This window comes from Amycolatopsis echigonensis (genome assembly GCF_002846615.1).
Classification (GTDB): Bacteria; Actinomycetota; Actinomycetes; order Mycobacteriales; family Pseudonocardiaceae; genus Amycolatopsis; species Amycolatopsis echigonensis.
Genome location: NZ_PJMY01000003.1, coordinates 4172116 through 4228662 on the forward strand (window position 1 = coordinate 4172116; position 56547 = coordinate 4228662).

56 protein-coding genes and 1 tRNA gene (2 of these 57 cut by a window edge) are annotated in these 56547 nt (G+C 68.8%); 41 read left to right on the forward strand and 16 right to left on the reverse strand.

The window, feature by feature from the left end:
* Positions 1-438: the 3' portion of an NAD(P)H-binding protein gene (locus ATK30_RS24930; protein WP_101437644.1), read on the forward strand. Its footprint begins 366 nt before the window's first position; 438 of the gene's 804 nt are visible here — the last part of the coding sequence; the start codon falls outside the window, past its left edge; it ends in the stop codon at positions 436-438.
* 39 nt (positions 439-477) lie between these two features.
* Here ATK30_RS24930 and ATK30_RS24935 read toward each other — a convergent pair whose 3' ends face one another.
* Complete coding sequence (locus tag ATK30_RS24935) at positions 478-891, reverse strand: hypothetical protein (RefSeq protein ID WP_101437645.1); 414 nt, start codon at positions 889-891, stop codon at positions 478-480.
* Positions 892-972: 81 nt separating this feature from the next.
* On the opposite strand from ATK30_RS24935, the gene ATK30_RS24940 reads away from it, so the two are divergent.
* The 7 genes from ATK30_RS24940 (at position 973) to ATK30_RS24970 (ending at position 7505) form a co-directional block, all read left to right on the forward strand.
* The gene (locus ATK30_RS24940) at positions 973-1971 is read left to right on the forward strand and encodes a hypothetical protein (RefSeq protein ID WP_312878500.1); all 999 of its coding nucleotides are present in this window, start codon (positions 973-975) and stop codon (positions 1969-1971) included.
* Positions 1968-2882 carry a nucleoside triphosphate pyrophosphohydrolase gene (locus ATK30_RS24945; RefSeq protein ID WP_101437647.1) on the forward strand — a complete coding sequence of 305 codons (915 nt, stop codon included), beginning with the start codon at positions 1968-1970 and terminating at the stop codon, positions 2880-2882. Before ATK30_RS24940 ends, ATK30_RS24945 begins: the two co-directional genes overlap by 4 nt.
* A gap of 507 nt (positions 2883-3389) precedes the next feature.
* A complete protein-coding gene (locus ATK30_RS24950; protein ID WP_101437648.1) occupies positions 3390-3944 on the forward strand; it encodes an RNA polymerase sigma factor in 555 nt (184 codons plus the stop codon).
* A gap of 41 nt (positions 3945-3985) precedes the next feature.
* Entirely contained in the window at positions 3986-4774 is a 789-nt protein-coding gene (locus tag ATK30_RS24955) for a zf-HC2 domain-containing protein (RefSeq protein ID WP_101437649.1), read from the forward strand.
* Positions 4775-4795: 21 nt separating this feature from the next.
* A complete protein-coding gene (locus tag ATK30_RS24960; protein WP_101437650.1) occupies positions 4796-5599 on the forward strand; it encodes an ABC transporter ATP-binding protein in 804 nt (267 codons plus the stop codon).
* The gene (locus ATK30_RS24965; RefSeq protein ID WP_101437651.1) at positions 5599-6942 is read left to right on the forward strand and encodes a hypothetical protein; all 1344 of its coding nucleotides are present in this window, start codon (positions 5599-5601) and stop codon (positions 6940-6942) included. The genes ATK30_RS24960 and ATK30_RS24965 overlap by 1 nt, the downstream gene beginning before the upstream one ends.
* Positions 6942-7505, forward strand: coding sequence for a hypothetical protein (locus ATK30_RS24970; protein ID WP_101437652.1), 564 nt, complete (start codon positions 6942-6944; stop codon positions 7503-7505). The genes ATK30_RS24965 and ATK30_RS24970 overlap by 1 nt, the downstream gene beginning before the upstream one ends.
* 74 nt (positions 7506-7579) lie before the next feature.
* On the opposite strand, the gene ATK30_RS24975 is transcribed toward ATK30_RS24970, so the two are convergent.
* The 5 genes from ATK30_RS24975 to efeU all read right to left on the reverse strand — a co-directional run bounded on the left by ATK30_RS24975 (position 7580) and on the right by efeU (position 12426).
* Positions 7580-7990, reverse strand: a complete 411-nt coding sequence (locus ATK30_RS24975; protein WP_101437653.1) for a PPOX class F420-dependent oxidoreductase — start codon at positions 7988-7990, stop codon at positions 7580-7582.
* Positions 7991-7994: 4 nt separating this feature from the next.
* Positions 7995-9059, reverse strand: a complete 1065-nt coding sequence (locus ATK30_RS24980; protein ID WP_244194716.1) for an LLM class flavin-dependent oxidoreductase — start codon at positions 9057-9059, stop codon at positions 7995-7997.
* Positions 9060-9164: 105 nt separating this feature from the next.
* Positions 9165-10424 carry an iron uptake transporter deferrochelatase/peroxidase subunit gene (gene efeB / locus ATK30_RS24985; RefSeq protein WP_101437654.1) on the reverse strand — a complete coding sequence of 420 codons (1260 nt, stop codon included), beginning with the start codon at positions 10422-10424 and terminating at the stop codon, positions 9165-9167.
* On the reverse strand, positions 10421-11572 hold the full coding sequence (gene efeO / locus ATK30_RS24990) for an iron uptake system protein EfeO (RefSeq protein WP_167441996.1): 1152 nt from the start codon (positions 11570-11572) through the stop codon (positions 10421-10423). Before efeO ends, efeB begins: the two co-directional genes overlap by 4 nt.
* 2 nt (positions 11573-11574) lie before the next feature.
* On the reverse strand, positions 11575-12426 hold the full coding sequence (gene efeU / locus ATK30_RS24995) for an iron uptake transporter permease EfeU (protein WP_101437656.1): 852 nt from the start codon (positions 12424-12426) through the stop codon (positions 11575-11577).
* 268 nt (positions 12427-12694) lie between these two features.
* On the opposite strand from efeU, the gene ATK30_RS25000 reads away from it, so the two are divergent.
* Complete coding sequence (locus tag ATK30_RS25000) at positions 12695-13495, forward strand: lysozyme family protein (protein WP_101437657.1); 801 nt, start codon at positions 12695-12697, stop codon at positions 13493-13495.
* Between the two features lie 732 nt (positions 13496-14227).
* On the opposite strand, the gene ATK30_RS25005 is transcribed toward ATK30_RS25000, so the two are convergent.
* Entirely contained in the window at positions 14228-14410 is a 183-nt protein-coding gene (locus ATK30_RS25005; RefSeq protein WP_101437658.1) for a hypothetical protein, read from the reverse strand.
* 206 nt (positions 14411-14616) lie between these two features.
* Positions 14617-15021 (reverse strand): tetratricopeptide repeat protein, encoded by a 405-nt coding sequence (locus ATK30_RS25010; protein ID WP_101437659.1) that lies wholly within the window; start codon positions 15019-15021, stop codon positions 14617-14619.
* Positions 15022-15091: 70 nt separating this feature from the next.
* On the opposite strand from ATK30_RS25010, the gene ATK30_RS25015 reads away from it, so the two are divergent.
* The 4 genes from ATK30_RS25015 (at position 15092) to ATK30_RS25030 (ending at position 18538) form a co-directional block, all read left to right on the forward strand.
* Positions 15092-15583 (forward strand): VOC family protein, encoded by a 492-nt coding sequence (locus ATK30_RS25015; RefSeq protein ID WP_101441052.1) that lies wholly within the window; start codon positions 15092-15094, stop codon positions 15581-15583.
* 115 nt (positions 15584-15698) lie between these two features.
* Positions 15699-16985, forward strand: coding sequence for a phosphopyruvate hydratase (eno, locus tag ATK30_RS25020; RefSeq protein ID WP_101437660.1), 1287 nt, complete (start codon positions 15699-15701; stop codon positions 16983-16985).
* A gap of 193 nt (positions 16986-17178) precedes the next feature.
* Positions 17179-17544 carry an FtsB family cell division protein gene (locus tag ATK30_RS25025; RefSeq protein WP_101441053.1) on the forward strand — a complete coding sequence of 122 codons (366 nt, stop codon included), beginning with the start codon at positions 17179-17181 and terminating at the stop codon, positions 17542-17544.
* Positions 17545-18016: 472 nt separating this feature from the next.
* Positions 18017-18538: a DUF501 domain-containing protein gene (locus tag ATK30_RS25030; RefSeq protein WP_183124805.1), complete on the forward strand. Its 522-nt coding sequence runs from the start codon at positions 18017-18019 to the stop codon at positions 18536-18538.
* A gap of 82 nt (positions 18539-18620) precedes the next feature.
* Here ATK30_RS25030 and ATK30_RS25035 read toward each other — a convergent pair whose 3' ends face one another.
* On the reverse strand, positions 18621-19481 hold the full coding sequence (locus ATK30_RS25035; protein WP_101437661.1) for a hypothetical protein: 861 nt from the start codon (positions 19479-19481) through the stop codon (positions 18621-18623).
* 141 nt (positions 19482-19622) lie between these two features.
* Between ATK30_RS25035 and ATK30_RS25040 the strand changes: the two genes are divergently transcribed.
* Both ATK30_RS25040 and ATK30_RS25045 read left to right on the forward strand, forming a co-directional pair.
* Positions 19623-20711 (forward strand): lytic transglycosylase domain-containing protein, encoded by a 1089-nt coding sequence (locus ATK30_RS25040; RefSeq protein ID WP_244194717.1) that lies wholly within the window; start codon positions 19623-19625, stop codon positions 20709-20711.
* A 55-nt stretch (positions 20712-20766) separates the two neighbouring features.
* Positions 20767-21654, forward strand: coding sequence for a LysR family transcriptional regulator (locus tag ATK30_RS25045; RefSeq protein WP_101437662.1), 888 nt, complete (start codon positions 20767-20769; stop codon positions 21652-21654).
* Between the two features lie 2 nt (positions 21655-21656).
* On the opposite strand, the gene ATK30_RS25050 is transcribed toward ATK30_RS25045, so the two are convergent.
* Together ATK30_RS25050 and ATK30_RS25055 are read right to left on the reverse strand one after the other, a co-directional pair.
* Positions 21657-22391 (reverse strand): SDR family oxidoreductase, encoded by a 735-nt coding sequence (locus ATK30_RS25050; RefSeq protein ID WP_101437663.1) that lies wholly within the window; start codon positions 22389-22391, stop codon positions 21657-21659.
* Positions 22388-23131, reverse strand: coding sequence for an oxidoreductase (locus ATK30_RS25055; RefSeq protein ID WP_101437664.1), 744 nt, complete (start codon positions 23129-23131; stop codon positions 22388-22390). Before ATK30_RS25055 ends, ATK30_RS25050 begins: the two co-directional genes overlap by 4 nt.
* Before the next feature lie 180 nt (positions 23132-23311).
* Here ATK30_RS25055 and ATK30_RS25060 point away from each other — a divergent pair, with 180 nt between their 5' ends.
* The 7 genes from ATK30_RS25060 to ATK30_RS25090 all read left to right on the forward strand — a co-directional run bounded on the left by ATK30_RS25060 (position 23312) and on the right by ATK30_RS25090 (position 31898).
* Complete coding sequence (locus ATK30_RS25060; protein WP_101437665.1) at positions 23312-24265, forward strand: Ppx/GppA phosphatase family protein; 954 nt, start codon at positions 23312-23314, stop codon at positions 24263-24265.
* Between the two features lie 205 nt (positions 24266-24470).
* A complete protein-coding gene (locus ATK30_RS25065; protein WP_101437666.1) occupies positions 24471-26099 on the forward strand; it encodes a peptide ABC transporter substrate-binding protein in 1629 nt (542 codons plus the stop codon).
* Positions 26100-26203: 104 nt separating this feature from the next.
* Complete coding sequence (locus ATK30_RS25070) at positions 26204-27130, forward strand: ABC transporter permease (protein WP_101437667.1); 927 nt, start codon at positions 26204-26206, stop codon at positions 27128-27130.
* On the forward strand, positions 27123-28079 hold the full coding sequence (locus tag ATK30_RS25075; protein ID WP_101437668.1) for an ABC transporter permease: 957 nt from the start codon (positions 27123-27125) through the stop codon (positions 28077-28079). The genes ATK30_RS25070 and ATK30_RS25075 overlap by 8 nt, the downstream gene beginning before the upstream one ends.
* 4 nt (positions 28080-28083) lie before the next feature.
* Complete coding sequence (locus tag ATK30_RS25080) at positions 28084-29109, forward strand: ABC transporter ATP-binding protein (RefSeq protein WP_101437669.1); 1026 nt, start codon at positions 28084-28086, stop codon at positions 29107-29109.
* On the forward strand, positions 29102-30100 hold the full coding sequence (locus tag ATK30_RS25085; RefSeq protein ID WP_101437670.1) for an ABC transporter ATP-binding protein: 999 nt from the start codon (positions 29102-29104) through the stop codon (positions 30098-30100). Before ATK30_RS25080 ends, ATK30_RS25085 begins: the two co-directional genes overlap by 8 nt.
* Positions 30101-30182: 82 nt before the next feature.
* Positions 30183-31898 carry a S8 family serine peptidase gene (locus ATK30_RS25090; protein ID WP_101437671.1) on the forward strand — a complete coding sequence of 572 codons (1716 nt, stop codon included), beginning with the start codon at positions 30183-30185 and terminating at the stop codon, positions 31896-31898.
* 61 nt (positions 31899-31959) lie between these two features.
* Here the strand turns inward: ATK30_RS25090 and ATK30_RS25095 are convergent, their stop codons facing one another.
* Positions 31960-33450: a S10 family peptidase gene (locus tag ATK30_RS25095; protein ID WP_101437672.1), complete on the reverse strand. Its 1491-nt coding sequence runs from the start codon at positions 33448-33450 to the stop codon at positions 31960-31962.
* Positions 33451-33488: 38 nt separating this feature from the next.
* On the opposite strand from ATK30_RS25095, the gene ATK30_RS25100 reads away from it, so the two are divergent.
* The 4 genes from ATK30_RS25100 (at position 33489) to ATK30_RS25115 (ending at position 37164) form a co-directional block, all read left to right on the forward strand.
* Complete coding sequence (locus ATK30_RS25100; RefSeq protein ID WP_101437673.1) at positions 33489-34172, forward strand: uracil-DNA glycosylase; 684 nt, start codon at positions 33489-33491, stop codon at positions 34170-34172.
* A gap of 84 nt (positions 34173-34256) precedes the next feature.
* On the forward strand, positions 34257-35585 hold the full coding sequence (locus ATK30_RS25105) for an NAD(P)/FAD-dependent oxidoreductase (RefSeq protein ID WP_037715647.1): 1329 nt from the start codon (positions 34257-34259) through the stop codon (positions 35583-35585).
* Positions 35586-35669: 84 nt separating this feature from the next.
* Positions 35670-35743, forward strand: a tRNA-Leu gene (locus ATK30_RS25110).
* An 890-nt stretch (positions 35744-36633) separates the two neighbouring features.
* Positions 36634-37164 (forward strand): hypothetical protein, encoded by a 531-nt coding sequence (locus ATK30_RS25115; RefSeq protein WP_101437674.1) that lies wholly within the window; start codon positions 36634-36636, stop codon positions 37162-37164.
* A 48-nt stretch (positions 37165-37212) separates the two neighbouring features.
* Here ATK30_RS25115 and ATK30_RS25120 read toward each other — a convergent pair whose 3' ends face one another.
* Together ATK30_RS25120 and ATK30_RS25125 are read right to left on the reverse strand one after the other, a co-directional pair.
* Positions 37213-38907 carry a GMC oxidoreductase gene (locus ATK30_RS25120; protein ID WP_101437675.1) on the reverse strand — a complete coding sequence of 565 codons (1695 nt, stop codon included), beginning with the start codon at positions 38905-38907 and terminating at the stop codon, positions 37213-37215.
* Between the two features lie 120 nt (positions 38908-39027).
* Positions 39028-40269 (reverse strand): PucR family transcriptional regulator, encoded by a 1242-nt coding sequence (locus ATK30_RS25125; RefSeq protein ID WP_244194718.1) that lies wholly within the window; start codon positions 40267-40269, stop codon positions 39028-39030.
* A gap of 127 nt (positions 40270-40396) precedes the next feature.
* Here ATK30_RS25125 and ATK30_RS25130 point away from each other — a divergent pair, with 127 nt between their 5' ends.
* The 7 genes from ATK30_RS25130 (at position 40397) to ATK30_RS25160 (ending at position 46332) form a co-directional block, all read left to right on the forward strand.
* Positions 40397-41803 carry a fatty acid desaturase gene (locus ATK30_RS25130; RefSeq protein WP_101441055.1) on the forward strand — a complete coding sequence of 469 codons (1407 nt, stop codon included), beginning with the start codon at positions 40397-40399 and terminating at the stop codon, positions 41801-41803.
* Positions 41800-41991, forward strand: a complete 192-nt coding sequence (locus ATK30_RS25135) for a ferredoxin (RefSeq protein WP_101437677.1) — start codon at positions 41800-41802, stop codon at positions 41989-41991. Before ATK30_RS25130 ends, ATK30_RS25135 begins: the two co-directional genes overlap by 4 nt.
* A gap of 6 nt (positions 41992-41997) precedes the next feature.
* Positions 41998-42540 carry an RNA polymerase sigma factor gene (locus ATK30_RS25140; protein ID WP_101437678.1) on the forward strand — a complete coding sequence of 181 codons (543 nt, stop codon included), beginning with the start codon at positions 41998-42000 and terminating at the stop codon, positions 42538-42540.
* 32 nt (positions 42541-42572) lie between these two features.
* Entirely contained in the window at positions 42573-42734 is a 162-nt protein-coding gene (locus ATK30_RS45100; protein WP_158242499.1) for a hypothetical protein, read from the forward strand.
* 130 nt (positions 42735-42864) lie between these two features.
* Positions 42865-44160: a carboxylesterase family protein gene (locus ATK30_RS25150; protein ID WP_101437680.1), complete on the forward strand. Its 1296-nt coding sequence runs from the start codon at positions 42865-42867 to the stop codon at positions 44158-44160.
* On the forward strand, positions 44157-45386 hold the full coding sequence (locus ATK30_RS25155; RefSeq protein WP_101437681.1) for an MFS transporter: 1230 nt from the start codon (positions 44157-44159) through the stop codon (positions 45384-45386). Before ATK30_RS25150 ends, ATK30_RS25155 begins: the two co-directional genes overlap by 4 nt.
* Positions 45361-46332 carry an MBL fold metallo-hydrolase gene (locus ATK30_RS25160; RefSeq protein ID WP_101437682.1) on the forward strand — a complete coding sequence of 324 codons (972 nt, stop codon included), beginning with the start codon at positions 45361-45363 and terminating at the stop codon, positions 46330-46332. The genes ATK30_RS25155 and ATK30_RS25160 overlap by 26 nt, the downstream gene beginning before the upstream one ends.
* Here ATK30_RS25160 and ATK30_RS25165 read toward each other — a convergent pair.
* Positions 46268-47140 (reverse strand): helix-turn-helix transcriptional regulator, encoded by an 873-nt coding sequence (locus ATK30_RS25165; protein WP_101437683.1) that lies wholly within the window; start codon positions 47138-47140, stop codon positions 46268-46270. The genes ATK30_RS25160 and ATK30_RS25165 overlap by 65 nt on opposite strands.
* Positions 47141-47269: 129 nt before the next feature.
* Between ATK30_RS25165 and ATK30_RS25170 the strand changes: the two genes are divergently transcribed.
* Positions 47270-48175, forward strand: coding sequence for an SDR family NAD(P)-dependent oxidoreductase (locus ATK30_RS25170; RefSeq protein ID WP_101437684.1), 906 nt, complete (start codon positions 47270-47272; stop codon positions 48173-48175).
* A gap of 15 nt (positions 48176-48190) precedes the next feature.
* Here ATK30_RS25170 and ATK30_RS25175 read toward each other — a convergent pair whose 3' ends face one another.
* Complete coding sequence (locus ATK30_RS25175) at positions 48191-48577, reverse strand: VOC family protein (protein ID WP_101437685.1); 387 nt, start codon at positions 48575-48577, stop codon at positions 48191-48193.
* Between the two features lie 151 nt (positions 48578-48728).
* Between ATK30_RS25175 and ATK30_RS25180 the strand changes: the two genes are divergently transcribed.
* The 7 genes from ATK30_RS25180 to ATK30_RS25210 form a co-directional block, all read left to right on the forward strand.
* Entirely contained in the window at positions 48729-50204 is a 1476-nt protein-coding gene (locus ATK30_RS25180) for an amidohydrolase family protein (protein WP_101437686.1), read from the forward strand.
* Positions 50201-51358: a M20 family metallopeptidase gene (locus ATK30_RS25185; RefSeq protein WP_244194719.1), complete on the forward strand. Its 1158-nt coding sequence runs from the start codon at positions 50201-50203 to the stop codon at positions 51356-51358. Before ATK30_RS25180 ends, ATK30_RS25185 begins: the two co-directional genes overlap by 4 nt.
* A 47-nt stretch (positions 51359-51405) precedes the next feature.
* Positions 51406-52284, forward strand: a complete 879-nt coding sequence (locus ATK30_RS25190; RefSeq protein WP_208637666.1) for a GNAT family N-acetyltransferase — start codon at positions 51406-51408, stop codon at positions 52282-52284.
* Entirely contained in the window at positions 52281-53387 is a 1107-nt protein-coding gene (gene menC, locus ATK30_RS25195; RefSeq protein ID WP_101437688.1) for an o-succinylbenzoate synthase, read from the forward strand. The genes ATK30_RS25190 and menC overlap by 4 nt, the downstream gene beginning before the upstream one ends.
* 78 nt (positions 53388-53465) lie before the next feature.
* The gene (locus ATK30_RS25200; RefSeq protein WP_101437689.1) at positions 53466-55121 is read left to right on the forward strand and encodes a PucR family transcriptional regulator; all 1656 of its coding nucleotides are present in this window, start codon (positions 53466-53468) and stop codon (positions 55119-55121) included.
* 217 nt (positions 55122-55338) lie between these two features.
* A complete protein-coding gene (locus tag ATK30_RS25205; protein WP_101437690.1) occupies positions 55339-56226 on the forward strand; it encodes a serine hydrolase in 888 nt (295 codons plus the stop codon).
* 119 nt (positions 56227-56345) lie between these two features.
* Positions 56346-56547 carry the 5' end (the start) of a serine hydrolase domain-containing protein gene (locus ATK30_RS25210; RefSeq protein WP_101437691.1) on the forward strand. 1190 nt of this gene lie beyond the right edge of the window, so only the first 202 of its 1392 coding nucleotides appear in the window; it begins with the start codon at positions 56346-56348; its stop codon lies off the right edge, out of view.

The window sequence follows — 56547 nt, forward strand, 5'->3', positions numbered from 1 at the left end:
CCTGGCGGCTTCGCCACGATGACCTTGGGCTGGGCCGAATCCGTCCGCACCGGCCAGCCGGTCGAGCAGGCGTACCCGGACGCCCGGCTCGACGTCATCCACCCCGAGGACATCGCCGACGTCGCCGAACTGGCGTTGTCCACCGGCGAACTGGACGGCGAGACGCTCAGCTTGGGCGGGCCGGAGGTACTCAGTTTCCGCGACCAGGCAAGGATCTTGGCGGAAGTGCTCGGCCGGGAAATCGAACTGCGCGAACCGAGCCGGGACCAGGCAGTCCAGCAGTTGCGCGGGCACGTTCCCGCGCCGTTGGCCGAGGCGATCGTGGACTATTGGGCGCACTTGCCCGGCGAACGCGCCCGGAGCGTCGAACGGATCACCGGTCGTCCTGGCCGCACTTTCCGCCAGTGGGCAATGGAGTATGTCGCCGCGTTCCAGTAGTAACGGATCCCGGCGCGGTTACCTCGAAATAAAAGCTGTTCAGCCCGCCGTGCAGACCTCGAAACCCGGCGGTTCCGCGGTGGCCAACCGCAACGCCACGTCCTCCTGCGGCGTCGGCAGGGCCCCGCAACCGGACATCGGCAACGGCCGGGGACGTCGCGGTACCCGGGCTCCCGAACCGCCGCCGCGGCCCGGGTAGACGAGCAAGCCGCGCTCCGGATCCGGGACCGCGTCGAGAGCGGCCGTCACAGCGGGCAGGCTCCGGAAGCGATCTCGTTTCTCCTCCGAGGAAAACTCGATCTCCAGCGTCACGCCCCAGCGGTGCACGTGCCACGTCCACTGCTCGGCGCCGTTGGTCAGCGCGGCCTCGGTCAGACGGTCGCCGTGAGCACGCTGCCACGCGCTCGCCGCGAAGGCCCCGTCGAGGACTTCGATCGACAACCAAGAGTCCATATGTCGACAATAGCCCCCTGGATGCCTCGATGGTGTTGCGTTTCGAGGGCATGTGAGAGGGTAGGGCCTGTGATGCGGATCATGGGGCGCCGCCGTGCGCTGGGCGCCGTTCTCGCCGGAGCTCTCCTCCTTGCCGGATGCGGTACCGGGCCTAGTCAGGTGGGCACCGCCGCGGTCGTCGACGGTCAGGTCACCACCATTGACCAGGTTCAGGCGCTGCTCGACCGCGCCGTGCAGGAGCAGCCGTACGCGCGGCAGCTCGCGTCGCGGCACCAGCTCGACCTCGTCGGGCGCGAGATCGTCCGGCAGACGCTGCTGCACGAGGTCGTCGTGAAGGCCGCGCAGAAGGAAGGCATTTCCGTCGACGAGGCCACCGTCAGCGAGGCCATGCAACAAGATCCGCTCGCGTCGCCGGTGCCCGAGGCCGTCACGCAGGACCAGTCCGCGGCCGTCACCCAGCTTGTCTGGCGGCTCCGCGACCATCGCGAGGCCATCAGCGATCAGTACCTGCAGCAGCGGATCGCGCTGAAGTACCTGCCGACGCTGTCGGTGAACTTCGACTACACCAGCATCGGCGCGCCGACCTCGGAGAGCCAGGCCCCGTCGATCGACCCGAAGGCCGCGCGCAGCCAGGCCATCGCCAAGGCCGAGGAGTACGCGAGCAACCCGGGCAAGATCCAGGCCGACATCCAGAGCGGCGCGCAGGGCAACGTCGGCCAGCAGGCTCCCGCGTTGTCGTCGCCGCAGGACGCCGCGACCGTGCTGTTCGGCGTGCCCGCGAACACCGTCATCGCGTTCCAGCCGAACCCGGCGAGCGCGCCCACCTGGTGGGTCACCGCCGTGGTGCGGAAGCGGACAACCGACGCGAAGGTCGCCACCGACCAGGTCCAGCAGCCGACCGCGGCTCAGCTGGGTGCGATCGGCGTGCGGATGCTCCAGCCGTATGTTGGCGACGTGGACTTCAAAATCAACCCGCGCTACGGCGTGTGGGACCCGGTCGGCATGAACCTCGCTCCCAGCGCGGCCGAGGTCACGGGCGTGGCCGTGCCGCTGCACGGCGGTGCTCCGGCGAAGCAGTGACCGGCACCGTAGTCCTGGTCCGGGGAGGGACCCTGCCCGCGGCCGCCCTGCCTCTGCTTCGCACTAGCGCCGTATACGCCGCGAGCGACGTCGACTCCGCGCAGTTCGGTGTGCCGCCGGTAGGCGAGTCCTCCGAGGACATCGTGCTGCTCGCCGCGTCCCGCACCGAGCCGACCGCAGCCGCGATGCTCGCCGCCGGCGCTCAGCTGATCGAGACCTCCGTGCCCCCGCTCGTCGAAGCGGTCGAGGTCATGGACCGCCTGCGCTCGCCTGGCGGCTGCCCGTGGGATGCCCGGCAGACGCACGAATCCCTGCGGCAATACCTGGTCGAGGAAACGTACGAACTGCTGGAAGCCATCGAGGACAACGACCGGGCGGCCCTGCGCGAGGAACTGGGCGACGTCCTCCTGCAGGTCCTGTTCCATGCCCGCGTAGCCGCCGAACACGGCCGGGCCCCCTTCACCATCGACGACGTGGCCCGCGACCTGGTGGACAAACTGGTCGGCCGCCACCCCAACGTCTTCGCCGACGCGGCCCGCATCGCGTCGGCCGAGCACCAGGAACTGAAGTGGGAAGAGCTGAAGCAGGCCGAGAAGCAACGCAAGTCCATTGTGGACGGCGTCGCGCTCGGCCAGCCCGCGGTCGCCCTGGCCGGAAAACTGGGCCAGCGCAGCGGCCGGGCCGGGATCCCGCTGGACCTGTTCCCCCAGGACTCCTCGGCCCCCGCCCAGCTCTTCCGAACAGCGGCCATCGCCCGCCGGGGCGGACTGGACCCGGAGGGCGAACTGCGGGCGGTGGCGAAGCAATTCGCCCGCGACATCCGCGCGGCGGAGACGGCCGCCCGGAACGCCGGGGTCGAGCCGTCGACGCTGGAGGCTGAGGGCTGGCGGAAGTTCTGGCCTTCGGCTTGAGTCGGGTTTGGTGCCCTGCTTCGGTTTCCGTGGCGTGCGTGGCTGACGGGTTCTTCACTCTGGCCCTGACGCGCTCGCTGCCCGTAATCCGCAGGTCTCTTCTTTGTCGGACACCCCTGGTTCTCGTGAGTGTTCATGCCGGTTAGAACCGGCATAGATACTCACGAACCCCTGCCGAGCGCTGTATGTCGCTCGCGTTTCGCGCGCACCAGGGCTTCGCCTGAGGCCTCGCGCTTCCCGCCCCAGCCGCACACTCGCCGCCTCCACTGTGGTTCGCTGGCCACTTTCCCGTGCCCAGATGCGGATCGCTGTCGCGTCTCTGGGCGCCCTAGCCTCCGCAGGTCGGCCGCCTCACTCGAACGACGGAGACCTGCTCCATCCGCCACCACCCCCGCCAGACCCCGGGCACGATTGCTCCCGGCAGCCGTCCCGCCCCGGCTCCCGAATGTGTGATCCAGATCACTCATTTTAGAGAACCGGAAGCGCGGAGGTGGCGTCTTGCCGGGTGTGAAGCACAAGCCACCCAGGGAGCCGGACGAGGAACGCCTCCTCCGGCGCACCGCCCGCGGTGACCGTGCGGCGTTCGAAGAGCTCTACCGCCGTACGTCGCCGTGGCTCGCGATACGCCTGCGTCGCCGCTGCTCCGATGACCAGATCGTCGCGGAGGTGATGCAGGAGACTTATCTCGCCGTGTGGCGCGCCGCGGGTTCGTTCGCGGGCGTCGTCGCCGGCGGCTCCGCCGTGGGCTGGGTGTGGACGATCGCGGTGCGGCGGCTCATCGACGCGTATCGGCGGCGTGCGCATCACGCGAATCCGCCGCCCGGAGTGCACGAGTCGCTGTCCGCGCCCGCCGCGGAGGAGGAGGCGCTGGCGGGCACGGTCGGCGATTCGGTGGGCGACGCCTTGCGCAGTCTCGCGCCGGAGCTGCGCGAGGTCCTGCAAGCCATGGTGCTCGACGGATTGTCGGTGCGGGAGACAGCGATCCTGCTGGGTCTGCCGGAGGGCACGGTCAAAACCCGGGCCCGTCGCGCCCGGATCGCGATGCGGGAGGCGTTGTCGTGAACGCCGCCGAGAAACCAGGACTGTCTGAAGGAGGTCAAGCCATGAACCACGTATCCGACCGGATGCTCGCCGGCTACGTCGCCGGTCGCGAACTGCCGGGGGACGAGGCATGGGCGATCGAAGGGCACCTGGAGAAGTGCGCGCAATGCCGGGCGCGGCTCGCCGGCGCGTCCACCGCCGAGGTGACCGGGCTGCTCGACACGGTGTGGGCCGGGCTGGAGCCGAACCTCGCCGAAGCACCGCAGCCGAGGCCGCGCCGGGTCGCGGCGTGGCTGCATTGCTGGGCGACCCCGGTGATGGTGCCGTGGCTGCTGATGGTCCTCGTGGTCGGCGCGCTGTCGGTCTACCTCGACCGGTCGCTCCGGGAGGGGCTGTCGCTCGTGCAGCTGCTTTCCCCGGTGCTGCCGGTCTTCGGAGTGGCGGCGGCGTGGACCCGCGGGCTGGATCCGTCGTACGAACTCACCGCGGCCACCCCGCGCGCCGGGCTGGAGCTGATCCTGCGCCGGACCACAGCGGTCGTGGTGCCGGTGCTGGCGGTGCTCCTCGCCGCCGGCTGGCTGGTCGGCGCGCGGATGGGATTCGGGCTGCTGCCGAGTCTCGCGTTCACCACCGGGACCCTCGCGCTCGGCACGTTCATCGGCGTCGCCTGGGCGGCGTCGATCCTGGTCGGCCTGTGGCTCGGCGCGCTGGTGGTGCCGAGCGTCGCGTTCGGGGGCTCGGTCCTGCTGGAGGACGTCGCCTGGCCGGGCTGGCTGGCGGCTGTCGTCGTCGCGAGCGTGTTCGTTGTGCTTCGCCGGAACACCTTCACGCAGCTTGCTGCGCATCACTGACGGAAACGAGAGGGGACACCGATGCGGGCTGTGGAAGCCGCCGAGGTCGCTCCGGCGACCTATGCCTGGGAAATCCAAGCCCAGGCACTGAAAGTACGGGTCGGCCGCAAGAAGATGGCGGTCGACGGCCTCGACCTCGCGCTCGGCACGGGGGTGCACGGGCTGCTCGGGCCGAACGGCGCGGGCAAGACCACCTTGATCCGCACGCTGGCGACGGTGCTGCGGCCGACGGAAGGCGAGCTGACGCTGCTCGGAGAGCCGATCGGGGGGCGCTTCGACCAGCGCGGCCTGCGCCGCCGGATCGGCTATCTGCCGCAAACCTTCGGATACTACAAGCGGTTCACCGTGCGCGAGTTCGTCGAATACCTGGCGTGGCTCAAGGAAATGCCCAAACGTGAGGTGCCGGGCGCGGTGCAGCGCGCGATCGAGCGGGTCGGTCTCGCCGAACGCGCCGAGGCCAAGATGAAGGCGCTGTCCGGCGGCATGATCCGCCGGGTCGGCATCGCGCAGGCGATCGTGAACGACCCGGTGCTCCTGCTGCTCGACGAACCCACCGCCGGACTCGATCCGGCGCAGCGGCTGCGCTTCCGGGAGCTGCTGCAGGAAATCGGCCGGGACGCGTGCGTCGTCGTGTCCACTCACCTCGTCGAGGACGTCGCGGCGGCGTGCTCGGACGTCGTCCTGTTCGCCGCCGGAAAGCTGGTTTTCCAAGGCACGCCTGCCGATCTGGCCGCGGCGGGCAGCGAGGCGGACGTCGGCGACAGCCCGATCGAGCGCGGCTATTCGGCGCTGCTCGGCCACGCGCAGGGGAAGGGAGCCTGGTGATGAGCGCGTTCCGGATCGAAGTCCGGCGCACCGTCGCTCCCTGGGTTCCGGTCGCGATGCTGGCGGTGAGCCTTGGCCTGCTGTTGTCGCGCGGACCGTGGAACTACGATTCCGGGGCCTGGAACGCGACGTGGCTGACCGCGGTGCGGTGGCCGCGCTACCTGCTGGTGCTGCTGTGGCCGATCATCGTCGGAGCCGCGGCGATCCAGGGCATGCGGGACGTCCGCGCCGGGGTCGGCGAACTGTTCAGTTCCACGCCCCGGCCTGCCGGGCAGCGAGCCAGAACGCTCGGCCTCGCCCTCGGGCTCACCGCGGTCGCGGGCTATCTCGTGCTCGTCGCCGCCGGGGTTGGACAGGTCGTGGCGAAGGGCGGGCTGTTCACCACGGCGTGGATGATGCAACTGGTGCTCGGCGTGCTGTCCGTGCTTGCCGGCGTGGCACTGGGCCTGGGCCTGGGACGGCTGCTGCCGTATCCGATCACCGCTCCGGTGCTCGCCGTGCTCGCACTGGCGGGCGGGCTCTTCGCGCAGGTGTCGGGCACGAACCGAGCGGCGCCGAACGCGGTGGTCCTGCTGGGGATCGGGCAAGTGCAGCCGCGCGGTCCATTCGACCAGCCCAGGACCGCGGTGGAGATCGGGCAGTTGAGCTGGGTGCTCGGGCTCGCTGCGGCCGGAATTCTGTTGCTGCTGGCCAGTTCGGCGCGGACCAAGGTGCTCGCGCTGCTCCCGGTGGCGGCCGGGCTGGCAGTGGCGTTGCCGCTCTTCCCCGCGTCGCCGGAGGACAACTACGCTCCGGACAAGACGGCCGCCGCTCTCGTCTGCGACGGTCCGGTGTGCGTCACGCGATTGCACGAGGACTGGTTGTCCACTGTGGCCGGTCCAGGCAAGGAAGCCTTGCGGCGACTGGAGAAGCTGCCGCAGCATCCGACTCGGGTCGAGGAGTCGGCAGAACCGTACCGGACCACCAGAGTCGGCCCGCGGGATCCTTCACGCCTGCTGATACAGCAGGACGACTACGCGCTGCGGGACAAGAGCGGGCCCGGCCTCGCCATGGCCATGCTGAGCGGGGCCGGAACATTGCCCTGCCACGCCTTGTCCTACGGCGGAGAGAAGAACGACCGCGAGGACGCCGCGCGCTGGGTCATGGCGCGGTGGTTGCTCGGCTCGTACACCGCGCCGTCGCCGCAGCGGCAACCTCCGCTGCGGCCTCGGACAGACTCAGCGTGGGCAGCCTTGAAAGCAGCGCCGGAGGCGGAACAGACCATCCGGATCGCCGCGGCTCGGCAGGCGGAGCTGACCTGCACAGGCGACCCGTTGAAGATTCTCCTGGAGGGTGCGCGCTAATGCGGTGGACAGCGCTGTACGTGCGTTCGCGCCACCTCGCGGTGTCACTGGCGGCGGTGGTGCTCTGCGCCCTCGCGTTGCCGCCGCTGCTGGGTGACAACTGGTCGACGTTCTTCGCGACCATCACCCTCGGCGGCGCGATAGCAGTGGCAGGGGTGGGACTCAGCGGACAGGACATCGACCTCGATCGCACAGCCTCCTTCCGCTGGCCGCCCCGGCGTCTAGCGCACCTCTTGCTGATCGGTGCGGTGGCCGGCGGAGTAATGCTCGCGGCACAAGGCCTTGCCGAACTCCCGATGCAGGCTGGCTGGATTTTCCGCAACGCGGCAGGGCTGCTCGGCTTGACCGGTCTGGCGGCCACGCTGTTCGGCGGCCAGTTCGGCTGGACGCTTCCCTTGGGCTGGGCCATGACGGCGGTGTTCGTCCCGAGTGCCGCCAGCCAGGTCTACGACGTGGTGGCCTGGCCGATGGCGACCGCGGACTCCGCCGCGGCGTGGTGGACGGCCGGACTCCTGTTCGTGGCGGGAACGGCGGCGTACACGCTGGCGGGTGCTCGACGGTGAACCGGCCGATCGGCAAGCCGGGTGCAGTCCCGTCCCTCCCCCGGGCAGGGGCGGGACTGCGGACCGGCGCGGCTTCAGACGTTCCGGTTGTTCGGCTTCACCTCCAGCGGTTCGCGGTCGGGGTCGTCGATGCCCATGCTGATGATGCGTTGCGGGTAGATGCGGATGACCGCGCCGTCGAGGTGACCGTCCGGTTCGAAGGCGTCCGGCACGGCTTCCGCCCGGCCCCGGATCTCCAGGCAGCGGATGCGCATCGGTTTCGTCGACGGCTGGTCGTCGATCACGATGGCGACGCGGCCGTTGGCCTCGACATTGCGGTATTTCCGGCTTTTGGTCAGGTTGTATCCGGTCACGTCGATGGTCTGTGTCTCCGGGTTCCAGCTGAACGCGACCGGGCTGACCTGCAAGGTGCCGTTCGGTTGCTGGGTGGCCACCCGGGCGAGAGGCTGGTCGGCGAGGTAGCTGAGTTCCGCTTCGGTGAACATGCACCTACCGTGCAAGTTCAAGTTTGCTTGAAGTCAAGCGCACGCGGGGGATCACGTGCTCGGCGAACCGTCGCATCTCCGCTTCGAAGGGCTGAAATTGCAGCATAAACGTCTCGATTCCCAGGTCGGCCCACTCGCGGATCCGCTGGGCGACGGTGTCGTAGCTGCCGACCAGGCCGGCCGCGGTGCCGCCGTTCGTGCCGATGTGCGGGTACTTCGCGAACGTCTGGAACATCACGGCTTTCGGATCGGCGTCCGCGACCAGTGCCTCCCACCGTGCCTTGCCCGCCTCGGCCAGTTCCCACAGCGCCGCCAGTTCCGCTTCCGCCTCGGCGTCGGTGTCGCGGGCGACCACGAACGCGGACAGTCCAAAACGGACCGGCGCGCCGACGCGCGGGCGGGCGGCGACGTCCGCGATCAGCCCGGCGACATTCTCCTTCGGCTGTCCGTTGATGAACCACACGTCGGCCTTGTCCGCGACCAGCGCTCGCGCCGGGTCCGACTCGCCGCCGACGTACACGGTCGGCGCCGAACCGGCGGGCCGCAGCTGGTATCCGTCGACCTGGAAATGCCTGCCCTCGAACGAAACCCGCTCGCCGGCCAGCAGCCCGCGCACGACGCTGATCCATTCGCGGCCGTACTCGTACCGTTCGTCGTGCTCGGCGAACGGAATGCCCGCCCGCTCCAGTTCCGGTTTGTACCAGGCGTTGACCAGGTTCAGCCCGAACCGGCCGCCGCTGATCTCCTGGATCTGCAGCGCCTGCTTCGCCAGCACCACCGGGTGCACCAGATACGGCTTGATCGCCGCGATGATCTCGATCCGCTCGGTGAGCGCGGCGAGCGCCGCCGCGGACGTCCACGTCTCCAGCTGGTCCAGTTCGTCGCCGAACGGGTTCACCACGTGCTGCGCGATGAGCGTCGAATCGAAGCCGAGCCGGTCGGCCTCGACGATCAGCCGCCGGTTGCGCTCCCAGCTGGCGTTCACCGGATCGTCCGGATGATCGAACGGGCCCCACGACCCGTAGACGACCGCCCATACCCCGAACCGCGGCTGTGCCACAGCGACCACGACCGAACTCCTCACCTCGCGCGGATGAACGCGGTCACCGTCGCTGGCCCGGAGGGCACCGGCAACCGGTCCCACGCAGTGGCGGGGCGGGGAGGTTTGTACTGGTCAGGTGAAGAGCCCGTCACCCCAGTTGCTGGTCGGCGTGAGGCCCGGCGGAATCGCGAAGTGCGCGGAACCGGTGTGCTGCAGGTACTCCATCATCGCGTCCTTCGAGGACAGCACCTGCTGCATCGGGACGTATTGCGTGCGGGTGTCCCGGTTGAACGCCAGGAAGAACAGCCCCGCCTCGAGGTGGCCGACACCGTCGGAGCCGTCGACGAAGTTGTAGCCGCGGCGCAGGATCTGCACGCCCTTGCGCGTCTGGCGCGAGGCCAGCCGGATGTGTGCGTCCTCGGCGATCAGCGGGGTTCCGCCCTCGCCGCCGACCTGCAGATCGACCTGGTCGAACTCGCCGGTCTGCCCGAGCGGCGCGCCGGTTCCCTTGGTGCGCCCGACAATCTGTTCCTGTCCGGCAAGCGTTTCGCGGTCCCAGGTTTCGATGTGCATCCGGATCCGGCGCGCCACCAGGTACGTGCCGCCGGCCATCCACGCCTGTCCGTCGCCGGCCTGCGCCCACACCTGGTCGCGGAGCACGTCGGTGTCCTCGGCCTTGATGTTGTTGGTGCCGTCCTTGAAACCGAACAGGTTGCGCGGCGTCTGCTGCGAGCGCGAGGTCGACGAGCTCCGCCCGAACCCGAGCTGCGACCAGCGTACCTCGGTGACGCCGAAGCCCAGCCGCACCAGGTTGCGCACCGCGTGCACCGCCACCTGCGGATCGTTCGCGCAGGCCTGGATGCACAGGTCGCCGCCGCTGCGGGCCGGGTCGAGTTTGTCCTTCGGAAACGCCGGAAGGTCGATCAGCTGCGGCGGGCGTTTCGCGGCGAGGCCGAACCGGTCGTCGAAGAGCGAGGGGCCGAAGCCGATGGTCAGGGTGAGGTCGGAGGGGGGCAGGTCGAGCGCCTCGCCGGTGTCGTCCGGCGGGGCCTGCGAGGAGCCGCCGAGCGCGCCGTTCGGGCCGACGTCCTGGCCCGCGGTCATCCGCCGCGCCGCGGCCGTCCAGGTGCGCAGCAGGTCGCGGAGCTTCGTGGCGTCCTTCGTGATCACGTCGAGCGCGGCGAAGTGCAGGTTCTGCTGCGTCGGCGTGACGATCCCGGCCTGGTGCTCGCCATGGAAGTCCACAGTGGACACCGCGGCCGACGCGGGAGTGCCGCCGCCGAGCCGGTCGATGCCGACCCCCGCCGCCGCGCCCGCGCCGGCCAGCGCGACACCCGCGCCGGCCAGCCCGAACAGCTTCCGGCGGGAAACCTGGGTCCCCTCCTCGGTCACTTGGACACGACCTCCGCGACCTTGCTCAGCGGCTCGCTCAGCGCGTCGACCGCCGAGGCGAACGCCTTGATCTGGTCCTGGGAGAGCTCGTTGTAGTACTTGAAACCGTCGCCGGAACGGGTCTTGTCCAGCAGCCCCTGCACGTTCGCGAACTCTTTGTCCAAAGTGGACACCAGGGCCGCGTCGCGCTCCTGGATGACCGGCCGAAGCGCGGCGATCGCGCCCTTGGAACCGTCGAGGTTGGCCTGGAAGTCCCACAGGTCGGTGTGCGAGAAGGCCTCCTCCTCGCCGGTGATCTTCTTCGTCGCGACCTCGTCCAGCAGGCCCTTCGCGCCGTTGGCCAGGTCCAGCACGCTCAACTGCAGCGTCTTGGTCTTGGCGACCAGCGACTTCACGTCGGTGAGCAGCTTGTCCGCGATCTGCGGGCTGTCCGGCTTGAGGCCGGTGGTCCACAGGTCCTTCTCCAGCCGGTGGAACCCGGTGAACTGCTGGCCCGGCTCGACGTCAGCCTCGCGCGCGTCGATGGCCGGGTCGAGGTCGCCGAACTTCTCCGCGACCGGTTCGATCCGCTCGTAGAACACGCGAGTGCGCGCGTACTCGGCCTTCGCCTCGGCAGCCTTGTTGGCCTTCACCGCGGCGACGAACTTGGCCGTCTCGGCCTCCAGCGCCGAGCTGTTGTTCTCGACGTAGGTCGCGTAGCTCTTGGTGGCAGCGGCTTTCTGTGCGCTGGCGTTGCTCTGGCCCGGCGCGCCGCCGGTGACCGTGAAGTCGCCGCGGATGCCGTTGCCGGTCATGCCCGGCTTGCACGCGGTCTGGTACTTGCCCGCCTCCGGGACCTCGACGATGAGCCGCCGGTTCAGTCCGGGCGCGATGTTCTCGACCTCGCCCATGATCCGGTCGCCCTCGGCGTAGAGGTAGAACTCGGTGACCTTGCTGCCCTTGTTGGCGATTTCGAAGGTCAGGTTGCCCGCGGACGCGGTCGTCGCGGACACCTTGCAGGCGGTGTCGGACGCCTCGACCTTGATCGGCCCGCCCGAGGTCGCGCCGGAGGGACCGGACGCGGAATTCGTGCTGTCACAGGCGGTCAGCGCGACGAGGGCGCTGAGGCCAGTGAGCACAGCCGTCGAGGTCTTGCGGAACTGAGGCACTGTCACTCCTTGGCGGCGGCCGGGGCGGCGGGAGCCGTCTCGGTCTTGTTCTTGCGGGCAGGCTTGAGGAACAGCGGCAGCACGATCGCCACGTAGGCGACCCATGCGATCGCTTGCAGCACAGTGGTCTGCTGCGAATAGTTGAAGATCCCCTTGAGCAACGCGCCGTACCAGGAGGTTTCCGGCAGGGCGCTCGACGCGTCGAAGGCGAGCGTGGTCAGTCCGGGAATGAAGCCGGCTTCCTGCAGGTCGTGCAGGCCGTAGCCGAGGACACCGGCGGCGACGAACACCAGCAGCACGCCGGTGATCGTGAAGAACTTGGCCAGGTTGAACCGCACCGCGCCGCGGTAGAGCAGGTAGGCGAGCACGATCGCGGCGGCGATCCCGATCACGAACCCGATCAGCGGCTGCAGGGTGTCGGATTGCGCGGTCTGCACGGCCGAGTAGAAGAACACGGCGGTTTCGAGCCCTTCGCGGCCCACCGCGAGGAACGACAGCAGGAGCACCGCCGCCGGACCGACCTTGAGCGCGTCCTCCATCTTGCCGCGCAACTCGGCCGCGATGTGCCGGGAAGCCTTGCGCATCCAGAAGATCATCGCGGTGACGAACACGACCGCGACGATGGAAAGGCTTCCGCCGAGCAGTTCCTGATGCTCGAAACTGAGCTGCGCGGTGCTGTAGGTGAGGATCGCGCCGACGCCGATCGACAGCAGCACGGCCGCGCCGACCCCGGGCCACACGAACCGCAGTGCGTGCCGTCGCTCGGTCTTGACGAGGAAGGCGACCAGGATGCTCACCACAAGCGCGGCTTCGAGACCTTCGCGCAGCCCGATGAGCGCGCTCGAAAACACCACTGTTCGGCCCTCCTTCGACTACCTGACCTGATGTTTTTAGGTAAGGCTTGCCTGTAAGTCCAGAGGGGAGTTCGCTGAACAGGCCCGGCAAAACGGGTAAAACGCCGCTCTGACGGGAGTTAGGTTAGGGTAACCGCAGGTCAGAGCGTCGCCGACCGATCGCGTAACGAATTGTGTGACCTGGGCGGCTTTGGCTCGGAGTTAACCATCCGCTTGCCATTCGCCCGGTCCAGCGTCCCCCGGGCGGGTTCATCAGTAACCTGTCCGAGTGGCCGATACCACTCAGCCGACCATTGCGCCGTCGCCGGCGGGTCCGCCGCGCCGCTACCCGAGCCGTATCGCTTTCGCGCTGGGTCTGGTGCTGACCGGGGTCGTGCTGGTGGTGACCATTGGGATCCACAACCCGAATCCGCCCGCCCCACCCGCCGCGGCCGCCCCGCCGCCGGTTTCAGCCAAAGCGGAACCGCGCCCGCAACCCGGCTCCGAAGCCCCGCAGGTCGGCTTGGCCGCCCCGCCGGACCGCCCGCTCGTGTCAGACCAAGCGGAACTGGACGCGTGGGCGACCCGAGTCGCAGGAAAGACGAGGCTGGACGCACGAGTGCTCGCCGCGTACGGGCGGGCGGAAATGTGGATGCAACGGCAGAAACCGTCGTGCCACCTGTCGTGGGCGACGCTCGCGGCGATCGGGAACCTGGCCTTCGGAACGGAAAAACCCGGTCCGGACGGCACCATGCCGGTGCAGCCGGGCCCAGCGGAAGGCCCAGACACCGACGCGGGAAAACTCGACGGCGACCGCACTGCGGATCACCGGATCGGCCCGCTGCGGATCATGCCGTCCGCCTGGCACAAACACGCCCAACGAGCAGACAGCGACGGCAAAGCAGCGGACCCCCGCAACCTCGACGACGCAGCGTTCACCGCCGCCCGCTACCTCTGCTCGGGCGACGACGACCTGGGCACCCCAGCGGGCTGGTGGAAAGCGATGCTCGTCTACAACCCAGCGGTGAACTACGTGCAGGACGTCTTCACCGCAGCAGACTCCTACGCGGCGGCGAGTGTCGCGCCCTGAGCGAGCTTGGCTGGGGTGATCAGTGACTGGTCGGCGGGATGGCCCGGCCTGGACGGTTGATCGCGCTCCCTGACCGGCTCGGCCAACGGCTGGAACTCGTCTGATCAGCGGTTGTCGGCGCGGCACGTGGGCCATTTCTGGTGACGGCATGGGCCCGGCTGGGGCGTGACCTCGGGACTGGCTCGGCGTGCGATCGGTGCTGCCGCGTTCGCTCGCATCGATTGGGACTGGTCCGGTCGGTGGCAGCTCACTCCTGCCCGGCGGGCGGGTTCCGCTGGTGACCGCCTCGGTCGTCCGGCCTGGGCCGGGTTGGTGGGGGAGTCGGCCTGGTGACTGTGCTGGCTCGGCGAGCGGTCGGCGGCGCTGCGTTCGCATGCAGGGCTGGAACCCGTTTGGCCGGTGGCTGCTCAGCGCGGTGCGACGGCCGGGTCTTGCCGGTGGTCGCCTATGTCGTCCGGCCTGGGCCGGGTTGGTGCGGCGACTGTGCTGGCTCGGTCAGCAAGGGCGACGTGGCGATTGCTTGCGCCTGCCGGGACTGGTCTGGCCGGTGGCGTCTGGGTTGGCTCGGCGTGCGGTGGGTGACGCCGCGTTCGCTCGTATCGGCTGGAGCCGGTCCGGCCGATGGCAGTTCAAGCCTGCCCGGCGGGTCCGGTTCTGCTGATGGCCGACTCGGTCGTCCGGCCTGCGAGTGACCGGCACGAGACCGGTTTGGTGCTTAAACCGACTCAGCAGTCAGTGGGTCGTCAGCACGGCGCTCACTCGCACCGGCTTCTGCGGCCGGGCCTCGGTGCGCACCGGCTGCTTGCGGGGCTGGACGGGGTGGCGTTCGTTCAGTTCCACGAGGACTGGCGCCAGCGCCATCAGCACCAGCACGAGCAGCCCGGCGGTCGCTCCGATCACGGTCAGCGCGGTCATGTCGGCCTCCTCTAATCGCTCTCTGTGATGACACCAAGGATCGCGCTTCGCCGGGTCTGCCCGGATCGGCCGACTGGCCGAGCCGGGGCGCCGGATGGCCAGGCTTCCCCGCTGCCCTGTTCACTTCGGAAGACGCGCCGGGGCCGCGCTGGATCCGGGGGTTGCCCGGGATTGCTTCCGCGGGTGCACGTTCGGGACACGCGGGCTCAGTGGTCGCTGAGCGTAATCCTCGCCCTGACCTCGCTGATCGCTTCGAGATACTCCGGCACCGGGTTCATCGCCGACGCCATCCGCAGTTGCGCGAGCGCCTCGGCCAAACGGCCGAGGCGCTGGAGGGTGCGTCCGAGCACGAACCGGGCGTAGTGGTCGGTGGGGTCCAGCTCCAGTACGCGGGTGAACGCGCGTTCGGCGCGGCGGAGCTGGGCGGAGTGGAAGTACGCGCGCCCGGCGAGCAGTTGCACGCTCGGCTTGTCCTGCTCGTCGGCGAGCAGGGGTTCGAGCTCCTTGAGAGCGTCGAGCGGGCGTCGCCGCGCGACGAGGTGCTCGGCGTTGCGGAACCTGCGGAAGCGCGATTCGCCGTCGGGTTCGGGGGCTGCTGCGGCGTCCGTCATGGTCGTTTCACGATACCGGCGCGGAGGGCGTTGCACGACCGTCAGACGAGTCGTGATGGACTGTGCCGCCATGAGCAGCGATCAGGAACCCGAGTACGTGGGACTGGCGCCGTACCTCTACTACAGCGATGCGACCGCCGCGCTCGCGTGGCTGACCAGGGTGTTCGGCTTCACCGAGGAAGTCCGCTTCGAGGACGGGTCCGGCGAGGTTTTCCAGGCGACGCTCCGCGCGGGCGACGCGCGCCTGCAGCTGGCCGGGGTCGGTCCCGAATACTGGGAAGCCAAGGGGGTCGAGGGGCCGGTCGGGCAGTTGAACGTCGTGTACGTGACCGACGTCGACGCGCAGTACGAGCGCGTGTGCGCGGCGCTCGGCGAGGACGCGGCACCGGAACCGCCGCAGGATCAGCCTTACGGCGCGCGGATTTTCACCGTGGCCGATCCCGGTGGCAACAGCTGGACGTTCTGGCAGCAGGTGACCGACGAGGTCGAGCTGCCGTCGGGGTGGCGCGAGGTCCGGCCGGAGGACCAGGCCGCCGGAGAGACCGGCGAAGTGCCCAGCTGAGCTGGAGAACACGCAGCGGAACGGCCCGGCACCGGCCTGGCCTCCAACGGGTGAACCCGCTGGGCGGTTACTCTGGGCGGCGTCACCGCAGGCACGACCCACCAAGGAGCAGAGCGTGGCTCTCATCGAGCAGGTAGGCGCGCGCGAGATTCTCGATTCGCGCGGGAACCCGACCGTCGAGGTGGAGGTGGCGCTCGACGACGGCACTCTGGCTCGGGCGGCAGTGCCGTCCGGGGCGTCGACCGGCGAACACGAAGCGGTCGAGCTGCGCGACGGGGACACCGGCCGCTACAACGGCAAGGGCGTGGAGCGCGCGGTCGCCGCGGTGCTCGACGAGATCGGCCCGGACCTGGTCGGCGTCGACGCGGTCGACCAGCGGATCGTCGACCAGAAGCTGGTGGACCTCGACGGCACGCCGGCGAAGTCGCGGCTCGGCGCGAACGCCATCCTCGGCGTTTCGCTGGCCGTCGCGAAGGCCGCCGCGGAATCGTCCGAGCTGGAGTTGTTCCGCTACCTGGGCGGGCCGAACGCACACGTGCTGCCGGTGCCGATGCTGAACATCCTCAACGGCGGTGCGCACGCCGACACCGACGTCGACATCCAGGAATTCATGATCGCGCCGATCGGTGCGGAGTCGTTCCGCGAGGCGCTGCGCTGGGGCACCGAGGTGTACCACGCGCTGAAGTCCGTGCTGAAGAGCCGCGGCCTGGCCACCGGCCTCGGCGACGAGGGCGGTTTCGCGCCGAGCCTCGCCAACAACCGCGAGGCACTCGACCTGATCCTCGCCGCGATCGAGAAGGCCGGCTACGTGCCGGGCCGTGACGTCGCGCTCGCGCTGGACGTCGCCGCGACCGAGTTCTACTCCGACGGCGCCTACACCTTCGAAGGTTCGAAGCGCAGCGCTGAGCAGATGTCCGCGTACTACGGCGAACTGCTGCGCGACTACCCGCTCGTCTCCATCGAGGACCCGCTGAGCGAGGACGACTGGGACGGCTGGGTCCAGCTGACCTCCGAGATCGGCGACAAGGTCCAGCTCGTCGGCGACGACCTGTTCGTCACCAACCCGGACCGTCTCGAGGAGGGCATCACCCGCCGCGCGGCGAACGCGCTGCTGGTGAAGGTCAACCAGATCGGCACGCTGTCGGAGACGCTGGACGCGGTGTCGCTCGCCACGTCGTACGGCTACAAGTCGATGATGAGCCACCGGTCCGGCGAGACCGAGGACACCTTCATCGCCGACCTCGCGGTCGCCACCGGCGTGGGCCAGATCAAGACCGGAGCCCCGGCGCGCGGCGAGCGGATCGCGAAGTACAACCAGCTCCTGCGCATCGAGGAAACCCTCGCGGACGCCGCGCGCTACGCCGGCGACCTCGCCTTCCCGCGGTTCAGCGCGGAGGCCTGAGGGGCACATGGCCGACCGGGGGAGGGCGCGCAGCCGCCGCGGCGGCCGGGCAGCGAGGAGCGAGTCCAGCAGGGCCCGCCGTCCCGCGTCTGCCCGGCGCCGCACCGGCGCGGGCACGACGGAGACGACCAGGGCCCGGCTGCGCCGCGGCCTGGCCGCGAAACGCGCCTCCGGTGCGGCCAAGGTGCTCGGCATGTCGACCACCCGGCGCGCCGCCGTGGTGGCGATCGTGGTGTGCGCCCTGGCGTTCACCGTCGCGGTCCCGTTGCGCACCTACCTCTCCCAGCGTTCCGAGGTCCGCGACCAGGAAGCGCAGCTCGCCCAGCTCCAGCAGGAGGTCGCCCAGTTGCGCGACCGCAAAGCCCAGCTGAGCGACCCCGCCCAGATCGAGGCGGAAGCCCGCCGCCGGCTCCGGTACGTGAAGCCGGGCGAGACTCCATGGATGGTCCAGTTGCCCGAGGACCAGCCCGGTTCGGCGACGGCTGCCCAGCCAGGGCAGCAGCCTGCTCCGCAGGCGCCTTGGTACGAGAACCTGTGGGCGCAGGTTTCCGGGGGTTGAGGTCGTTGGCTGGGCGGGACCGCTGACCGGCCGAGGTTGTACTGGCTGGCGGTCTTCTGGCCGGTGGGATTGCTGGGTTCGGCCCGGGCAGAGTGCTGGCTGGTCGAGGCTGGTGCCGGGGGATGCCTGTCGACGGGCGAGATCGACACCTTTATCGGCGGATGCCGATGATTCTTGGGCCTTAGGCGTACTCCTTTAAGTCATGGGATCGGTCGTTCTCGAGGGGCCGCGGTCCCGGGGATTTTGAGAGTCGGATGCGGTCGTTCTCCGGCGTTCAGCGGGATTCTGGTTCGGGTGACCTTTCTGTTCGACGGCTTGATTTCGTGGCGAAGCTTCGGCTGCCTTCCACGCTAACCACATTGGAAGGGCGGCGGAGGCGGATGCGGCGAGTTGTCCACACGGTCTGCCGGTTGTGGACAACTCGGCCGTTTCAGCGGAGGTCGCGAGGGGTCGGGCGGACGGCGGCATTAGCCTGGAGAGCGTGAACAGCAGCACGGAGACACCCCGATTCGAGCCCGTCACCGATGCCGACCGGGAGGTCATCGCGCAGCAGCTCGGACGGCCGCCGCGGGCCTTGCGGGCGGTGGCCGCGCGGTGCCCGAGCGGGCACCCCTCGGTGGTCCAGACCAGTCCGCGACTGGAGAACGGGACGCCGTTCCCGACGTTGTATTACCTGACCTGTCCGCGGTTGACGTCGATGGTGGGCACGTTGGAGGCGTCCGGCGTGATGAAGGAGATGACCGAGCGGCTCACCACCGACCCCGAACTCGCGGCTGCCTACCAGCGCACGCACGAGACGTACCTCGCCGAGCGGGATGCCATCGAATCGCTCGGCACGCAGGTCACCGCGGGCGGGATGCCCGGACGGGTGAAATGCCTGCACGTCCACCTCGCGCACACGCTCGCGGCCGGGCCCGGTGTGAACCCGTTCGGCGACGAGACCCTGGCCTGGGTCCGCGAACAGGGCTGGCCGACGGGCGACTGCGCCGGGTAACGCTCCGCTCCCGGGCGCGGATAGGCACCACAGAGGCTGGTGCCCGCCTGGGCGGGAATGCTTCGCGGCGAGCACCGCAGCTTCACACCGAGCAGGCGAGCCCGGGTGCACCGCCGAGCGCGCCGGGGAGGGGCGGAAAGTGCGGGTGCCACGCAGATCTCAGCGGTCGGTGCGCGCTGAGGCGTCTCCTGCCGAGGACGGTCAGGCCGAGCCGGTGGCGGATGGTGCCGGTGAGCGCGTTGTCGGCGGTCAGGGCTCGTCTGGCGGTGCGGGCAGCGTTGACGAGGGGATAGCTCGCGCGGGCTCGGCGGTCGGCGCGGGCGGTAGTGCTGATGCGGTCGGTGCCGGGTCTGCGGGTGAGCGGGTTGTCGGTGGCGTGGCGGGTGCTGGCGAGGAAGTAGCTGGTGGTGCGGGCTCGGCTGGCGGTGCGGGTGGTAGTGCTGGCGCGGTCGGTGCCGGGTCTGTGGGCGAGCTGGTTGCCGGTGGCGTGGCGGGTGCTGGCGGGGAAGTAGCTGGAGGCGAGGACTCGGCCGACGGCGCAGGTGGAAGTGCTGAGGCGGTCGGTGCCGGGTCTGTGGGCGAGCGGGTTGCCGGTGATGCGGCGGGTGCTGACGAAGAAGTAGCTGGTGCTGAGGGCGCGGCCGACGGCGCAGGTGGAAGGGCCGATGCGGTCGACGGTGGGTCTGGCTACGAGGGGTCCCGGGAGGCCGGTGCTGCGGCTGGCGACGGCGGGACCGTCGGTGGGGCTAGCGGAGAGAGGGTCTCGGAGACCCCTGGCAAGCCGGTCGGTGAGGGTCGCACCGAAGTGGAAAGCGCCGGTGGCGCGACGGTCGAGAGCGATAGCGCGAGCGATGCGACGAATGGCGAAGGCAGCAGCGGCGAAGTAGCAGGTGAAGGCGATCCGGACGGCCAGCGCAGCGGCAGCAGTGAAGTAGCCGCGCAAGCAGCCGCCTCAGGAGCAGCGGCGGGCAAAGCAGGGGGAGTCAAGAGAACCTCAGCACTCATCGGGCCCCCGCCGGAGAAGGCTCGGTGGATTGGCCGCGCACGGGTTAGAACGAGGCGCGGGCGTTATCGGGCCTGGAGGGTGGCTTCGCGGCATCGGACCGTCGTCGCGGTGCTCGCCGGGGTTCTCGGCGTGCTTCCGGCGACGGTCGGCGCGGGCGTGGTCGTCGGGTGGGTCGGGCGGATGCCGGTGGTGCACACGGCGGACGTCTTGCCTGACCAGGGCTACGACCCGGGTATCCGTGGCGTCGCGGTCGACGGGCGGTTGCCGGAGGCACCAGCACCGGTTCCGTTGCCTGCGTACGACCTTCCGGACGGACCGCTCGGGATTCCGGCTACCGCGTTGGCCGCGTATCGGCATGCGGCGGACGTTCTGGGGAAAGAGCAGCCGGGGTGTCATATTGACTGGGCGCTCGTCGCGAGCATCGGGCGGATCGAGTCGAATCACGCGCGGGGCGGGTATGTCGACGCCGCTGGGACGACGCTCCAGCCGATTCTCGGGCCGCAGCTCAACGGGACTCCTCCGTACGCGGCGATTCCGGACACCGATCACGGCGTGCTTGACCAGGATCCGGTGTGGGACCGGGCTGTCGGGCCGTTCCAGTTCATCCCGGCGACCTGGCGAACCTACGCGGCGGACGGCAACGGCGACGGCAAGGCCGATCCCAGCAATCTCTTCGACGCCTCGCTCGCGGCGGCGCGCTACCTCTGCTCCGGCGGGCTCGATCTGGCCAATCCGGACCAGTTGCGGACCGCGATTTACCGCTACAACAACTCCGACGCGTACGTCACCACGGTCATTCTCTGGGCCGAGGCTTACCGCAAGGGGGTCGCCCAGGTGCCGGACAGTCCGGTTCCGGTCGGGGCTCCTGGGCCGACGACCTCCAGCTCCGCGCCGCCGCCAGCGAGTCCGGGGGATCGGCCGCGGACTACAGAGTTGCCGCCGGTCTCTTCTGGTGCTCCGTCGGTGACGCCTACCGTACTGCCGCCGGGAAACAGTCCGCCTGGAACGCCTTCGGGCAGTCCGACTGAAACGCCGACCACCGGGTCCAGCAGTCCGACCTGCGGAACCAGCACCTCGACCACGACAACCACAGCGCCGACATCGACGACGACCTGCACCTCGTCGAGCAGCAACTCCCCGAGCAGCGGGACGCCGATTGCGGGCTGACCAAGAGTTTTCTCCGGTAACCTTGCTTACACGATTACAACCCGCAGGGGAGCCGATGAGTCTTCGTCAGTTCGAGTACGCCTTGGCGGTCGCCGAGGCGGGGTCGGTGACCGCTGCGGCTGAGGCGCTTCACGTCGCTCAGCCGTCGGTTTCGCAGCAGATTCGGGGGCTCGAGCGGGAACTCGGCGTGCAGCTCTTCTCCCGCACGCCCACCGGGCTGGTGCCTACCGTCGTGGGGCGGGCGTTTCTCAAGGACGCCGAGGTCGCGGTGCGGGCGGCACGACGGGCGCAGGCGACGGCGAGGGCGGGGGCTGACGAGCTGGCCGGCGAGTTGCTCGTCGCGGCGCAGATGGGGTTGGGGACTCGGCAGTTGCCGGGGGCGTTGGCTGCGTTGCGGCGGAGGTTTCCGCGGTTGGCGGTGACGGTTTTCGAGGAGCCGAACCCGGCTGAGCTGGAGCAGCTCGCCCGGCGCGGGGTGCTGGATCTCGCGTTGCTTGGCTCGCCGTGCGATGAGGGGCTGTACGAGGGACATCACCTTGGCGACGAGGAGTTCGTGGTCGTCCTCGGCACCAAGCACCGGTTGCTCAAGAAGGACCGGATCGCGTTGCGGGAGCTGGAAGAAGAGCAGTGGATCAGGTTCGATCCGGCCAGCGCGCTCGACGGTTTCCTGACCGAAGTGTTGCGCGACAACGGATTGAAGCCGACCGCGGTCGCGCGGGTGTCGCAGACCTCGACGGCGGTGCGGTGGGCCGCGCACGGGCTGGGAGTGACGCTCGTTCCGGCGTCGGCGGTGCCGGAAGGGCACGAGCACCTCGTCCGTCCGGTGTTGCCAGTCGTGTCCCAGCCCGTCGTCGCGGCCGTTCGGCCCGGGGCCGGGCCCGCGGAGATGGCGTTGCTCGAGTTTCTGCGGCAGGAGAGCTGGTATCAGCCAGTGGCCGCCTAACCTCAGAGCTGCGTGTCGCCTCCGTCTACGACCAGTTCGACGCCGGTGGTGAAGGTGGCGTCGAAGGCCAGGAAGGCGACGGCGCGGGCGATCTCTTCGGGGGTGCCCAGCCGCTTCATGGGGTTCGCCGCTGCGCGCGCTGCCTTGAACTGTGCGGCTTCCTCGCCCGACATCCCGGCTTCCAGGATCTCGGTGTCGATGGGGCCGGGGCTGATCGCGTTGACCCGGACGCCGCGCGGGAGCAGTTCGGCGGCGAGCGTGCGGGCCATCGAACGCAGCGCGGCCTTGCCTGCCGAGTAGACGCTGGTTTCCGGCAGGCCCATGACGTTGGCGGTCGAGGTGGTCAGCACGACGCCCGCCCCGGAACGCAGCAGCGGCGCGAGCTTCTGCACGGTGAAGTACGCGCCCTTGACGTTGACCGCGAACTGCTCGTCGAACTGCTCCTCGGTGACCGACGCGAACGGTGCCGTCCGGGCGATCCCCGCGTTGACGAACAGAGCGTCGATCGGGCCGGGTACTTGAGCCGCCAGCGCGTCCAGATCGGAGAGCGACGCCACATCGCCGCGGATGGCAGTTGCATCGTTGCCGAGCTGCGTTAAAGCCGCGTCGAGGCGGGGTTGGGAACGGCCGGTGATGAATACGCGAGATCCTCCGTCGGCGAACAATTTCGCGGTGGCGAAACCCATTCCGGTGCTGCCGCCGGTAATGACCGCAGTCTTGCCCTGGTACGCGTTCATCGCGGGTATTCGCCTCCGTCGACGGCCAGACCGCTTCCGGTCAGCCAGCTCGCCTGGTCGGACAGCAGGAACAGCACGGCGTTGGCGATGTCGTCCGGCTCGCCGTCGCGGCCCAACGGGACACCGGGCAGCGCAAAGCCGGGCGACAGGCTCGCCCACTGCTCCCGCGTCGCGACGCCGCCGGGCGTGGCGGTCCGGCCGGGGGACACGGTGTTGACGCGGACGCCGGACGGTGCCAGTTCGGCGGCCAGGCCTCGGCTGTACGCCTCCAGCGCCGTTTTCGCCGCCACGTAGTGCAGGAATGGCGGGAACGGCGGGCGGAGCGCGGCGGTGGAAATGTGCACGATCGCGCCCGATCGACGGTCCCGCATGCCCGGCGCCAGCAGTGCGTCCAGGCGGACCGCGGCCAGGAGGTTCACCGACAGCGCGTCCTGCCATTCGTCGTCCGGGATGGCCAGCGCGCTGGGGTGCGGACGAGCGCCGCCCGCGTTGTGGACCAGCAGGTCAACGCCGCCGAGGACCTCCTCCGCGGCGGAAGCGACCGCCTGGGCGCCTGCCTGGGTGCGGACGTCGGCCTCGACGAAGGACGCTCCCTCCGGCACCGGGCCCGCCGACCGGGCGGTCGTGAGCACAGTCGCGCCCGCGGCCAGCAACCGCGCCGTGATCGCCGCGCCGATTCCGCGAGAACCGCCGGTGACGACCGCGCGCTTTCCCGTTATTCCGTATTCGATCGTGGACATGCCACAGAACCTCTCGATAAAAGAAGAAGAAACCGCCGCGAAGGGAAATGCGGCGAACACGTCAACCGTAGGCTCGAAAAAGAGGGAAAGGCAAAGACCAAATGTCGGCGAGGGGGCATAGGACTCGCCTATATGCCCGCCTGGCCGGCGCGGCGGCGGAGACCAAGTAAAGTCGGGGACATGCCTCGGGTAGCTGCGATCGACTGCGGGACCAACTCCATCCGTCTGCTCGTCGCCGAGCTGACGCCTCGGCACGACGGCACGGTCGACCTGCGCGACCTGCACCGCGAGATGCGCATCGTGCGGCTCGGCCAGGGCGTCGACGCCACCGGCAGGCTCGCGCCGGAAGCACTCGAGCGCACCCGCGCCGCGCTCGCGGACTACACCGTCGCCGCGCGGCGCAAGGGCGTCGAGAAGGTGCGCATGGTCGCCACCTCCGCGACCCGTGACGCGAGCAACCGCGACGAGTTCTTCGCGATGACCCGCGAGACGCTCGGCGTCGAGGCGGAGGTGATCAGCGGCGACGAGGAAGCCCGGCTGTCCTTCACCGGCGCGGTCGGCGAGCAGGACCCGGACGATGGGCCCTTCGTGGTCGTCGACGTCGGCGGCGGCTCCACCGAACTCGTCCTCGGCACGTGGAACGGTCGCGAGGCTGAGGTGATCGCCGCGAAATCCGTCGACATCGGCTGCGTCCGGATCACCGAGCGCGCGCTCAAGGACGACCCGCCGACCGCCGACGAGATCGCCGCCGCCCGCGAGCTGGCTCGCGGCATCCTCGCCGAAGCGTTCGACGTCGTGGACGTCGCGAAGGCCCGCACCTGGATCGGCGTCGCCGGCACCGTGACCACCTTGTCCGCGGTTTCCTTGGCGCTGCCCGAGTACGACTCCGAGCGCATCCACCTGTCGAAACTGACCCACGGCGAGATCGACCGGGTCGCGGAAAACCTCCTCGCGGCCGACCGCGCGACCCGCGCGGAAAACCCGGTGATCCACCCCGGCCGGGTCGACGTGATCGGCGGCGGCGCGGTCGTCGTCCAGGTCCTCGCCGAGGAACTCGCCGCGCGCGGTGGTCCGGACCAGTTGGTCGTCAGCGAGCACGACATCCTGGACGGCATCGCGTTGTCGCTCGCCTGAACGCTCCGCAGTGCCGAGGTAACCGGGCGCGCATCCCGCGCCCGGACCCGTACCAAAAGCACCGAAAGTCATCAAGCGCAGTTAGTTGTGAGCTGACCGGGTGATGAACGGTGTCGTTATTCAGGTGCAACCCGGCGATCCGGTTACGAAGCGCCGATTTAGCTAGCCTCCATCTCGCTATGTGGACGCGAGAAACGGAGGGGACATGCGGGGTTCATCCAGGCTCTGGAGCGCGGCCGCGGTCGTGACAACCTTGTCACTGCTCCTGACTGCCTGTGGGGGCGGCGGATCCAGCAGCGGATCGTCGGGAGAAGCGGATCCGAACGGGACCTTCACGGTCTACGGCACGGAACCGCAGAACACGCTGATTCCCACGAACACCAACGAACTCGGCGGTTCCAAGGCCGTCGATCCGATGTTCTCCGGCCTCGTCGGGTACAAGGGCGACAGCGGCGAGCCGTACAACCTGATGGCGGACTCGATCACCACGACCGATTCCAAGGTCTTCGACATCAAGATCAAGCACGGCTGGAAGTTCCACGACGGCACCGAGGTCAAGGCGAAGAACTTCGTCGACGCCTGGAACTACGGGGCCAATTCCGCGAACGGCCAGATCAACAGCACGTTCTTCGAGAACATCCAGGGCTACTCCGACGTCCACCCCGCCGACAAGGGGGCGAAGCCGACCAAGGACACGATGTCCGGCCTGGCCGTCAAGGGCGACTACGAGTTCCAGGTGACGCTGGACGCGCCGTTCTCCGTGTTCACCACCAAGATCGGCTACACCGCGTTCGCGCCGCTGCCGGATTCCTTCTTCAAGGACCCTGACGCCTTCGCGAAGCACCCGATCGGCAACGGCCCGATGAAGTTCGTCAGCCGCACGCCGAACGTCGACATCAAGCTGACCCGGTTCGACGGCTACCAGGGTCCGGACAAGGTCAAGTTCAAGGACCTGGACGTCAAGATCTACGCCAGCCAGGAAACCGCCTACCAGGACCTGCTGAGCAACAAGCTCGACTTCATCGAGACGTTGCCGCCGTCCGCGCTCACCGCGGACAAGTACAAGACCGACCTCAAGGAGAACCTGGTCACCGGCCACCTGCTGGGGATCAGCACGATCGCGGTGCCGTACTACGTGCCCGGATACAACAATCCGGACCTGCGCAAGGCGATCTCGATGGCGATCGACCGCGCGCAGATCACCAAGACGGTCATGCACGACACCTACGTCCCGGCCGACGGCTACGTGTCGCAGGGCATCCAGGGCTACCGCCCCGGCGTCTGCGGCGAGTTCTGCAAGTACGACCCGGCGAAGGCTAAGGAGTACTTCGCGAAGTCCGGCTTCAAGGGCAAGCTGACCATCGCCTCGAACGCCGACGGCGGGCGCAAGGAACCTCTCGTGGCCGCGTGCAACAGCATCAAGAACACCCTCGGCGTCGAATGCGATTTCGTTCCGGCGACCGACTTCGGCCAGTGGCGCAGCATCGTGACCGGCCACAAGCTGACCGGCATGGGCCGTTCCGACTGGTCCGCGGACTATCCGTCCATTGAGGACTTCCTCAACCCGCTGTACCGGACCGGGGCCTCGTCGAACGACTCGACGTACTCCAACCCGCAGGTCGACGCCATGCTGAAGCAGGCCGATTCGACGGCGGACAAGGACGCCGCGGTCAAGCTGTACCAGCAGGCCGAGGACTTGATCGCGAAGGACCTGCCCTCGATCCCGGTGTGGGACGAGAAGGGCGTCGCGGCCAAGTCCAAGCACACCAAGACCGTGGTCCTCGACTTCCGCCGCCGTGCGGACTACTCGTCGGTCGAGGTCCTCAAGAAGTGATGCGCTGACTCGTCCGTTCCCACCACGCGGCTCGTGAGTGTTCGCGCAGGCCACCAGCCGGCGCGGGCGCTCACGAGCCCGGCGCGCACTCCTAGGAACCACGCATGATTCGTTACGTCCTGCGTCGCCTGCTCCAGTTGATCCCGGTGTTCTTCGGCACCACTTTCCTGATCTACGCACTTGTGTGGGCCGTGCCCGGGGACCCGTTCTCCGGCAAATGCGGGCAGCAAGCCTGTCCGCAGGCCTATATCGACCTGATGACCGAGAAGTTCCATCTCAACGACAACCTGTTCGTCCAATACTTCAAATACCTCGGGAGCCTGTTCAGCGGCGACTGGGGCGAGACGTTCAACGGCTCCTCGGTCGGCGAGATGATCGCCACCTCGTACCCGATCACGCTGCGCCTCGCACTCGTCGCGGTGCTCATCGAGGCGGTCATCGGCCTGACCGCCGGGGTGCTGACCGGCTTGCGCGGCAAGGGTTTCCTCGACAACCTGGTGCTGGTCTCGACCACGTTCCTGATCTCGCTGCCAGTGTTCGTCACCGCGATCGTGCTGCAGATCGTGCTCGGCGTGAACCTGGGCATCATCGACGCCAGCGTTTCGGACGATCCGAGCTTCGGCGAGCTGATCGTGCCCGGCATCGCGCTCGGCAGTCTGTCGATGGCTTATGTGGCGAGGTTGACGAGAACGTCGATCGCGGAGAACCGGCACGCCGACTACATCCGCACCGCCATCGCCAAGGGGCAGCCCAACAGCCGCGTCATCGGCATCCATCTGCTGCGCAACTCGGTGATCCCGGTGCTGACCTTCCTCGGCACCGACCTCGGCGCCCTGATGGGCGGCGCGATCGTGACCGAGGGCGTGTTCAACATCAACGGTCTCGGCGGGCTGATCTTCCGCGGTCTCCAGAACCGGGAAAGCGCGACCGTCGTCGGCGTCGTCGTGCTGCTGGTGCTGGTGTACCTCCTGATGAGCCTGATCGTGGACCTGCTCTACGCCGTTCTCGACCCGAGGATCCGTTATGACTGACCCGAATCTCGTCGGCGGCGGAGGGGCCGACGCGGCACAGCTGTCGCATGTGGACAGCTCGGCCGACGCCGGCCCGAAGAAACCGCGCAGTCTGTGGGGCGACGCGTGGCGGCAGCTGCGCCGCAAGCCGACGTTCGTGATCTCCGCGTTGCTCATCCTGCTGATCGTGCTGATCGCGATCGCGCCGGGACTGTTCTCCCACCGCCCCGCCGGATACAGCGATCTGGCCCACGCCAACGAAGGCCCGTCGGCGGACGCCTGGTTCGGCTACGACAACCAGGGCTACGACGTCTACGCGCGGACGATCTACGGGGCCAGGGCTTCGTTGCTGGTAGGCGTTTTCGCGACCCTGCTGACTGTCCTTTTCGGATCGTTGATCGGCATCGTCGCGGGCTACTACGGCCGGATCGTCGACAGCCTGCTGTCCCGGCTCGGCGACATCTTCGCCGGGCTTCCGTTCGTGCTCGGCGCGATCGTCATCCTCACCACGTTCAACGCGCCGGGCACGAATCCCGGGCAGGTCACCATCATCGTGCAGGTGGTGTGTTCGATCGCGGTGCTGACCTGGCCGGTGGCGATGCGCATCATGCGGTCCGCGACGCTGGTGGCCAAGCAGCTGGACTACGTGAAGGCGGCCCGTGCGCTCGGCGCGAGCACGCCGCGGATCGTGTTCCGGCACCTGCTGCCGAACACGCTCGCGCCGGTGCTCGTGTACGCCACGATCGCGCTCGGCGCGGCCATCGGCGCCGAGGCGACGCTGGCGTACCTCGGCATCGGCGTCCGGCCGCCGGTGGTGTCGTGGGGCGTCATGATCAGCGACGCGCGCGACTACTTCCGCGCGGTCCCGCACATGCTCCTGTTCCCCGGTGCGTTCGTCACCATCACCGTGCTCGCGTTCGTGATGCTCGGAGACGGTATCCGCGACGCGCTCGACCCGAAGTCGAGGTAGCGCAATGTCCACAGTGTCCAGTTCACCTGGTCCGACGGCGGAGCACGAGCTGCTGCTCGAGGTCGAAGACCTGCACGTGGAGTTCCGCACTTCCGACGGAGTGGCCAGTGTGCTCAACGGCGTCGGGTACTCGGTGCACGCGGGAGAAACTCTCGCCGTGCTTGGCGAGTCGGGTTCCGGCAAGAGTGTCACCGCCCAGACCATCATGGGGATTCTCGACACTCCGCCAGGGGTGATTACCGGTGGCTCGATCCGTTATCGCGGCGAGGATCTGCTGACCGCGTCGGCGGACCGGCGGCGTCAGGTGCGTGGTGCGGAGATCGCGATGATCTTCCAGGACGCGCTTTCGGCGCTGAACCCGGTGTTCACCGTCGGGTTCCAGATCGAGGAGCAGCTGCGCGTCCGGCTGGGAATGTCCAAAAAGGACGCGCGCAAGCGGGCGATCGAACTGCTCGACCTGGTGCGCATCCCGGCGGCGGAACGGCGGGTGAAGGACTATCCGCACCAATTCTCCGGCGGAATGCGGCAGCGCGCGATGATCGCGATGTCCCTCGCGCTCGACCCGGACCTGCTCATCGCGGACGAGCCGACGACCGCGCTGGACGTGACCGTGCAGGCGCAGATCATGGACTTGCTCGCGGACATCCAGCGGGAACGGCGGATGGGGCTGGTCCTCATCACGCACGACCTCGGGGTGGTCGCGGAGGTCGCGGACCGGATCGCGGTGATGTATGCCGGACGGATCGTGGAGCAGGCCGACGTGCGAGAATTGTTCAGCTCGCCGGGCCATCCCTACACCGCCGCGCTGATGGATTCGCTGCCCCGACTGGACCTCAAAGGACAGACGCTGGAGACCATCAAGGGCTTGCCGCCGAGCCTGCTCGACATTCCTCCGGGATGCCCGTTCCACCCGCGCTGCAGGCGGGCCGAACAACGGTGCCGCGACGAGCGGCCGTCCTCGCACGCGCTCGGGTTCGGCCGGGTCAGTGCCTGTCACTTCGCCGAGGAGGTGGTGGAGAGCCGTGGGTGAGCCGATTCTCAGCGTGCGCGAGCTGGTCAAGCACTTCCCGGTGCGCACCGGCGTGTTGTTCAAGCGGACGATCGGGCAGGTGAAAGCCGTCGATGGCGTGTCCTTCGACCTGCAGCAGGGCGAAACGCTCGGCGTGGTCGGGGAATCCGGCTGCGGCAAGTCGACGCTCGCCCAGGTGCTGATGCGCCTGGAGGAGCCGACCAGCGGCAGCGCGACGTTCCAGGGCCGCGATTTGTTCCAGCTGCGCGGCGCGGAACTGCGGCGAATGCGCCGGGAAATCCAGATCGTCTTGCAGGATCCGTACACGTCACTGAATCCGCGGATGACCGTCGGCGACATCGTCGGCGAGCCGTTCGAGATCCACACCGAGGTCGCGCCTAAGGGTTCACGGGCGAAGAAGGTGCGGGAACTGCTGGAGGTGGTCGGGCTCAATCCCGAGCACGTGAACCGGTACCCGCACCAGTTCTCCGGCGGGCAGCGGCAGCGCATCGGCATCGCGCGGGCGCTGGCGCTGCGGCCCAAAGTGATCATCTGCGACGAGCCGGTGTCCGCTTTGGACGTCTCGATCCAGGCTCAGGTGATGAACCTGCTCGGGGAGCTGCAGGGCGAGTTCGGACTGTCCTATGTGTTCATCGCGCACGACCTGTCGGTGGTACGGCATCTGTCCACCCGGGTCGCGGTGATGTACCTGGGCAAGATCGTCGAAATCGGCACTGAGGACGAGATTTACGAGCGACCGTCTCATCCGTACACCCAGGCGCTGCTGTCCGCGGTGCCGGTGGCGGATCCGGCGGTGCGCGGGCAGCGGCAGGTGATCCGGCTGGAGGGCGACGTGCCGAGCCCGATCGATCCCCCGTCGGGTTGCCGGTTCCGGACTCGGTGCTGGAAGGCCGCGGACATCTGCGCGACCGAGGTGCCGAAGCTGGAACCACGGACGGACGGGCATCTGTCGGCTTGTCACTTCGCCGAGGTGAAGTCCGTGGTTCCGTAACGAGCGATTCCTCCGGTTTGCCGATTGCCGTGTGCAGTGTCCGTTATGTACGTTGCATTATCGGTTTTCCTGAGGAGGACTCGTGAAGAAACCAAGATTGCTCGCGTTGGCGCTCGCGGTGCCATTGTTCGGCGCGGTGTCCGGCGTCGCCGTCCCGGCGGCGTCGGCCCAACCGGCCGGGCCGGCAACGGAATTCAGCGTCCTGGCGCGGGACGGCCAGAGTGTCGCCGCGGCGCAACAGGCCGTACGCGACGCTGGCGGCACGATCGTCGCGACCAACACCGCGGTCGGGCTCATCACCGCCACCGCGCCCGCTTCTGGCTTCGCTGAGCGGGTTTCGGCCAACCGTGCGGTATTCGGGGCGGCGAAGGCGAAAGCGATCGGCAGCGCGCCGAAGGCGGGCAAGAAGGAGAAGCCGGACGCGGTCGAGAAGGAAGGCCGCGGCAGTGTGTCGGGCAAGGCCGCGGCGAACAAGGCGGCTGGCACCGACCCGCTGGACGACCAGCTCTGGGGGCTCAAGTCGACCCGCTCCGACCTGGCGCGCACGAAGCAGGCGGGCGACAAGCGGGTGAAGGTCGGCATCATCGACACCGGCGTCGACGGAAGCCATCCGGACATCGCGCCGAACTTCGACAAAGCCGATTCGCGCAACTTCACCAAGGACATCGTCGCGGACGTCAACGGCACCGTGGTCGACGGCCCGTGCGAATTCCGCGGCTGCGTCGACCCGGTGGACCACGACGACAACGGCCACGGCACGCACGTCGCCGGCACGATCGCCGCGGCTGCCAACGGTTTCGGCGTGTCCGGGGTGGCCCCGAACGTGACGTTGGTGAACGTTCGTGCCGGACAGGATTCGGGATACTTCTTCCTGCAGCCGACGGTCGACGCGCTGACCTATTCCGGCGACGCGGGAATCGACGTCGTCAACATGAGCTTCTACGTGGACCCGTGGCTCTACAACTGCCGTTCGAACCCGGCGGATTCAGCGGCGGAGCAAGCAGAACAGCGCACGATCATCGAAGCGACCACGCGGGCGTTGAACTACGCGCACCGCAAGGGCGTGACGATGGTGGTCGCGCTCGGCAACCAGCACGACGACCTGGCCGCGCCGCACGACGACGTCACGAGCCCGGACTATCCGGCCAACGGGACGCATCCGCGCAAGATCGACAATTCCTCGTGCTTCTCGCTGCCGGTCGAAGGCCCGCACACCATCGGTGTCGGCTCGTTCGGCCCGTCGCAGGCGAAGGCGGACTACTCCAATTACGGCACCGAGCAGATCTCCGTTTCCGCACCTGGCGGGTACTTCCGGGACGGTTATGGCACGCCTTGGTATCGGACGGTGGAGAACGAGATCCTGTCCGCGTATCCGCGCAACGTCGGTGTCGCGGAAGGAAACATCGACGCGGCGGGCAATCTGACCCCGGCTGGCGTCGCGCTCGGCATCCAGAAGGCTACGGCGGCGGACGGAAGGGTCGGCTATTACCAGTGGCTGCAGGGGACTTCGATGGCCACTCCGCATGCGACCGGTGTCGCGGCGCTGATCGTTTCCCAGTACGGCAAGAAGACGGGGCATTCGATCTCGATGGATCCGGACGCGGTGCAGCGAGTGCTGGAAGGCACGGCGGCGCCGACCGCGTGCCCGGTGCCGCGGACGGTCGATTACCTGAAGCAAGGCCGGGACGCTTCGTTCACGGCGACCTGCGTGGGTGACGCGTCGTTCAACGGGTTCTACGGACACGGTGCGGTGGACGCTTATTCCGCGGTGACGCGGGGCTCGGAGTTCCTGCGCTGAGCGCGGCGGTGGGGCGGGAGTTCCGCCCCACCGCCGTTGGTTTCAGTGGCGCACGACAAGGTCAGCGGTTGGACGCCTTCTTCACGAACTTGCCCAGGTCCTTCGACTGCTGCACGCGCGACGGTTCGTGCACGTACATCATGTGCCCGGCCGGGTAGTACGCCGTGTCGATGTTTTCCCGCAGCTCCTCCGGAATCTTCAGCTGCGCGAGCACGTACTCGGACGCGTAGTACGCCGTCGCACCGTCGTAATGCCCGAAGGCGACGTGGACCTGCAGGTGCGGGTTCGCCCGCATCGCCGCGCTCAAAGTGTCCACAACGGACACCGAGCGGCCCTCGAACTCCTTGTAGGACCAGGCCTTGAACACCTCGGTGGACAGAATCTCGTACGGCAGGTCGTTTTCGTACTCGAGCTCGGCGCGCACGTAGTGGTTGAACCCGGCCGAGTAAGCGCCGATGATCCGCGACACCGAGGGGTCGTCGCTCATGTGCTCGACGCCGCCGTCCGGTTCCCACGTGGTGAACCGGCCGTCCATCCGGCCGACGGTCTTGCCCTGGTCGCGCAGCAGTTCGGTGAAGAACCGGATGTGCTCGATCCGCAGGTTCACCCGGTCCACATAGGACTCACTGAGCCCGGTGAGCGACGCGAGCGTCTGCACTGCCTCAGTGCGGTCCTGCGTGGACAGGCGGGCACCACGGGAAAGCGCCCACGGCAGCTCCTTCGAGGCGAAGTCCTCGGCGTCGGCGAGCACGTCGTCGAGCGGACGGTCGCCGTGGAGACCGTGGTAGTGCGCGATCGCCGCGTACGTGGGCAGGAACAGCGAGTACGGCAGATCGTTGCCCTCGTGGAACCGCAGCGTGCCGAGGTCCAGAACGGACGAGATGAGCATCAAGCCGTTGAGGTACAGGCCGTAGCGCTCCTGCAGGTGCCCGGCCAGCGCGGCCGCGCGCAGCGTGCCGTACGACTCGCCGGCCAGGAACTTCGGCGACAGCCAGCGCTGGTTGCGCGAAACCCACAGCCGGATGATCTCCGCGATCGACTCGATGTCGCCCTGGAACCCGGTGTACGGCTGGGATTCGCCGCCCTCGGTCACCCGCGAGTAGCCGGTCTGGACCGGGTCGATGAACACCAGGTCGCTGTGCGCCAGCAGGCTTTCCGGGTTGTCCTCGAGCCCGTACGGCGGCGGCACCGGGTCGTTGACGTCGCCGGACAGCACCCGGCGCGGCCCGAGCAGGCCCATGTGCAGCCAGATGCTGGAGGAACCGGGGCCGCCGTTGAAGGCGAAGGTGACCGGTCGCGTGCCGGGGTCCGCGTCGTCGAGGGTGTAGGCGGTGAGGAAAACCTCGGCCTTGGCCTGGAGGCCCTCGGACTTGCCGTCCTTCTTGACCTCTTGGCGGAGCACGATCCGGCCGGTCTGGGCGGTGTAGGCGAGCTTGCGCCGCTTGACGGTGAGCGTGTGCTGCGTCGTCACGAGGTCGTCGACGGGCTCCGCCGCCTTGGTCTCCTCGTCTTTGGTCTTCTCGGCGGTCTCGTCCGCGGTGGTGTCGGCCATGGCCCCAACCTATCTCGTGACCCGGTTAGATTGGCGCAATGCGCACGTTCGCCGACCTCGACGCTTCCCTGGTCGAATGCCGCGCATGCCCTCGGCTGGTTGAGTGGCGCGAGAGCGTGGCCGGGACGAAGGCCGCGTTCGCCGGGGAGCGGTATTGGGCGCGGCCGGTGCCCGGCTTCGGCGCGGAGGACGCCGCGCTGGCCGTCGTCGGGCTCGCGCCGTCCGCGCACGGGGCCAACCGCACCGGGCGGATGTTCACCGGAGATCCGTCGGGCGACTTCCTTTTCCGTGTGCTGTACGAGGTCGGTCTCGCGTCCCAGCCGGTCTCCGCGGCCATCGGCGACGGCCTCACGCTGCGCGGCACCCGGCTCGTCTCGCCGGTCCGCTGCGCGCCGCCGGAGAACCGGCCGACCCCCGCCGAACGGGACACCTGCCGGCACTGGCTGGCCGAGGAACTGGACCTGCTGCGGCCGACCCTGCGCGCGATCGTCGTGCTCGGCGCGTTCGGCTGGCAGGCGCTGCTGCCGGTGCTGTCCGCCGCGGGCTGGCCGGTGCCGAAACCGCGTCCGGCCTTCGCGCACGGGGCCCGGATGCGGTTGCGCGACCTCGCGGTTTTCGGCTGTTACCACGTGTCGCCGCGCAATGTCCAGACCGGCCGTGTGACGCAGCCCATGGTGGTGAGCGCATTCACCGCCGCGGCCTCGGCGGCCGGGCTCATCTGAATCGTGACAACCTGCGTGGCGATGCTGGTCACAGCGGGGTGGGGTACCCGAGCGGAGCCGCTCGCGAAGTGCGACTATAGGTACATGGCTGCTGCGAAGTCGGAACCGACTCGGATCCTCGTCCTCGGTGGTGGATACGTCGGCCTGTACACCGCGTACGGGCTTCAGAAGATGCTGCGCGCCAACGAGGCCTCCGTGACCGTCGTTGACCCGCAGCCGCACATGACCTATGCCCCGTTCCTGCCCGAGGCGGCGGCCGGCGCGATCGAGCCGCGGCACGTGGTCGTGCCGCTGCGCCGCGTGCTGAAGCGCTGCCACGTGCTGACCGCGCGGGTCACGAAGATCGAGAACGAGCGCAAGTCCGTCACGGTCGAGGCCGCCGACGGCCACATCGAGACGCTGAACTACGACGTGCTCGTGGTCGCGCTCGGCGCCGTCGCGCGGATCCTGCCGATCCCCGGCCTCGCCGAGGAGGGCATCGCCTTCAAGACCATCGGCGAAGCGATCTACCTGCGCAACCACATCATGACCAAGCTGGACGAGGCCGCCAGCACGCTCGACCCCGAGCTGCGCAAGCGCCTGCTCACGTTCACCGTGGTCGGCGGCGGGTTCGCGGGCATCGAGGCGCTGGCCGAACTCGAGGACATGACCCGCTTCGCGGTCGAGAACTACTACCCGAACATCAAGCCGGCGGACATCCGCTGGGTGATGGTCGAGGCGGCCGGGCGGATCCTGCCCGAGGTGCGCGAGACGCTGGGCGTGTACACGGTGCAGCAGCTGGAGAAGCGCGGCATCGAAGTCTACTTGTCGACCGCGGCGAAGTCGTTCGAAAACGGCCACGTCGTGCTCTCGGACGGCACCGAGTTCGACACCGACACGATCATCTGGACCGCCGGCGTGAAGGCCAACCCGGTCCTCGCCAGCTCGGACCTGCCGCTCGACAAGCGCGGCCGCGTCGAGGCCACCGCCGCGATGCAGGTCGTGGGCCACCCGGACGTCTGGACCGCGGGCGACAACGCGGCCATCCCGGACCTCTCGCGCACCGAACAGGACCCGACGGCGACCTGCCCGCCGAACGCCCAGCACGCGGTCCGCCAGGCCCGCCTGCTGGCGAAGAACATCATCAAGGTGATCCGCGGCGGACAGCCGAAGGACTACTACCACAAGAACCTGGGCGCGGTCGCGAGCCTCGGCCTGCACAAGGGCGTGGCGGACGCGCTGAACCTGAAGATCAAGGGCTTCCCGGCGTGGCTCTTCCACCGCGCCTACCACCTCAAGGCGATGCCGACGTGGAACCGCAAGATCCGCATCCTGTTCGACTGGATGCTCGGCGGGCTGTTCCGGCGTGAGGTCATCTCGCTGGGCCAGATCAACAACCCGAAGGAAGAGTTCAACCGGGCCAGCAAGGGCTGAGTTCTCCCGAGCTTGACGAAGCCGGGCCGTCGTGGGGTGGCCCGGCTTTGTCGTGTGCTGGGGCGGGTTCGCTAGGGTGGGTGGGCCCCCGTAGCCCAATTGGCAGAGGCAGTCGACTTAAAATCGACGCAGTGCGGGTTCGAACCCCGTCGGGGGCACTCCAAGGCGGGGAGCGGGAGGCGCTCCGCTCATGGCAGCCTCCTTGTACTCATCATCTTGTTTGCGCTGGTTGAGGCGCTTGAGTTACACCGATCCCATCCGGACCGTGTGCCTGGTTGAACGTCGCCTGTCTGCCGGGCTGGCTTGGAAACCGCACAGACAAGCTAGGCGTCGGGGCCGGACCGGATCTACCCTTCCCGGGAGAGGCTCGCGCGGGCGGCTCCTGCACATAGGTTCAGGTGACCAACATGGACGACGATATCGCTTATCGCGCCCGCGGCGGGACTAGTCTGCCCGCGGAGTCAGGAGGCGTCACCGTCACCTACCCGCTCGCCGTTCTTGAGGCAGATGGGGCGGGAGTCGGAGTCGGTTTGAGCCCGCGCTGGCTCGCGGCCGTTCCTCGGTTCTTTTGCGGTGGTCGTCAGTCGAAGAGCGAATACCTCTGGAGCAGGCGGTGGGATGAAATACGGCAGGTCAAAATCGCGCAGCGGAGCATCGTATTCATACCGGAGCACGGTGGCCGATGCTGGTTTGTCACGCCGACTGGGCACGGAATCCGGCCGTTGGTCGATATGCTGCGGGGAACAGAAATACGGTGTGAAGAGGTCCGGACGACGATACGTGACGCGTTTATGGACTAGTGCGGTCCTCCTTGCGGCATCGTGGACGGCACCGCCACGGTGCCTGGGATCACCGATCGTGTCGAGATCCCATTGCCCGTCTGGAAATGGCCGTGTCGTTCGAACTTCACGCCCCTCCGCGAAATTCAGTCGACGTTTCACATCATTGCCAGCAGAAAGCATGGCCACGGCAGGCGTCGGCGCAGCCGTAACGTCGCACCAATAGGCCGCGACTTCTCGGCAGAGGGCGAAAAGCAGCGGAGGTCCCCATGGCGACCCGGAACACTGAGCGGGCAACCCAGCGGACGTTGTGGTTCATCGGGGTGTCTGACTCCCTGCTGATTGCCCTCGGTCTGTTGTCGACGGCGACCTACCACATCGGCGGCCATGCCTTCAGCCTGCATCTCGGCGGCCTGGGCGGGGCGTTGGCGATCGTCGCGGTGATCAACTTCTTGGGCTTCTACTGGTTCTACCGGGAGCTGCGCGACGCGATCGCCGCAGCCGTCGTGCTGACCTACATCATTTTGCTGGCCTGCATGTTCAATACCAGCGTCCAGGACGCGTTTGACCACTCAGCGCTCGGGAGCAGCATGTTGACCAGCCTCACGACGCTGACCGCCACCGTCGGCGCGTTCTACTTCGTCGGCAAGAGCTACGAGCGAGCATCTGAGATCAAGGCTCCCGCTCCGGCGATGACGTCCGGCGACGGCTCTGCGGCCCCAGAATTCAGCAACGGCTCCCGGCCGTCCGGTTTGACCAATGGGTCTGTGACGGACGACGCGAGCGATATACGGCGGTGAATTTCTGGGGCTCGCGCTATCTCTCGCGTCGTACTGCCCGTCGTGCGCTTAGGAAATCAGAGCGCCGGGAGCACCAGCCGGGACCGCAGCGTGGCGTGGGGGCACCGGGTCAAGGCGTTTGTACGGTGCGCCGAGCGGTGGTCGGGGGTCGGCGTCACCTCGGTTGGGCCACAGGGACATCGCGCGTTCGGCTTGGGCGGTGATTGTCAGGGAGGGGTTGACGCCCAGGTTCGCCGAGATCGCTGAACCGTCGACGACGTGGAGGCCGGGGTGGCCGTGGACTCGGTGGTAGGGGTCTAGGACACCGTCTGCCGGGTCGTCGGAAATGGCGCAGCCGCCGATGAAATGGGCGGTCATCGGGATGTTCAGGATCTCTCCGGTGGTGCCGCCGGCGATGCCGTCGATCTTCTCCGCGACGCGGCGGGCGGCGTCGTTTCCGGCGGGGATCCAGGTGGGGTTCGGTTCGCCGTGGCCGGGGGCGGAGGTCAGTTTGTGCCGTCCGGTGCGGGTGCGTTTGCCGCTGACGGTGATGGAATTGTCGAGGGTTTGCATGACCAGCAGGATGATGGTGCGTTCGGACCAGCGGCGCGGCGAGAACCAGGTGACGTTGCGCGGATTCCGGGCGAACGCGGTCAGCCAGGTCAGCCAGCGCGGAACAGCCTTGCCGCCGTCGGTGAGTGCGGTTTGCAGCAGCGACATCGCGTTGCTGCCCTTGCCGTAGCGGCACGGTTCGATGTGCGTGTGCTCGTCCGGGTGGATCGACGACGTGATCGCGACGCCGCGGGTGAAGTCGACGTCCTTGCGTTTCGATTTCGCGCCGAGGATGGATTCCGAGTTCGTCCGGGTCAGGCGGCCGAGGCTGGCGGAAATTCGGGGCAGCGAGCCGGTTTCGCGAGCTCGGTGGAGCAGCTTCTGCGTGTTGTAGGTGCCAGCGCTGAAGATGACGTCGCGGGCGAAGAAGGTGCGCACGTTTTTGCGGCGGCGCGGTGACTTTCCCGTGCGGACCGCGGTGACGAGGTAGCCGCCGTCCGCTGGGCGTACGTCGAGCACTGTGGTCATCGGAATGACGTTCGCGCCGCGTTTTTCGGCCAGGTAAAGGTAATTGCGGTCCAGTGTGTTTTTGGCGCCGACGCGGCAGCCGGTCATGCAGGACCCGCATTCGGTGCAGGTTCGGCGTGCTGGCCCGGCACCGCCGAAGAACGGGTCTGAGACGACGGTTCCGGCGGGAGTGTCTTTGTCGCCAAAGAAGACACCGACTGGGGTGAGCCGGAAGGATGAGCCAACGCCCAGGTCGTCGGCGACTTCGCGGAGCACCTGGTCGGCGGCGGTGACGGTGGGGTTTTGGGTGACGCCGAGCATCCGGCGGGCCTGGTCGTAGTGCGGTTTCAGTTCGGCCTGCCAGTCGGTGACGTGCGCCCACTGGGGGTCTTCGAAGAATGGCGCGGGCGGTTCGTACAGGGTGTTGGCGTAGTTGAGGGAACCGCCGCCCACACCTGCGCCGCCGAGGATGACGACGTCGCGGAGCAGGTGGATGCGCTGGATTCCGTAGCAGCCGAGCCGCGGCGCCCAGAGGAAATTCCGGACGTCCCAGGAGGTTTTCGGCAGTGTCTCTTCGGTCCGGCGCGGACCGGCTTCCAGCACGGTGACGCGATAGTCCTTTTCGGACAGCCGCAAAGCGCTCACGGAACCGCCGAAACCGGAGCCGATCACGAGGACGTCGGTCTCTTCACGGGTGTCGTTCATCGTTGTCCTCACAGGCGTCAGCGCGGTGGCGACCCCGAAGTCTTCTCGCCCAGGCCGGACCCGCGCATCGGTCTGCGGAACGGGACCGCGGGACTCGACTGGTCCCGTGGCACAAAACCCTCAGTCCACCGGCCGGAGCACCGCCGGGCCCAGCAATCGGCAGGCCAGCAGAGCGACCTCGACGTCGATCCGTCCCTCGGACAGCGGGCGGCCGCGTTCCTGCTCGGCCTTGCGGAGGCGGTACTGGATGGTGTTCTTGTGCAGGTGCAGCTCTTGCGCGGCGACCATCAGGCTGCTCCCGCTGGACAGGTACGCCCACACCGTCTCGCGCATCCGCTGGTGTCCCTCGTCGTTGTCGGCCAGCGCGCCGAGCACCGACTGGACCCAGCCCGCGACCGCCGAGGGATCGGCCGCGACCAGCGCCAACGGCCCGAGCTGCGCCGCCGCGGTGACTGGCCTCGGTCGCGTCCGCTCGGTCATCTGCGCCACGGCTTCGGCTTGGCGGGCCTGCTGGTGGGTGGTGCGGAACCCGGCCAGGCCGCTCGCCGGGTCGCCCAGCGCGACGCGCACCGGCTCCGGTGAGCTGGCGAGCGCGGAGGACACCGCGTCGAGGTCGAGCGTCGCGGTCGGGAACCAGGCCCACACGGTCGAGGCGTCCGGGGCCACGACCAGCGGAATGGCGCCGAGCGCGTTCGCGAGCAGGGCCGCATGCCGTTCGAGGGTCGTCAGGCGGGCGCTTTCGTCCAGTTCAGGGCCGCACCACAGCACCGCGCCGACGTGCCGCTCCGACAGCGCGTAGCCGAGGGTCTTCTCGACGTCGGCGCTGTCGACGGGCTTGCCGGACAGCGCGGCCTGCACCTTCGCGAGCCGGGCGGCGTTGCGGTGGCGCAGCCAGGTGTCACGTTCCAGCTGGTAGGCCTCGACGACCTCCTCGGAGATCTTGTCGATGTAGGTGAAGGCGACCTGCGACAGCTCGGTGGCGGCGACCGCGACGTCCGCGGCCTCCACCGGCTCGGCGGCGATCCGGGCGATCATCTCCTGCTGGAAGGCCGCCTGGCCGAGGCGGTACGCGCGCAGCATCGCGGTGATCGGCACCCGGCGCTGGGCCAGCCGCCGCGCGAACTCCAGCGCGACTGGCGGAGCCCCGACGTCGACCGGCTCCGTCGAGCCGCCCAGCACGCCCAGCGCGGCGACCAGGTTCTCCCGGACCGTGCTGTCCAGCAGCTCAGCAGCCTGCGCGTCAGGCGCGAGCGAAGGCAGCTCGGCGGAGACCTCCTCGACGATCCGCGCGCGGAGCAGCGCGAGCTCGGCCAGGACCGAGTCCGCGACCTTGGCCAGTGTGGCGGCAGCCGTCGACGTCACAGGCAGCACCGTACGCCGGGTTCGTGCCCGAGACCCAACGCAGCCGGTCGTTTCGGTTTCGCGCACAGTGACCGGCCGCACGCGGATTCCTACCTTCAGGAAAACGACAGACCGCGTGGAGGCCGCCATGAAGGAATACCGCCTCGCCGGGCCGAACGGCGAGACTGCCTGGCACGACCGGAAGCGGCAGCTGTGGCTGCTCGGGCTCGTCGTGCCGCTGCTGCCGTTCGGCGCGATCGGGTTGCACGCCGCGACCGGATCCGACGCCGCGCTGTGGCTCGGACCGCTCGTCGTCCTGGTCCTCGTGCCGCTCATCGACCTCGTCGCCGGGTACGACCACACCAATCCGCCGGACGAGGTGATGGAGGCGCTGGAGGAGGACCGCTACTACCGCTGGATCACCTATCTGTTCCTCCCGCTGCAATACGCCGGTTTCGTAGCGGGAGCGTGGATGCTCGCGCGCGGCGATCTTTCCGCGGGCGGCAAAATCGGCCTGGCGATCACACTGGGCACGGTCGCCGGCATCGCGATCAACACCGCGCACGAACTCGGCCACAAACGGGAAAGCACCGAGCGCTGGGCCGCGAAAATCGCGCTGGCGCAGTGTTTTTACGGCCATTTCTACATTGAACACAACCGCGGGCATCACGTCCGGGTTGCCACTCCGGAGGACCCGGCGTCGAGCCGCTTGGGCGAGAGTTTCTACCGGTTCTGGCCGCGGACGGTCCTCGGTTCGCTGCGCAGCGCCTGGGGAGTCGAGCGGAAACGCTATGCCCGCAAGGGAAGTCACCCGTTCCGCCTCGGCAACGACGTGCTCAACGCGTGGCTGATGAGCGTGGTGCTGTGGGGCGGGCTGCTTGCCTGGCTGGGTGTCGGGATCCTGCCGTATCTGGTGGTACAGGCCGTTTTCGGCTTCTCGCTGCTGGAGATCGTGAACTACCTGGAGCACTACGGGATGCTGCGCAAACAGGTCACTAACGGCGCGAAGACCCGGTACGAGCGGGTCACTCCGGCGCATTCCTGGAACTCCAACAATGTCGCGACGAATGTGCTGCTGTACCACCTGCAGCGGCACAGCGATCACCACGCCAATCCGACGCGCCGGTTCCAGACTCTGCGCGACTTCAAGGAAAGCCCGGTTCTGCCGACCGGCTACACCGGGATGATGGTCGTCGCGCTGGTCCCGGCGTGGTTCCGGAAGGTGATGGATCCGCGGGTCTACCGGCATTTCGACGGCGATATCCGCCAGGCGAACGTCCAGCCGGGCAAACTGCCTTCGCTGCTGAAGAAGTACCCGGTCCTCGCTGCTGCCGCAGAGAAACCCGCCGTGGATGCCCGGCCGAAGCTGGCCGACGACGTGGACGCCGCGCGGTGCCCCGGCTGCGGCTACGTCTACCGCGTCGCGGAGGGCAACGAGCTGGAGGGCTTCGCCGCCGGGACGCCCTGGTCGGAGATCCCGGACGACTGGACCTGCCCCGATTGCGGCGTGCGCGACAAGGTCGATTTCGTGCCGGTGGTTCGGGAGGCGGCATGAAGATCGTCGCGGACCACGGCACATGTGAAGGCCTCGGTATGTGCGAGGCGATGGCCGACCAGTTCTTCGAGGTCGGGGAGGACGGCGTGGTGCGGGTCCTCGACGAAACCCCGCCGGAGGCAGAGCGGGAGTTCGTCGACGCGGCGGTGCGCGCGTGTCCGGTCGCCGCGCTGCGGCTACAGGATTGAGGCCCGGTGGAGACGGAGCTGCTGGGGCGGGCGCGGTCCGGCGACCAGGCCGCGTTCGCCGTCCTCTACCAGGAACACGCGGCACCGGTCTTCCGCTACCTGCGGATGCGGCTGCCCACCGCGACGGTCGCCGAGGACCTGACGAGCGAGGCGTTCCTGCGCGCGTGGCGGAAACTGCCGGACTTCCGCCCGGACGTCGGCTCGTTCACCGGCTGGCTGTACACGATCGCCGACAACCTGCTGCGCGACCACCGCAAATCAGCCCGCTACCGGCGTGAACTCCTCGACGGGAAAGACCACGACGGACCGGACATCCGGGGCGGAGCCGATCGGCTCGCGCTGGCCCGCATCGAAGCGGCGGCGCTGCGCCGGTGCCTGGCCGACCTCAGCGAACCGCAGCGCGAGTGCGTGCGGCTGCGGTTTTTCGCCGGACTGTCCGTCGCCGAGGTCGCGGAAACGATGAACAAGAACCCCAACAGCATCCGGGCGCTGCAGCACCGTGCCGTGCGCACGCTCGCGACGCTGCTGGCCGAGACCGAAAAGGCGTGACTGTGCACGGATTTCTCGAGATTTTCAAGATCATGGGACCACTGCTGGTGCTGATGCTGTGCCCGATCTGGCTTCCGCTGCTCGGGATGGCGATCGGTAAGCTCGCGGACCTCTTGTCCGGCGGCGGCGCCCGGACCGAATCTCGGCCGGTGCGAGCCGAGCCGGCCGAGGCGGGGAGCCGCGTTTCGCGGTGAGGTATAGCCGGGCGCGCATGTCTCGGGCGGCAAAGAGCATTGGTCAGGCATTCCGGACTTTCTTAGCCTGACTGCGGGTCGACGGCGGTCTCCTGGCTGGCGTCGGACGCACGCTCAAAGGAGAGCCGAGATGACCGAATCCCCGCCTGTCACTGCCCAGCCGCCGTCCGGTCCGGTCATCGGCGCTCGAACCGACGACGGCCTGCTGCGTTTCCGCGGAGTGCGCTACGGCACCGCGGAACGGTTCCAGCCGCCGCGACCGGTCGCACCGCATTCCGAGCCGGCCGATGCCCTGCTACCAGGCCCGATCTGCCCGCAGCTCGGCTCGCGCCTGGAAGCCGCGATGGGGCCGCCGCGGGGAGAACCGCCCCAGTCCGAGGACTGCCTGCACCTTGCCGTCGCGACGCCTGGGCTGACCGGGGCGCGTCCGGTGCTGGTGTGGCTGCACGGTGGCGGCTTCCTGAGCGGCGGCGGCACGCTTCCCTGGTACGACGGCGGGAGGCTCGCCGCGGACGGCGACGTGGTCGTCGTGTCGGTCAACTACCGGCTGGGGGCGTTTGGCTATCTGGTCCACGAAGGCCTCAGCGAGGGCAATCTCGGTTTGGCGGACCAGATGCTCGCGCTCGAATGGGTGCGCGACAACATCGCGGCGTTCGGTGGCGACCCGGGCAATGTCACCGTCTTCGGCCAGTCCGCTGGTGCGCTTTCTACGCTTGCGTTGTTGTCGAACCCGACCAGCCGTCCGCTGATCCGGCGGGCGATCGTCCAGAGCTCTCCGGCTCCCGAGATCATCCAGCAACGGGCTGCGGCGCTGGAGATCGGCCAGTATTTCGTCGACGCGGTCGGCGGAAATCCGGCCACTGCTTCGGTCGACCAGTTGCTCGCCGCTCAGTTGCGGACTCTCCGGTGGAACGCGGCCAAGGACCCGACGTCGACCCGGCCGCCGTTCGGCCTGGTCGGGATCGAAGTCGACGGCGACGTGCTGTTGTCCGATCCGTTGCCGGACTTGATGATCGGGTACACGGCGCAAGAGTGCACGGCATTCGCTTTAGGCGTCGAGGACGCTGAGATCCGGCAGGCGATCGCGGACCAGACTGAGCCGCTTTTCGGTCGTCCGGCACGCGAATTGGCGCGGCAGTACGCCGAAGCCAGCGGAACGGTGTACTCGTACGAATTCGATTGGGCTCCAGAGCACGGCGGATACGGCGCGATCCACTGTCTCGAACTGCTGTTCCTGATGGGCACGCCGGAATCCTGGCGCGGGAGCCCGATGCTGGGGGAAACGAGCTGGACCGAGGTCGAACGCCTCGGTGCCCAGATGCGCTTGTGGTGGACCGAATTCGCGCGTTCCGGCTCGCCGGACCCGCGGCTCGGCGAGAAATTCCGGATCGGGAATCCTTCTCACGCACTGGAGAACACGCCATGAGCAAGCCCGGCATCCACTGGCCAGTCGTCCTGCTCTGCTTCTTCGCCGTTCTTCTCGACGGCTTCGACACCGCCGCTCTGTCGTTCACGATCCCGACGCTGTCGAAAGAATGGGCTTCCGCACCCGCCGCGTTCACGTTGCCGTTGGTGCTGACCAACATCGGCGTCGTCGCCGGGTACCTGGCCGCGGGTTACGTCGGAGCCCGGATGAGGTCCCGGTCCGTGGTGCTCACCGGCGTCCTGATCTTCGCGGCGGCGACCGTGCTGACCGCCGCGATCCTGCACCTGAAGTCCATGCCTGTCTTCGCCGCGAGCCGGTTGGTGACCGGGCTCGGCCTGGGACTGGTGCTGCCGGCCGGGGTTTCCCTCGCGACGAAGCACAGCGCGGACGGCCGCCGGGAGCTGGTTTCGGTGGCGGTGACCCTCGGTCTCGCGTCCGGGAGCAGCCTCGGCGGGTTCTTCGGCGGCAAACTGCTGCACAGCGTCGGGTCCGCCGGGGTCTTCTACGTCGCCGGGCTCGCTCCGCTGCTGCTGGCCGCGGTGATGGCCATGGTGCTGCCCAAGCGGGAACCGACCGTGGAGAGCAGCGCGAAGCAGGAGGCCAAGGTAAGCAGGCTGTTCGGCCCGGGACTGCGCCTTCCGACCGCGCTCATCTGGGCGTTCTCGTTCCTCATCTTCATCACCGCGTACGTGCTGATTTCCTGGGTCCCGACGCTTCTCACCGGCTACGGTTTCACCGCCGGGAAGGCCCCGCTGGGACTCGCGTTCCTCACCCTCGGCGGGATCGCGGGCGGCCTGGTGCTCATCCCGCTGGCCGCGCGGATCGGGATCGCCCGCGCGCTGATCCTGATGCCCGCCATCGGGGCCGTGTGCATGGTCCTCGTCGCGACGGTGCCGGTCGGCGAGACTCTGCTGTTCGTGCTGCTGGCCGGTGCCGGTTTCGGGGTCACGGCCGGGCAGATCGGGCAGCTGACCCTCGCGGTCTCGATCTATCCCGCGAGCACGCGCACCACCGGCGTCGGCTGGGCCGCGGCGCTGGGGCGGATCGGGTCCATCGTCGGGCCGGGCGTCGCGGGCTTGCTGCTCGCGCTGGCGTTGTCGGCCCAGACGATCGTGCTGGTGACCGCTGTTCCCGTGCTGGTGGCGATCGCCTGTGCGGTGGGGCTGAGCCGGGTGCGCTCGACCGCTGGGAGGGAGCGCGATGGCGCACTGGTTCGATCTCGGTGACGTCGCGGTCGTTTCCCTGATCGAGGACGACCGGTTGCTGATCGAGCCCGGGGAGTTCTTCCCGGGGCTCGAGCCGGATCTGGCCGACTGGTACGCGCGGGAACCGTGGTTCGATCGGGCGGCGGAGAAGCTGGTGTTCGTCATTCAGTCGTTCCTCGTCTGCTCGGCGGACGAGGTGCTGGTCGTCGACGCGTGCGTCGGGGCGGGGAAGGACCGTCAGCGGCCCGAGTTCGACCAGCTGCCGGACCGCTGGAGGCAACAGTTCCTCGCGACCGGGCTGCGGGAGGCGGACGTCGATGCGGTCGTGTTCACTCATCTGCACACAGACCACGTCGGTGCCGCCACTGCCCAGCGGGAGCCGGTTTTCCCGCACGCTCCGCATTTCGTGGTCGAGCAGGAGTTCCGTTACTGGTCGAGTGAAGCCGGTGGGGCGGCCATGCGCCGGACCGGTGACTACCTGGCCGACAGCGTCCTGCCGATCGAGCAGGCTGGACAGCTTCGTTTTGTCGCTCCCGACGCGGTGGTGGGCAGGCACGCCGAACTCGTTCCCGCGGCCGGACACACGCCGGGGAATGTGTGCGTGCGGGTCCGCGGCAGTGCCGGGACCGTCCTGCTCGCCGGGGACACGATGCACCACGGGGTGCAGATCCGGCATCCGGAGCTGAGCACTCGGTACTGCGTCGAGCCGGGAGCTGCGGCGCGGGTGCGGGGCGCTTTGCTGGATGAGGTGGCGGGCAGCGGCGCTGTCTTCGTTCCGACGCATTTCCCCGTGCCCTCGGCTGGCCGGGTCCGGCGTGGTCAGGCTGGGTACGACTTCGAGTTCGCCGCCGACCTGGTCCGGACCGGGCAGTTCCGCTATCGGGAGTGGCTGGGCAGCCTTGTCACATTGGGCCGCCGGGGCTCTGCACCCGTTGCGGCGCGGAGCCAGTGGGCTGACCGCGGGTGACGCGGAGGAGGTCGAGTTTCCCCGCGTCGGTGGTGCCGGTCGCCGCGGTGTAGGTGACCATGCGGAGGTCTGCTCCCGGGGCGAGGAGGACATCGCAGTCAAGCCGGATCTCGCCGACGTCGGGGTGATAGATCGTCTTTTGCTCGCTCGTGTGCTGGGCAGCGGACTCCGCGACCCAGTGGCGCGCGAAGGCTTCCGATTCCGCACGGAGATCTCGGACGAGGCGATTGAGCCGGGCGTCGGCGGGATAGCGGGAGACGGCGTCTTTGAGGTCGGCCACGATCGACGCTTCGAAGGCGTCGAATCCGTGTTCGGTCTCGAGGGCCGGCAGGGCCGGGCCATTGCCGAACAAGGCTCGGGCGAGGTTGCGTTGCTCGACCGGGAGCGCGGAGGGATCGCCGATCAGGGCGCACCACATGGCGTTCCACCACACCAGCGTCCAGTCCGCGGTGAACACGCCGATCGGGACGTCGCCCAGGCGCACGGCGAGCCGTTGGATGCTCGCGGGAACGTGGGCGCTGATCGTGCCGTCCCGCGGCGGCAGAAGTCCGGCGCTGCGGTAGAGCTGGTCGCGTTCGGTCCGGGAGAGCTGCAGTGCTCGGGCGAGGGAGCCGACGACCTGGGCGGAAGGGTTCGTCGCGCGGCCCTGTTCCAGACGCAGGACGTAGTCGACCGAGAGTCCGGCCAGCTGCGCGAGCTCCTCACGCCGCAGTCCGGGCGCACGCCTGCCGGCCATCGCGGTGAAGCCGGCGTCGGCAGGTGAAAGCCGGTCGCGCCAGCCGTGCAGGAGCTCGCCGAATTCGGGCATGAGCCCATTCTGACGGCGCGGCGATCGTTGAGCCTGGGTACTGCGAGTCCTAGGGACATCCAAGCCACTGGCCGGCGCCGGCGAGTGCGAGGAAATTCCGGTGTGCACTGACCAGCAAGGGAGCCTTCGATGCAGCACACCATCGTGATGACCGGCGCGACTCGCGGGATCGGCCGGATCGCCTCCGAGCACATCCTGCGCCGGTCGCCGGACACCCATCTGGTTGTCGTCGCCCGCGAATCCACCGGCTCGCAGTTCAGCGGCAACGTCTCGTGCGTCGTGGCGGACTTGAACTCGCTGAAGAGCGTCCGATCGGCCGCTGCCGAGATCCGCGACCGGCTCGACCGCGGTGACCTGCCGCCGCTGCGCCACTTCGTGGGCAATGCGGGCGTCCAGTACACGGACAACCTGACCGAAGGCCCAGAGGGGATCGAGTCGACGTTCATGGTGAACGTGCTCGCGAACCACGTGTTCGTCCGCGCTTTCGAAGACCGCTTCGCTGGTAGCGGCCGGATCGTGGTCACAGTCAGCGATACGCATTTCGGCGATTTCACGCACAACCTGGGGATGGTGCCCCGGCCTGCATGGGACTCACCCGACGTCCTCGCTCGCCCGCGTGCCTTCCCCAAGCCCGAAACCACCGCCGCGGGGCGTGCCGCGTATTCGACCAGCAAACTGGCCGCGATCTACCTGGTGCACGAGTACGCGCGCCGCTTGCCCGCCGGGGTCGACGTCATCGCCTACAACCCGGGTTTCGTTCCCGCCACTGGTCTCGCCCGCAACGCTGGGCCTATCGGCCGCTTCATGATGCGCAGAGTCCTGCCGCTGCTGGCTTTCACCCCGTTCGGCACCCATCGCGACGATGCGGGCCGCTATCTCGCCGAGATCGTCCTGGGCGATACGCAAGCCTCGACCGGTTCCTACGTCGACCGCGACAAGGCGGCCCGCTCCTCGGACGAGTCCTACGATCCGCGGCGCGAACAGGAACTTTGGGACACCGCCGAACGCCTGACCGCGCTTGATCCGGCGACCTGAGGTTCGCCCGTCAGGCTAGCCGGACACCGGGTCGACCCGGCGGCGGAGCAGGCAGAAGACGTTTCCCTCCGGGTCCGCCAGCACGTGCCACGACTCCTCGCCGGTCTGGCCGACGTCGGCGGGGCGCGCGCCGGCCGCGAGCAGGCGTTCCAGTTCCGCGTCCTGGTCCCGGTCGGTCGGGTTCACGTCCAGGTGCAGCGGCAGTTTCGCCGGTTTCGGGTCGGTGCCGCGGCTGAGGATCAGCGTCGGCTGCGGGCCGCCGAAACAGGCTCCGGGCGGGCCGATCTCGAGGTCGTCGCCGTCCCAGCCGAGTTCGACGTAGCCGAGGACTTCGCACCAGAAATCGCCCATCCGTTGCGGGTCGGCGCAGTCCAGGATGAGTTCGGTGATCCGGCAGGCCATGCGCGCGAGCTTAGGGCCGCCGCGCACCCCCGCCCAACGAATTCCGGTTTGTGCGCGCGGAGAGATCTGCCGCCCCGGATTCGTCCGCGCGCACGAACGGACCGTCCGGGAAACCTCCTAGGGTCGCCAGCAGCGAGGCGAGGAGGCAAGCATGCGGACACTGCTGCGTGGCGGTCGCGTCATCGACCCGGCTACGGGCTTCGACGGCACAGCTGACGTGCTGGTATCCGACGGCGAAGTGATCGCGGTCGGACCAGGACTGCCGAGTGCGGACGACCAGGTCGAGATCGACGTCGCCGGGTACATCGTCGGACCGGGGTTCATCGATCTGCACAGCCACGTGCACACGATCGCCGGACAGCGGCTGCAGGCGATGGACGGCGTCACGACGGCCCTCGACCTCGAGGCCGGGTTGATGCCGGTCGAACGGGCTTACGCCGAGGCCGCCGCGGCCGGGCGTCCGCTGCACTACGGCTTCTCGGCCTCGTGGGGTTCCGCGCGGGCGAAGGTGCTCGCCGGCATCGAACCGGACGCGAACATCAACACCGGGCTCTCCGTGCTCGGCAATCCGGCCTGGCAGCGGTCCTCGTCGAAGACCGAGCTGGCTGCCTGGCTGTCCCTTGTGGAGGGTGAGCTGGCGGCGGGCGCGCTCGGCGTCGGCGTGCTGCTCGGATACGCGCCGGCCAGCGACCCGGCCGAGTTCCTGGCCTTGGCGAAGCTCGCCAAACAGGCCGAAGCGCCGACGTACACGCACGTCCGCGAGCTGGTCGAGGTCGACCCAGGCACGCCGGCCGACGGGTCCGAAGAGATCGCGATCGTCGCGGCCGAGACCGGCGCGGCGATGCACCACTGCCACGTCAACAGCACCTCCGGCCGGCACATCGACCGCGTGCTCGCCGCGCTGGAGTCGTGCCGTGCCGCGGGGTCGCGGGTGACCGTCGAGGCCTATCCGTACGGCGCGGGCAGCACCGCGGTCGGCGCGGCTTTCATCTCGCCGGAGCGGCTGAAGATGAAGGGCCTCAACCCGACGCGGGTGATCCTGCTGGAGACCGGCGAGCGGATTGCGGACGAGGGACGGTTGCTGCAGGTCCGCGCCGAGACGCCGGGTGCGCCGTGCATTCTGGAGTTCCTCGACGAGGAAGACCCGGCCGACCGCACCCTGCTGCACCAGGCGCTGGCCTTCCCGGACTCGATCGTCGCGAGCGACGCGATGCCGGTGTACTGGCAAAACGGGGCCAACGAATCCACCGAGTGGCCTTTGCCGCCTGGTGGCGCCACCCATCCGCGCACGGCGGGCACGTTCTCGAAGTCGCTGCGGCTGATGGTGCGCGAGGCCGGGGTCTGGACCTGGCTGGAAGCCTTCCGGCGCTGCTCCTATCTCCCGGCGCGGGTGCTCGACGAGGTCGCGCCCGGTGCGCGGACCAAGGGCCGGTTGAACGTCGGTGCGGACGCGGACATCGTCGTCCTCGATCCGGCCACGATCACTGACACCGCAACGTATTTCGACGCGACCCGGCCCGCGGTCGGCGTCCGGCACCTGTTCGTCGCGGGCACTCCGGTGGTGCGCGACGGGCAGCTGCTCACCGACGCGTTCCCCGGCCAGCCGCTGCGGGGTGAGCCGCGATGACCGAGTTCGCTGTGGACGCTCTGCTCGCCGACATCGAAACGCTGGTGCGCTGCGAATCTCCGTCCTCCGACCTCGACGCGGTCGCGCACAGCGCGGACGTGCTGACCGGTGTCGGCAAGGCGTTGCTCGGCGTGGAGCCGGAACGCATTGTCCTGGATGGACGGACGCATCTGCGCTGGCGGTTCGGTGACGGTCCGCCGCGGGTACTGCTGCTCGGCCATCACGACACGGTCTGGCCGATGGGTTCGCTGGAGACGCATCCGTTTTCCGAGCAGGACGGCGTCTTGCGCGGGCCGGGCTGCTTCGACATGAAGACCGGCGTTGTCATGGCCTTGCATGTCGCGGCCTCCCTGCCCGACCGAAGTGGACTGTCCATTTTGGTCACCGGGGACGAGGAGCTGGGCTCGCCGTCGTCGCGGGGGCTGATCGAGGAAGAGGCGCGAGGCTGCGCGGCGGCGTTCGTGCTGGAGGCTTCGGCGGACGGCGGAGCGATCAAGACCCGGCGCAAAGGCGTTTCCCACTACCGGATCGAGGTGACCGGACGCGCCTCGCATGCCGGGCTCGAACCGGAGAAGGGGATCAACGCCGGAATCGAGATCGCGCATCAGGTCCTCGCGGTGGCTGCGCTCGCCGATCCGGAACGGGGCACCAGTGTCGTGCCGACGGTGCTTTCGGCTGGCACCACGGTCAACACCGTGCCCGCCGCGGCCGCAGTCGAGGTCGACGTGCGCGTGTGGGACGAGGAAGAACAGCTTCGCGTCGATCGTGAGGTCCGTGCGTTGCGACCGGTGCTCACCGGCGCACAGGTCCGGGTCAGCGGCGGGATCAACCGGCCGCCGCTGGACGCGGTCTCCTCGGCCGCGTTGTACGGGCTGGCCAAGGAACTGGCCGCGGAACTCGGGTTGCCGGAATTGACCGAGGCGGCTGTCGGCGGGGCTTCGGACGGCAATTACACCGCGGGTTTGGGCGTGCCGACGCTCGACGGTCTCGGTGCGGTCGGCGGCGGAGCGCACGCCGATCACGAACATGTCCTGGTCGAGGAATTGCCGCGGCGGACCGCGTTGCTGGCCGCTTTGGTGGAGAACGTGCTGACGAAGGGGAGTCCGTCGGTTCCGACGAATCCGGCGGGCGATTCTGGTCGAGCACGACGGTGACGTCGGCGGGGAAGCCGGGAAAGGATCATCCCGTGACGAATCTTGCGATGAACACGGAAAGACCCGTCGCGGCGGAAACGTGCGACGAGGCGGTCGCGGCCGCGCGGGCGGCGGCCGCCGCGTCGGGGGTCGAAGTCCGGGAAATCACCGAGATCGCGGAAATGACCGCGGTCGGAGTGCTGTTCGAGACGATCTGGCGGTCCGCGCCAGGCGCCCGGCCGGTCAACACGGAACTGCTGCGCGCGCTGTCGTCGGCGGGGAATTACGTGGCGGGCGCGTTTGCCGACGGAGAAATGCTCGGCGCGTGCGTCGGCTTTTTCGGCACTCCCGGAAAAGGCAGCCTGCACAGTCACATCGCCGGGGTTTCGAAGGCCGGCGCGGGGCGCGGGATCGGGTATGCGCTCAAATTGCACCAGCGCGGCTGGGCGCTGGCGCAGGACGTCTCGGCGATCAAGTGGACGTTCGATCCGCTGGTGCGCCGCAACGCCTATTTCAACCTCGGCAAACTCGGCGCGCTCCCGGTGCGTTATCTCCGGGATTTCTACGGGCCGATGACCGACGCCATCAACGGTTCGGGCGACACCGACCGGCTGCTGGTGTCGTGGGAACTGGCCAGTCCGTCGGTGCGCACCGCCGCGTTCGGCGAGCCGATCCGCACCGACGCGAAGGCTTTGCTCGACCAAGGCGCGGCAGTGGCCCTCGAAGTGGCCGCGGACGGCGGTCCGGCCGCCGGCTCCGCGGACGGCCCGGTGGTGCTCGTCGCCGTCCCGCCCGACATCGAAGGCTTGCGCACCGCCGACCCCAGCCGGGCGGATGCATGGCGGTCAGCGCTGCGCGAATCGCTCGGCGGGTTGATGGCCGCGGGCGGCCGGGTGACCGGCTTCGACCGAGCCGGCTTTTACGTGATCTCCAAGGAGGAGCAGTGAAACTCAGCGGTGTGGAACTGCGCCGGGTGCAGATGCCGCTCGTCGCCCCGTTCCGGACTTCGTTCGGCACCCAGTCCGTCCGCGAGCTTTTGCTGCTGCGCGCGGTCACGCCGGCCGGCGAGGGCTGGGGCGAATGCGTGACAATGGCCGGGCCGCTGTACTCGTCGGAGTACAACGACGGCGCGGAACACGTGCTGCGGCACTACCTGATCCCGGCGCTGCTGGCCGCGCAAGACGTGACCGCGGCGAAGGTGACGCCGCTGCTGGCGAAGTTCAAGGGCCACCGGATGGCCAAGGGCGCGCTGGAGATGGCGGTGCTCGACGCCGAGCTCCGCGCGCACGAGCGGTCGTTCGCCGCCGAACTCGGATCGGTGCGCGATTCCGTGCCGTGCGGCGTTTCGGTCGGGATCATGGACACCATCCCGCAGCTGCTCGACGTCGTGGGCGGCTACCTCGACGAGGGCTACGTGCGGATCAAGCTGAAGATCGAACCCGGCTGGGACGTCGAGCCGGTGCGCGCGGTCCGCGAACGCTTCGGGGACGACGTGCTGCTGCAGGTCGACGCGAACACCGCCTACACGCTCGGTGACGCGCCGCAGCTGGCCCGGCTCGACCCGTTCGGCCTGCTGCTGATCGAGCAGCCGCTGGAAGAGGAGGACGTGCACGGGCACGCCGAACTGGCCCGCCGGATCCAGACGCCGATCTGCCTCGACGAGTCGATCGTGTCGGCGCGCGCGGCGGCGGACGCGATCAAACTGGGCGCGGTCCAGATCGTGAACATCAAACCGGGCCGCGTCGGCGGCTACCTGGAGGCGCGGCGGGTGCACGACGTGTGCGCGGCGCACGGGATTCCGGTGTGGTGCGGCGGGATGATCGAGACCGGTCTCGGCCGGGCGGCGAACGTCGCGCTGGCCTCGCTGCCGAACTTCACGCTGCCCGGCGACACCTCGGCGTCGGACCGGTTCTACCGGACCGACATCACCGAACCGTTCGTGCTGGACGGCGGGCACCTGCCGGTGCCGACCGGACCGGGCCTCGGCGTGGCCCCGATTCCGGAGCTGCTGGACGAGGTGACCACGGCAAAGGTGTGGATCGGTTCGTAGCCCGCTACGAAGTCCGGAGGTAGATTTGGTCGAATCGGACCAGCCGGTCCGCATGGGGCCGGATCTACCTTCGGGGGGGTGCTGACACCGGTGCCGAGCAAACCGCACACGAGTCTGGGACGCGTCCTCGAAGCGCTCGGGGACGTGCTCCTCGAACCGGTCGCCGTCGGCCGCGACACGCGACGGCAGCTCGGCGGCGTGGTGATCCACGATCCGCACGACGACGCGGAATTCCCGGCGCAGGCGGTGGTCCTCGGCGTCGGAGTGCGGGAATCCGACGAGATCGTGCAGCTGATGCACACCGTCGCCGCGCGTGGTGCGACCGCGCTGGTCGTGCGGTCGCCGGTCGCCGTCTCGACGGAACTCGCGCGGGCGGCTCATTCCTCCGGCGTCGCGCTGCTCGGGCTGGCCAGTGGCGCGTCGTGGGCGCAGCTGGCCGCCATGCTCCGCACGTTGCTCGCCGAGGGCGACGTCGGCGATGTTTCCCCGCAGACGCTGGGCGGCATGCCGTCCGGCGATCTTTTCGCGCTCGCCAACGCCATCGCCGCGCTGCTGGACGCACCGGTCACCATCGAGGACCGCAACTCGCGCGTGCTCGCGTTCTCCGGCCGCCAGGACGAAGCCGACCCCTCGCGGGTCGAGACGATCCTCGGCCGCCAGGTGCCCGAACGGTTCACGCGCGAGCTCGAGAAGGACGGCGTTTTCGAGCGGCTGTACCGAGACCAAGGCCCGGTTTATGTCTACCCGGGACAGGGCTACGACGAGAAAATCGCTGTGCCGCGCGTGGCGGTCGCGGTGCGCGCCGGGGACGAGGTGCTCGGGTCGATTTGGGCCGCTGTCGACCAAGAGCTCAGCGAAGAACGAACCGCGGCCTTGGTCGACGCCTCGAAAATCGTTGCGCTGCATATGCTTCGGCTCCGCGCGGGGGCCGACGTCGAACGACGGCTGCGGGCTGACCTGGTCAGCACCGCGCTCGAAGGCGGCTCCGGCGCGCAGGAAGCCATCGCTCGCCTCGGGTTGCTGGGACAGCCCACCATCGTGCTCGCCATGGGTTTGCTGGAGGCACCCGACGACGACCTCCGGCTGGTCACGGAACGCCAGCGGGTCGCCGACGCGTTCGCCATGCACCTCAGCGCGGTTCAGCCCCGCTCGGCGGTGGCGCTGGTCGGCGACGTCGCGTACGGCATCGTCCCGATGCCCGGGAACCACGGCGACTGCCGCGAACGCTCGGTGCGCGTCGCGTCGACCTTCCTGGAACGCACTGGCCGCCGGGTCGCCGCGGCGATCGGCATCGGCCCGCTGGCGCTCGACGGATCCGGGCTGCGCGCGTCCCGGGACGGAGCCGACCGGGCGTTGCGCGTGCTGCTCACCAACGGCGGATCGAAGCGGGTGATCACCTCCGAGGACGCGCACATCGAGGCGCTGATGCTGGAGCTGGCCGACCTTTCCGCGGCCCGCGGCGACGTGGCGACCGGGCCGATCGCGCGGCTGCTGGAATACGACACGAAACATCAGTCCCAGCTGGTGCACACGTTGCGGTGCTGGCTCGATTCGTTCGGGGACATCAGTGCGGCTTCGGCGGCGGCGTACGTGCATCCGAGCACGTTCCGGTACCGGTTGCGCCGGCTCGCCGAAGTCGGCGGGATCGATCTCGACGACCCGGGCGACCGGTTCGCGGCGATGGTGCAATTGCATCTGCTGCCGCGCATCGAGAAACCCGAGGAGGGGTCGTGAGTGTCGATCACGGTTAGAACCGTGATCGACACTCACGACGCCCCCGCCCTGCGCCGCTGACAGGAAACGACCGCGCAACCTTCCTGCGATCGCACCAACTCCAGCGCCGCCTGCCTGAACACAATGGGAAACCGGCAGGCCGGAACAGCGAGGTTTCCCGGTCGCGGCAAGAACTTCCTGCCTGCTCGCTGGCAAGTCCACAGTAGACAGGAGGGTCATGGCCACCGCATCCGAAACGATCGCCCGCCGCGCCGAGGAGGTCGGCGTCGAGGTCCGGCTGCACGCCGCCGAGGTCGACGGCACGCGCAGTCTCGGCATCGGCGAGGACGTCCCGGTCGTCCCCGCGTCGGTGTTCAAGGTCCCGATCGCGCTGGAGCTGGCCCGCCAGGCCGCCGAAGGAAAGCTCGATCTCGGCACCCGTGTCGCCGTCAGACCCGGGCATCCGACGCCGAGTCCGTACGGCCTCGCCACCTTCCGCCACGAAGTCCTGATGTCCTGGCACGATTTGGCGATTCTGATGATGGGAATCAGCGACAACGTCGCCACCGATCTGATTCTCGCCGAGGTCGGCAAGGACGCGGTGAATGACACGTTGCGGCGCCTCGGATTCATGCAAACCATCGTGCCGCAGGACTGTGGCGAACTGCTGGCCACCATCGGCGAAGATCTCGGTGTCTCTTACGAGGACGACGAACGGGCACTCGCCGAACTGACCTACGAACAGGTTTCCGGGTTGCGTGCGCTGCAACCGGAAAAGTCCTGCCGCACTACCGCCGCCGAAATGACCCGCTTGCTGGGACTGATCTGGCGTGACGAAGCGGCCGCGCCGGAGGCGTGCGCGGACGTTCGCCGCTGGATGGAACTGCAGGTCTGGCCGCACCGCCTGCGTTCCGGGTTCCCGGACGACTCGATCCGCACCAGCGGCAAAACCGGTACTTTGCCCGCCGTGCGCAACGAGGTCGGCGTGGTCGAGTACCCGGACGGCGGCCGGTACTCGGTCGCCGTGTTCACCCGCGCCGAGGATTCCCGTTCCCGGGTGCCCGAGCGCGACGCGTTCATCGGTTTCGCCGCGGCGACCGCAGTGGAGTCCCTGCGCACGGCGTGATTCGTCGGAGCGGAGGAACTTTCCCCGCGCTCTCCTCGGTCCGGACGAACAAGTGACGCACGCCACCGCCCTAGCATTTCCGAAACGCCGGTCCACCATCCCCCGGACAGAAGGTGCACATGTCGAAAATTTCCGAAATCGAGACCTGGCTTCAGGAGAATTTCGCCGCTCTGCTCGCCAAGCATCAGGTCCCCGGAGCCGCCATCGCGGTGCTCGCCGACGGCGAGGTGATCGACCACGCGGCGGGCGTCGTCAACCTGGGCACCGGCGTGGAGTCCACTGTGGACTCGGTGTTCCAGATCGGGTCGATCACCAAGGTGT

Coding starts and splice junctions, on each gene's coding strand:
- ATK30_RS24935 (WP_101437645.1), bottom strand. CDS start 891: ATGGACTCTTGGTTGTCGATCGAAGTCCTCGACGGGGCCTTCGCGGCG.
- ATK30_RS24940 (WP_312878500.1), top strand. CDS start 973: ATGGGGCGCCGCCGTGCGCTGGGCGCCGTTCTCGCCGGAGCTCTCCTC.
- ATK30_RS24955 (WP_101437649.1), top strand. CDS start 3,986: ATGAACCACGTATCCGACCGGATGCTCGCCGGCTACGTCGCCGGTCGC.
- ATK30_RS24960 (WP_101437650.1), top strand. CDS start 4,796: ATGCGGGCTGTGGAAGCCGCCGAGGTCGCTCCGGCGACCTATGCCTGG.
- ATK30_RS24965 (WP_101437651.1), top strand. CDS start 5,599: ATGAGCGCGTTCCGGATCGAAGTCCGGCGCACCGTCGCTCCCTGGGTT.
- ATK30_RS24970 (WP_101437652.1), top strand. CDS start 6,942: ATGCGGTGGACAGCGCTGTACGTGCGTTCGCGCCACCTCGCGGTGTCA.
- ATK30_RS24975 (WP_101437653.1), bottom strand. CDS start 7,990: ATGTTCACCGAAGCGGAACTCAGCTACCTCGCCGACCAGCCTCTCGCC.
- ATK30_RS25005 (WP_101437658.1), bottom strand. CDS start 14,410: ATGACCGCGCTGACCGTGATCGGAGCGACCGCCGGGCTGCTCGTGCTG.
- ATK30_RS25010 (WP_101437659.1), bottom strand. CDS start 15,021: ATGACGGACGCCGCAGCAGCCCCCGAACCCGACGGCGAATCGCGCTTC.
- ATK30_RS25015 (WP_101441052.1), top strand. CDS start 15,092: ATGAGCAGCGATCAGGAACCCGAGTACGTGGGACTGGCGCCGTACCTC.
- ATK30_RS25025 (WP_101441053.1), top strand. CDS start 17,179: ATGTCGACCACCCGGCGCGCCGCCGTGGTGGCGATCGTGGTGTGCGCC.
- ATK30_RS25045 (WP_101437662.1), top strand. CDS start 20,767: ATGAGTCTTCGTCAGTTCGAGTACGCCTTGGCGGTCGCCGAGGCGGGG.
- ATK30_RS25050 (WP_101437663.1), bottom strand. CDS start 22,391: ATGAACGCGTACCAGGGCAAGACTGCGGTCATTACCGGCGGCAGCACC.
- ATK30_RS25055 (WP_101437664.1), bottom strand. CDS start 23,131: ATGTCCACGATCGAATACGGAATAACGGGAAAGCGCGCGGTCGTCACC.
- ATK30_RS25060 (WP_101437665.1), top strand. CDS start 23,312: ATGCCTCGGGTAGCTGCGATCGACTGCGGGACCAACTCCATCCGTCTG.
- ATK30_RS25065 (WP_101437666.1), top strand. CDS start 24,471: ATGCGGGGTTCATCCAGGCTCTGGAGCGCGGCCGCGGTCGTGACAACC.
- ATK30_RS25070 (WP_101437667.1), top strand. CDS start 26,204: ATGATTCGTTACGTCCTGCGTCGCCTGCTCCAGTTGATCCCGGTGTTC.
- ATK30_RS25075 (WP_101437668.1), top strand. CDS start 27,123: ATGACTGACCCGAATCTCGTCGGCGGCGGAGGGGCCGACGCGGCACAG.
- ATK30_RS25080 (WP_101437669.1), top strand. CDS start 28,084: ATGTCCACAGTGTCCAGTTCACCTGGTCCGACGGCGGAGCACGAGCTG.
- ATK30_RS25095 (WP_101437672.1), bottom strand. CDS start 33,450: ATGGCCGACACCACCGCGGACGAGACCGCCGAGAAGACCAAAGACGAG.
- ATK30_RS25100 (WP_101437673.1), top strand. CDS start 33,489: ATGCGCACGTTCGCCGACCTCGACGCTTCCCTGGTCGAATGCCGCGCA.
- ATK30_RS25105 (WP_037715647.1), top strand. CDS start 34,257: ATGGCTGCTGCGAAGTCGGAACCGACTCGGATCCTCGTCCTCGGTGGT.
- ATK30_RS25115 (WP_101437674.1), top strand. CDS start 36,634: ATGGCGACCCGGAACACTGAGCGGGCAACCCAGCGGACGTTGTGGTTC.
- ATK30_RS25120 (WP_101437675.1), bottom strand. CDS start 38,907: ATGAACGACACCCGTGAAGAGACCGACGTCCTCGTGATCGGCTCCGGT.
- ATK30_RS25130 (WP_101441055.1), top strand. CDS start 40,397: ATGAAGGAATACCGCCTCGCCGGGCCGAACGGCGAGACTGCCTGGCAC.
- ATK30_RS25135 (WP_101437677.1), top strand. CDS start 41,800: ATGAAGATCGTCGCGGACCACGGCACATGTGAAGGCCTCGGTATGTGC.
- ATK30_RS45100 (WP_158242499.1), top strand. CDS start 42,573: ATGGGACCACTGCTGGTGCTGATGCTGTGCCCGATCTGGCTTCCGCTG.
- ATK30_RS25150 (WP_101437680.1), top strand. CDS start 42,865: ATGACCGAATCCCCGCCTGTCACTGCCCAGCCGCCGTCCGGTCCGGTC.
- ATK30_RS25155 (WP_101437681.1), top strand. CDS start 44,157: ATGAGCAAGCCCGGCATCCACTGGCCAGTCGTCCTGCTCTGCTTCTTC.
- ATK30_RS25160 (WP_101437682.1), top strand. CDS start 45,361: ATGGCGCACTGGTTCGATCTCGGTGACGTCGCGGTCGTTTCCCTGATC.
- ATK30_RS25165 (WP_101437683.1), bottom strand. CDS start 47,140: ATGCCCGAATTCGGCGAGCTCCTGCACGGCTGGCGCGACCGGCTTTCA.
- ATK30_RS25170 (WP_101437684.1), top strand. CDS start 47,270: ATGCAGCACACCATCGTGATGACCGGCGCGACTCGCGGGATCGGCCGG.
- ATK30_RS25175 (WP_101437685.1), bottom strand. CDS start 48,577: ATGGCCTGCCGGATCACCGAACTCATCCTGGACTGCGCCGACCCGCAA.
- ATK30_RS25180 (WP_101437686.1), top strand. CDS start 48,729: ATGCGGACACTGCTGCGTGGCGGTCGCGTCATCGACCCGGCTACGGGC.
- ATK30_RS25185 (WP_244194719.1), top strand. CDS start 50,201: ATGACCGAGTTCGCTGTGGACGCTCTGCTCGCCGACATCGAAACGCTG.
- ATK30_RS25190 (WP_208637666.1), top strand. CDS start 51,406: ATGAACACGGAAAGACCCGTCGCGGCGGAAACGTGCGACGAGGCGGTC.
- ATK30_RS25205 (WP_101437690.1), top strand. CDS start 55,339: ATGGCCACCGCATCCGAAACGATCGCCCGCCGCGCCGAGGAGGTCGGC.